The following is a 55,566-nucleotide window of genomic DNA, read 5'->3' as shown; positions in this document are numbered from 1 at the left end:
CGGCCCAGTCCGGCGGCAGCGCGCGCAAGTCCTCATAGCCGGGCTTCTCGGTGAAGGGGTCACGCAGCACCGTGAGAAGCCGCTCGATCTCGCTCGCGTCGCCTTGCTGCGCGGCACGGATCGCGACCTCTGCCAAGTGATTGCGCAGCACGTAGATTGGATTGGCACGGTCCATGGCGGCGCGGCGCTCCTCGACGTCGCGGCCCTCAGACACGAGCCGCGCACGATAGCGCTCGAGCCAGCCAAGTGCGGGCGCAGGGTCCAGGAACAAGTCCTCGAAGCGGTGCCCCGAGCGCACGGGTGCGGTGTCGTCCACGCGCGCCAGGCGGCGGAACGCAAGCGTGAAGTCCGCACGCTGCCCATGCATCACGGTCAGCAGGTCGTCCAGCAGGACGTTGTCGTCCTCGCGCCACTGCGCGAAGCCGAGCTTGGCGCCCATGATCTCGTGGAAAGGGCCCAGGAATGCCGCTTCGTACTCCTCGAGCACCGCCTTGAGCGGCGCGCTGTCGCCGACCAGCGGGCGCAGAGCCTCGGCCAAGCGGTACAGATTCCAGTGCGCCACCATGGGCTGCGCGTTCCACGCATAGCGCCCGCTGGTGTCGGTGTGGTTGCAGATGTGGCCGGCGTCGAAACCATCCATGAAGCCATACGGACCGTAATCCAGCGTGAGGCCAAGGATGGACATGTTGTCGGTATTCATGACCCCGTGCATGAAGCCCACGGCCTGCCACTGCGCCATCAGGCGCCCCGTGCGTTGCAGGACGGCACGCAGCAGACGCACGTACGGTGCGCCTGGCACGTCCGCGTCGCCCGCGCTCGCCTCTCGGCAGGCGGGATAGAAGCGATCAATCACGTAGTCGGCCAGCGTGCGCAGCGACTCGACGTCGTTGCGCGACGCCCAGTGCTCGAAGGAGCCGAAGCGCACGAAGGAGGGCGCCACGCGCGTCACGACGGCGGCGGTTTCGACGGTCTCTCGGCGCACCGGATCCTGGGCGCTGACGAGGGCCAGGGCCTGGGTCGTGGGCATCCCGAGCCCCGCCATCGCCGCCGAGGCGAGGTACTCGCGCACGGACGAGCGCAGCACGGCACGGCCATCGCCCATGCGGGAATAGGGGGTGAGGCCCGAGCCCTTCAGCTGCAGTTCGAAGCGGCCCGTGGGGCCATCGACTTCGCCCAGGAGAAGCGCGCGTCCGTCGCCAAGCTGGCCGGCCCACACGCCGAACTGGTGCCCGCTATACACAGCGGCCAGCGGTGCCGAACCCGTCAGGGGCGCATTGCCTGCGAAAGCGTCGAGAAAGGCCGGCGTGTCCATGACGGCCGGATCGAGTCCGATGGCGCGCGCCACATCGGCGTTGGCGTGCAGCAGGCGCGGCTCACTGACTGGCTGAGGAGACAGCCGGGTGTAGAAATGCTCGGGGAGCGCCGCGAAGCTGTTGACGAAGGTCAGGGCGTCGAGGGAGGAAGCAAGCGTCACAGGCAGGGCCGAAAAGGGCGGGCGCAGGCCCGCACGAGGGAGGTTCTTCGATGTTAAACGAGATGGCAGACGCGATTGGCGGGCCCGGCGAGCGCGGTGCTACCGGACGTTACCTCGCTGGTGGCTCAGGCCAGCGCACTCGCCGGGGCACGGTCGAGCAAGGTGTCCACGCGCTTGACGACCGTATCGAGGTCCGGCCATCCCGTGTCGTCCCCGATCCAGTGCGCGGTGGGCGACCAGGGCCGCGTACGCCATGGCTGGGTCACGCCGAACAGCGTCAACTGAGGGGCGCCGGCTGCGGCGGCCACATGAGAGGTACCCGAATCATTGCAGATGACGAGGGCGGCTTCGCGGGTGAGGGCGGCGTAGGCGCCCAAGGGCAGCGACGGCAGGATCTGGGCGCTGGGTGCGTTGGCGCGGGCGACGTCGACTTCGTTGGGCGGCGGGCAGACTGCCACCGTGAGGCCCCGGGCACGCAGGTGCTGGGCGAGCGCCTCGTAATGCGGCCAGCTCTTGACCCGGCCGCGATGCAGTCCCGTGGCGGTGGGCGAGAGCAGGACGAAACGCGATGCCATGAGCCCGGCGCGCGTGAGCATGGTGCGCGCGGTATCGACGTGGCCGCTGGTGACGGGCAGGCGCAGGTCAGGGCCTGGGCCACCCGTGCTGCTCACGCCCCAGGCCGCGAGGACGGCTTCGGCCAGATGGAAATACGATTCGACGGCGTGGACCTGTCCGGCGGGCTTGCGCACCGGCCACTTCAAGAGCAGGCTGCGCCCATCGTCGCGATAGCCGCCGGTACGGACGCCCGCCAGCCGAAAGAGCGCGGCGCTCGAGAGTGAATCGGGAAAGCACACGCCATCGTGGCGCACGCCGCCCAGCGCGCCGCGCACACGAGCGATGTCCTCGCGCAGGGGGCCTTCGATGGCGATGAACTGCGCAGGCTCCAGGGCGGCGAGCAGATCGCGCGCCCAGGGGCGCCCCACGAGGATCAGCGGGTAGCTGGCTTCGCGCAGGCGGTAGAGCGCGGGCAGCGCCATGCAGGCATCGCCGACCCAGTTCGGCAGCCGGACACAAATCGGTTTGGACATGACGGGGCGCAGCGGGCGCGTACAATTCGGTCGCTGCCATTGTAAACATCCGGGGACGCCGGGCAGCTCACGCCATGCGTCCTGGCTAATCGGAGTCGTCTTGAGATCACCCCAGGCTGCCTTGGCCACCGGCTCGCATCCGGTGCGCCGTGAATTGTGGCGCCGCATCTACGCCCATGTCCGTCCCTACTGGCACGGCATGGCCGTCGGTCTGCTCTTCACCGCGGGCGTGGCCGCCACGCACCCCTTGCTCGCCTTGCTGTTGAAGCCCCTCATCGACGAGGGCTTCAGCGGCGAGAAGCCGTCCTACATCTGGGCCCTGCCGCTGGTGCTGGTGGGTCTCTTCGTGCTGCGGGGCGCCTGCGCCTTCCTCAGCAACTACCTGATGGCCTGGGTGGCGAACAATGTGTTGCGCGATCTGCGACGCGACATGTTCTCGCGCATGTTGAAGCTGCCCGACAGCGACGTGCGCCGATTCGGTTCGTCCGCGCTGCTCAATCGCTTCACGATCGATTCGGTGACCGTGATGCAGCACGCCACCGAGGTGCTGGCCACGCTGGTGCGCGAATTCCTCATCGTCATTGCGCTCTTTGGGGTGCTGCTCTACATGTCGTGGCAGCTCACGCTCATCGTGATGGTGCTGGTGCCGCCGGCGGCCATCGTCTCGCGTCTCTTCATCCGCAAGCTGCGTTCGGTGAATCGCGACACCGTCAACATGAACGCCGAGTTGACGCGCATCATCACCGAAGGCCTGGAGGGCCAGCGGGTGGTCAAGCTCTTCAACGGGTTCAACTACGAGAACAGCCGCTTTGCCGAGGTCAACGCCCGCCTTCGCCGTTTCGCGATCCGGGCGGCATCGTCCTCCGGCGCCGTGGGGCCGGCCTCGCAAGCCATCCTGTCCATTGCGCTGGGCGCGGTGATCTGGGTGGCGCTCTCGCAGGCCGAGAGCGATGGGCTTACGGTGGGTGGCTTCGCGGCCTTCATGGGCGCGATGGCGCAGCTGCTCGATCCGCTCAAGCGCCTGGCCAACGCGGCCGGGCCCATGCAGCGCATGCTGGTGGCCGCCGAAAGCGTGTTCCGCCTGCTCGATCAACCCGAGGAAGCCGATACCGGGACGCGCCGGCTGCCGGCACCGGTGCGCGGGCGCGTCGCCTATGAGAGCGTCGGCCATCGCTATGCCGATGCGGAATCCGACACCGTGCAGGACATCTCGTTCGTGGCGGAGCCCGGACAGACGATCGCGCTGGTGGGCCGCTCGGGCAGCGGCAAGACCACGCTCATGAACATGCTGCCGCGCTTCGTCGCACCCACGAGCGGGCGCATCACGGTGGACGGCGAGGACATCGCGGGGCTCACGCTGGACAACCTGCGCTCGCACCTGTCGCTCGTGAGCCAGGACGTCGTGCTCTTCGATGACTCGATCGCGGTGAACGTGGGCTACGGCGTGGCCGGTGGCGCGACGCGCGAGCAGATCGAGGCCGCACTCGAGGCCGCGAACCTGAAGAGCTTCGTCGAATCGCTGCCCGAGGGCATGGACACCCTGGTCGGCGAACGTGGCGCGCGTCTGTCGGGCGGCCAGCGTCAACGTCTGGCCATCGCACGCGCCCTCATCAAGGATGCGCCCATCCTGATCCTGGACGAAGCCACCTCGGCGCTGGACAACGAATCCGAGCGCCAGGTCCAGGCCTCGCTCGAGCGCCTGATGCAGGGGCGGACCACGCTCGTGATCGCGCACCGGCTCTCCACCGTGCGCAATGCGGATCGCATCATCGTGCTGGACAAGGGCGTGATCCACGAATCCGGCACGCACGACGAGCTCGTGGCGGCCGATGGGCTGTACGCCGGGTTCTACCGGATGCAGTTCCGCGAGAGCTGATCCGGCGGGGCAGCGGGGGGAGCCTAGTCGTGTGCGTGTGAGTGGTCGTGCGAATGCTCGGGCGCGGCGGCCCGGCAGTCGCCGCACAAGGCCTTCACTTCCATCTCGTCGCCGGCCAGCCGGAAGCCAGCGTCCGCGATGCGCTCGGCCAGCCGGCTGCGCACCACGTCGTCATGGATCTCGGCCACGCGGCCGCAGGCGGTGCACACCACGAGCAGGTTGTGCGGCGCGCCGTCGGCATCGCGACAGGCGATGAACGTGTTGAGCGTGTCCACCCGGTGGACGAGACCTTCCTCCAGGAGGAAATCCAACGCCCGGTAGACAGTGGGCGGCGTTGCATTGGGATGCACCGCACGGATCTCGTCCAGCAGTTCGTAGGCCTTCAGGCTGCGCTGGTGCTGCAGCAGCAGCTCCAGCACCTTCCGGCGGATCGGCGTGAAACGCTTGCCGCGGCGCGCGCACAGGGCATCGGCCACCGAGAGGGCGTCTTCGATGCGGGAACGGGCGGCGGCGGTCTGGGACTTCGGCATGAGGGCCATGAGAGAACGGTTCGCCGCAGGGTAGCAGTCATCCGGGGCCTCTGCAAACGCGCGGGGCCGCGTACCCGGCCCCGCGCTGGCCTCAGAACGCCACGCGCACCCCCAGCGTCAGGTTGCGGCCTGGCAGCGGCACGGTACGCGCGAGGAACGATGCGTGGTTGTAGGCCACTTTGTCGAGCAGATTGTTGCCGCGCAGGTAGATCTCGTAGTCGGTGGTGCCGAGCCGGCCGAGGTAGCTCACGCGGGCGTCGAGCAGGTTGTAGCCTGCCGTGCGGCTCTCGAAGGCGGCGAAGCGGTCTTGCGTGTAGACGTGGGAGAACTCTACGCTGGCACGCCAGGCCTGCCAATCCGCGTTCAGGCCCACGCCCAGGCGGGCCGACGGAATGCGCGGCAGGTTGCCGCCGCCCTCGTCGAAGCGGGCGCGCACGTAGTCGCCGAATGCCGACGCCGTGAAGATGGCGTTCAGGCGCTGCGAGACCTTGCCTTCAATCCCCGTGAAGCGGGCATCGCGCTGTGCATAGCGCACCAGGCGGAAATCCTCGAACTGATCCAGCGTATCGGCGTAGATGTAGTTCTTCACCTGGTTGTGGAACACGCTCACCTGAAAGCGCGTATCGCCGGCATCCTTGCGCAGGGTCAGGTCGACGTTGTGTGACGTCTCTTTCTGCAGATCGGGCGTGCCGATCTCGTATGTGTTGGTGGCCAGATGCACGCCGCGGGCATAGAGCTCCTGGGCGTTGGGCATGCGCTGCGAGCGCGCGAGCGACAGGCCGAGCGAATAGCCCGGCGTGAAGCGCCAGAGCGCGGCGCCAGACAGGGACGTCGCTCCGGCCGAGTAGCGCGGCTGGGCATTGTCCGGTGTGACACGCTGCCATTCATGCCGGGCGCCGACTTCGAAGCGCCAGTCGTTCCATTCATAGGTTTCGAGCGCGAAGAGCCCCGTGTTGCGCGTCACCGTGCGCGGCATGAAGGCCTCCGTGCCCTCGGTGGTGAAGGTGCTGCGCAGGGTGGGGGCACCCAGCACGCCGCGCCAGCCGGCGATCGGCGCATGCTCGAGCTCCAGGCGCGCGTCATAGCCCTTGTTCCGGAAGACGGACACCGCCGTGTCTTCCTCGATCTCGCTGTGCCGGTATTGCGTGTGGCCGGCCCGCAGGCGCATGCGCGTGAAGCCGGGCAGCGGATCGCGGTATTCGCTGCGCAGGTCCCAGCGCTGGCTGTGCAGGTCGACGAACGGGCTTTCGTGGGCGTCGCCATGCGCATGGTCGTGGTCATGATCGTCGTGGTCATGATCGTGATCGTGCCCGCCGCAATGCAGGTGGCTGCCGTGCGGATGGCAATCCTCGTACTCGTGCGAGTGGCCGGGCAGGCCGTACTCGCTGCGTTGGCGTGTGTAGGCGATGCCGGTGTAGCCGCGCGGGGTGACCCAGGAGACGCCGAGCGTGCCGGTGCTGGTGTCGTTGTACGTGCCAGGCACGCGGCGCGTGTCGAGATCCGGCGCACGATAGTCGTCGCTGTGACGCTTCAGGCCTTCGACCCGCACGGCCAGGTTGCCAGTGCCGGCGGTGATGCCGACGAGACCGGTGCGCTCACGTGCTCCGGTATTGAGGCGAACTTCCCCGGTGCCTTCCACACCGTTCTCGGGTACGTGCGTGGGCACACGTTCGTCCAGCACGTTGACCACGCCGCCGATCGCGCCGCCGCCATAGAGCAGGGTGGCGGGCCCACGCAGCACCTCGATCTGCCGGGCGAGCATCGGCTCGACACCGATGGCGTGGTCTGGGCTCACGGCAGAGGCGTCCAGGATCTCGGAGCCATCCGACAACACCTTCACGCGCGGCGAGGTCTGGCCGCGGATCACCGGACGGCCGGCACCGGCGCCGAAGGTGTCGGACTGCATGCCAGGTTCGCCCGACAGTGTCTCGCCCAGCGTTGCGCCGCGTGCCGTGACCAGCTCGTCCTCGGTCAGCACGTGCACGGGCTGGATGGTGTCCTCGGCGCTGCGTGCGAGCGGGCTGGCCGAGACGGTGATCGGCGTCAAGCGTGAGACGGGAGGCGGCGCCGTCTGCGCAAGCGCCTGGCTGCACGCCAGGGCAGCACCAAGGGCCAGGGGGAGGGGACGCAGGGAGAACGCGGGTATCGGCATGAGTTATGTAATAACATTGCATCAAAGAAGCGCAATGTTATTACATAACTTCATCAACGAGAGAGGTGGGCGTGAAAAAAGACAAAGCTGCGCCGCAAGTGCGAACCTGCCCGTATCAGGCTCCGTGACATGTCGGATCCGGCCCACCGCAATACCCCCATCCGCCTCGTGCCTACCTCCCGGCACGGCCGACACAAAAAAGGCCTCGGTCGACACTCGAGGCCCTGAGGCAGAACCGGCGTAGGGCAACGCCATGCGTCGCCCGCGAAAGGTCAGAGATAGGGCCGCACGTCGTCCGCCTCGAAGCTGTACGAGGCCGAGGCCACATCGTTCTTCGCATCGCGGATGCGCATCGTGCCTTCGATCCAGTACGGATTCCAGATCTCGACGTTCTCCACCGGCTTGGCGGGCTTGACGTAGACGATCTGATTGCCTGGTGGCGGCGGCACGTGGATGCACGCGCCGTAGTAGGGCACGAGGAAGAACTCGGTGACGCGGTTCTTCTCGTCGCTCTCGAGCGGCACGATGTAGCCCGGCAGCTTGCCGCGTACACCATCCATGGTCGGCACCGTGCGGTCGCTGCCGATCACAGGGGCCGGCGTGTTGCCCGAGTGGTCCACCTCGATCTCGGTCATCTTCTCGAGTTCCTTCAACTCGTCCGGCGGGATCATCTCCAGCCAGTCGATCTCGCGCACCTCGGCGGCAGCGGCAGGCGCGGGGCCGGCCAGGGCCATCGCGAGCGCGCCGAGCGCCAGGAAGCGGCCGAACAGCACGGTGGGCGGAAAGCGGGGGAAGCGTCGCATGGCACTCCTCATCAGTGTTTGACGGTAATGCCGTCGGCGACCGAATGACGGTACGCCAACAGCGCAGGCACGCAGGATACGGCAAGGGCACTGGCCACGACCAGCCCCATCAGGCGCCACTCGTTGGCACCGGGCAGGCCCACGCTCAAGAGCAGGCCGTACTGCGCCTGCAGCCAGGGGGCCAGCGCTGCGGCAGCGCCTTGCAGCAGGACATAGCCCACGGCCGTGCCGAGCACGGCAAGCAGCGCCGCCTCCCACAGCAGCAGGCCGGCGACGTGTCGGGGTGAGGCGCCCACGGCGCGCAGGATGGCCATCTCGCGTCGGCGCTCCTCCAGCGTGGCCAGCAGCACGGCGAGCAGGCCCAGCAGTCCGGTCAGCACCACGCACGCGGCCGTGATGGTCAGTGCGCGCTCGGCCGTGCCGAGCAAGCCCCAGAGTTGCTGCAAGGCCACGCCGGGCAACACGGCCGTCATGGGCTCTGCCCGATACTCGTTGACCCAGCGTTGCACGGCGAACACGGCCATGCGGCGCTCGAGCCCGACATAGAAGGCCGTGATCGTGCGTGGCTGAAGACGCGCGGGATCGATCGTGTCCGGGTCCGGTGCCGTGCCGATGCGGGTGCCGGCGCGCCAATTCATGTGGATGGCCTCGATAGCCTCCAGGCTCACATAGATGGCGTGATCGATCGGCGTACCGGTCGGGGCCAGCACGCCGCTCACCGTGAACGGGCGATCATCGTGCAGGTTGGGGTTGGCGGTCGATGTGCCATGGGCGAGGACGATGCGCTCACCGGGCGCATAGCCCAGATCGCGTGCCACGGCGGCACCCACCACGGCATCGAAGAGGCCGTCGAAGCGCTTGCCTTGCGCCATCACCAGCGGCTGGTCGCCCGCGTAGCGCACGTGATCGAAGTAGCCCGCCGTCGTGCCGACGACGCGATAGCCGCGGTGCGAATCGCCCAGGGATATCGGCACCGTCCACCCGACGCCGGGTTGGTTGGCCACGGCCTGATAGGCATTCCACGAGATGTTGTTGGTGGCCTCGCCGAGGCGGAACACGGAGTACAGCATGAGCTGCACGGGGTGTGCGCGGGCGCCGACCACGAGGTCGATCCCGGACACCGTGCGCAGGAAGGACTGGCGCGCGTCCTGGCGCAACCGCTCGACGCCCAGCAGCAAGGCCACGCTCACGGCGATGGTCACGAGCGTCAGCACGACGGTGAAGCGGCGGCTCCAGAGGCTGCCGAGCGCAATGCGCCACAAGGTGCTGGTCATACGGCCTCCGCGGTGCGCTGCGCGCGGTTCAGCGCGCGCAAGTCCTGTACGCGATCGAAGCGCGTGGCGAGCCGGGCGTCATGGCTCACGAAGAGCAGGCCCGCGCCCGTGCGGGCGCACTGGGCGAACAGGAGATCCACGAAGTCGCGTTGTGCGTCGGCGTCCAGTGCCGAGGTGGGTTCGTCGGCCAGCACCAGCGCCGGATCGCCGATCAGGGCCCGCGCTGCGGCCACGCGTTGCTGCTGGCCGACGGACAGGGCGCCGGCGCGCGCACGCGCGATGGCCGGGTCACGCAGGCCCAGGGCCGCCAGCAGGGTCTGAGCGGCGGCTTCGAGCGTGCCATGTTCGCGCAGCGCGGCATCGCGCCGCTTGCGCGAGAACCGGCACGGCAGGATTACGTTCTCCGTGACCGACAGGAAGGGGAGCAGATTGAACTGCTGGAAGATGAAGCCGAGGCGCTCGCCACGCAGGCGATCACGCTGACCGCGGCGCAGCGCGGACGCCTCCAGGCCTGCCACCGTGATGCGACCGGCGCGCGGCGACAGCGTGCCCGCGAGCAGATTGAGCAGCGTGCTCTTGCCGCAGCCGCTCGGGCCGTGCAGAAACACGCGCTCGCCTGGCGCGAGCACAAGCGCGGGCAGATCGATCACGTCCGGCCCGCGCCCGTAGCCAAACCGCAGATCGACGGCGGCCAGCAGGGAGTCGGTCGGCGCTGCCATCAGCGCAGCGAGATCACGGCATCCTCGGGCGTGAGCGAGCCGCCCGATTGCGCGCCTGGCATTGCCAGCTGGAAGCGGATCTCGGTGGTCTGCGGAAATGCCTTGAACACGCCGACATCGATTGCAGACAGCGCCTTCGGATCCTGGCACGAGAAGCGGTACTCGGCCGAATAGTCGCGGTGGTCGTGATCGTCCTCGTGCTCGTGGGCGTGGTCGTGCGCGGCTTCCTTGTCGGCTCCATGGTCGACATCGATATCGGTGTCCTCGAGCTTGCAACCGGCAGCCGCCGGCAGGCCGAAGAGGGCCGCGCCGTCCTTCAGCTGGGCCTGCGCCTTGGCAATCGACGCACGATCGGCGTCTGTCTCCGGGGCATGCTCGAAGCCCACGAAATTGTGCGCCGGGCCCATCAGCGACAGTTCCAGTGTCTTGCCCTCGAGCACCGCGTCAAGACGCGATACGCCATGTTCATGCGCGCCGTGCGAATGGCCGTGCTCGGCTTCCTTGTCATGATCGTGATCATGACTGTGGTCGTGGGCAAGCGCCGGCGTGCACAGGGCGATGGCCAGAGGAAGGGCGAACGGAAGACGGCGGATGGATCGCATGCGGAGAGCCCGAAAGGGAAAACGGAGCGTAATAATATAACATTTCACACCGATCCCGTGCGGCTGAGGCCTGGCGTCAGGCGGCATCACGCAAGGCGTTCCTACCCGGATCTGCCCGCTCCAGCCGCCCCCGGCCGGCGTGCTTGGCCCGATAGAGCGCCACGTCTGCGCGCGCCATGAGACGGTCGGGCGTGTCATGCGGCTCGGCGGTTGCCAGGCCGGCACTGAAGCCATGCCGCAGCGCGACGCGGCCGAACACGGCGGGAGTCTGTTCGAGCGCGTGCCGCAGTCGAGCATCGAGTGCCATGGCATCGGCAGCGCCCGCGTCGGGCAGCAGCACGGCAAACTCCTCACCGCCCAGGCGGCCGAGGACATCGTTGCGCCGCAGGCAGGCGCGGGCGAGGGCAGCGAAGTGCACCAGCGCCACGTCGCCCGCGGCATGACCGTGGGTGTCGTTGATCGTCTTGAAGTGATCCAGATCGACCAGCAGGAGGGCCAAGGGTGGCGCTGACGGTGCGTGTTCGAGCCTGCGGCGCAGATCCTGCAGGAAGGCGAGGCGCGAGGCGGCGCCAGTCAGATAGTCGCGATACGCGATGCTTTCGATGTCTGCCAGCAGGCGGTCGTGGGCCATCACGATCAGGCTCATGATGAGCCCCGCGTTGCCGACCACGCCCAACGCGACGAAGATGGCGGGCATGCCGACGTCCAGCCGGCTTGCGAGGGCGAGGTCGTCGAGCATCGCGTAGTAGCCGAGCCGGGCCGCGTATCCCAAGGTCAGCAGCGCCGCGAGCCCGGCGCACAGACCGTAGACGTAGGGAGGCCGATGGCGCGGGCGGTGCGTCCACACCAGCGCCGCGATGATCGCCGTCACAACGCCATGCACGATGGAGAAGGCGACGACGCGATGATCCATGCGGGCGTAGCCCATCCAGGGCCCGAGGTTGTAGAGCGTCATCGCCACGACGACGCCCGCCATGACACGCCAGGGCGCGCGGCGCCCGAAGAAGCGCAGGCAGCCGTCGAGCAGGAGCAGCATGCCGACAAGAAAGGCGGTGTTGGCGAACACCATGCTGAAGAGCAGCGGAGCACTGCCCCGGGTGGCGTACGCGCATTGCGACGCCACGAGTACTGAGCAGCCGATGAGCCAGGACACCACCCCCGGCACGGGATGCCGGACCAGCGAGGCAAGCACGAAGAGCATGACGATGCTCGCCAGTACCGGCAGCGCCATGGGATTGAGCAGCACATCCATCGCGTACGACGCCTCCTGACACCGGCAGCGGCGTATTAGAGCGCATCGCGCGAAGGCGCGCCATGAAGATTCGACGCTGCGACGATGGCGGCGGTCAGGAAACGCCTAGCGCTGAAGCCGGATCTCGAAGTACGCTTCGTCCGATTCGCCCAGGCCATGGAAGCCATCCTGTCGCGCCCGCTGGGCAGCCTTCTGCCAGCGCAAGGCCAGTTCGCGATCGAGCGGTGAGAGTTCGCTTTCGGACGATTCTTCGGCGTTCTGCCAGGCACGGTAGGCCGGGGTGACCTCGTCTTCGCCGCCCAGGGCGCGCTCCAAGGTCTTGCGAAAGCGCCGCTCGGCTTCTTGACGGTATTGCGGCGTGATCTCGGGAAAATCTTCGAGGGTGACGGAGTAGGACACGATGGCGTGACACATGAGTGGATGACTGTTTATTTATACAGTACAGCGCACAGCTGCGCAAGCATCCTCATGGGTTTGATGACGATCGTCCTTCGGGCTGGCTCAACCCCGGCGATGGGGAGTGCGGGGACATGCTAGGCTCGTGGCCTCGTCCTCTGGAGCCGCACGATGCCGCATCCCTCCCGGTTCGCCGATCTTGAATTGTCCCATCCAATCATCCAGGCGCCGATGGCAGGCGTATCCACGCCTGCGCTCGCCGCGGCGGTGTCGAACGCGGGGGGCTTGGGATCGCTCGGCATCGGTGCCAGCACGGTCGCGCAGGCCAGGGACATGATCCAGGCGACGCAGTCGCTCACCGATCGGCCCTTCAACGTCAACGTGTTCTGCCATGCGCCCGCGGTGCGCGATGCCGCGCGCGAATCCGCCTGGTTACGCCATCTGGCGCCGCTCTTTGCCGAGGTGGGCGCCACGCCGCCATTCTCGCTCAACGAGATCTATCCAAGCTTCCTGCATGACGATGCGGCGCTGGCGATGTTGCTCGAGACCAGGCCTGCCGTGGTGAGCTTTCACTTCGGTCTGCCCGATGCGGAGCGACTCGCGGCACTGCGCGAAGCGGGCATCGTGCTGATGGCCACGGCCACCAACCCTGCCGAGGCCGAGGCCATTGCGCGCGCAGGGCTCGATGCCATCGTGGCGCAAGGAATCGAGGCGGGCGGGCATCGTGGCATGTTCGACCCGGGCGCCGCGGATGAGCGCCTGAGCACGGCCGTGCTGGTACGCCTGCTGGTGCGCGAGTGCACGCTGCCCGTGATCGCCGCGGGCGGCATCATGGACGGGCAGGGTGTGCGCTCAATGCTCGATCTGGGTGCCGTCGCCGCGCAATTGGGCACGGCGTTCATCCTGACGCCGGAGTCTTCCGCCAACGCCAACTACCGCGCGGCACTGCAAAGTCAGCGAGCCCACCGCACGCGGCTGACGGCGGTGCTGTCCGGCCGCCCTGCGCGCGGCATGGTCAATCCGCTGATCGAGCATGGCGAGATCGACGGCGCACCCGTGCCTGCGGATTATCCGGTGGCCTATGACGCCGCCAAGCAACTGCATGCGGCCGAAGCGTCGCGCCAGTCTGCCGACTACGCCGCCCAATGGGCCGGGCAGGGCGCGCCGCTCGCGCGTGCCATGCCGGCAGCAGAACTGGTGCGCACGCTGGTGGCCGAGAGCTGCGGGCAGGCGTGAGCAGGTTCGCGCGCTAAGCACCCGGGTTGTGGTCATCACGCCCGGCTGGGCGCGGCCTCAGCCTGGGTTGGCCGTTGCAGGACGCCCAGCACGTGGTGAGTCGCGGCATCGAGTTCGCCCGCGCGGTGGGCAATGCCCAGGGCGCGCCACAGCGCGGGGCGCAGCGCTCGCAGCGTGATGCCGGCGGTGGGTGCCGGCGCGCTGGATTCCTGCGGCAACAGCGCGGCGCCGTAGCCTGCGGCGACCAGGCTCTTGATGGCGTCGTTGAAGTTGAGCTCGATGCGCGGTTGCGGGTGATGACCTGCGGCAGCGAACCACTCGCGCGTCTGGCGAGACAGTCGGGTGGTGGCGTCGTTGGCGATCAAGGGCCGGGCTGCGAGCCACGCCGGCGAGACCCGCGCAGGCGGGCTCCAGGCTTGCGGGACGAAGGCCATGACCGGATCGCGCCGCCAATCGTGCAGCACGATGCCTGGCACGGGCGGCTGGGGCAACGCGACCAGTCCGATATCCAGCGTACCCTGGCGCAGGCGCGCGAGGGTGTCCTCGGACGTGAGCACGGCCACCTCGATGTCGACCTCCGGATGCTCGCGACTCATCGCGTGGATGGCCTGCGGCAGCAGGTGGGCGAGCACGCCCGTGGAAGCGCCGATGCGGACACGCCCGGCCACGCCGGCGACCTGACGCTGAATGTCTTCCAGCGCCTGCTCAGCCTGGGCAAGCAGATGGCGCGCGCGGGTGATGAGGCTTTCGCCGATCGATGTCGGACGCACCGCACCGCGGCCGCGGTGCAGCAGCGACGCGCCGATGCGGGCTTCGAGCTCGGCCACGTGCAGGCTGACAGTGGGCGGCGCCAGATGCAGGCGTTGCGCTGCCTTCGCAAAGGAACCCAGATCGGCAATGGCGACCAGGGTACGCAGGCGGTCCAGACTGATCTCGCGCATGTCGGTATTCAGAATAGCTGATCGTGATCATCATGATATTCAACTTTTCTGTACTGGGTGCGGGGCGCAAGATGGTGGGTATCTTCATGGCGCGAGGCACGCATGGCCAAGACACACGTATTCATCGACGGCGAACAGGGAACTACCGGATTGCAAATCCGGGAACGTTTGGCTGGACGCACGGATATCGAACTCATCACGCTGCCCGAGGCAGAGCGCAAGGACGAGGCGCGTCGCACGCAGGCGCTCAACGACTGCGATGTGGCCATTCTCTGCCTGCCCGACGCCGCTGCCCGCGAGGCCGCCGCCTGGGTGCGACGCGATGGCGTGCGCATCATCGATGCGAGCTCCGCGCATCGGACGCATCCGGACTGGACCTATGGTTTGCCCGAGCTCGATCCGGCGCAGGCGGCACGGATCGCGGGCGCCTCTCGGATCAGCAATCCCGGGTGCTATCCCACCGGGGCGATCACGCTGCTGCGCCCGCTCGTGGATGCCGGCCTGTTGCGCGAGGACGCGGCGCTCGCCATCCATGCCGTGTCGGGGTACTCCGGGGGCGGCCGGGCGGCCATCGATCGCTTCGAGGGCGAGGCAGGCGACGGGGGCCGGCCGCCCTCATTCCAGGTGTACGGGCTCGGCCTCGATCACAAGCACGTGCCCGAGATCCAGCAGCACGCGCGGCTGATCCAGCGTCCGATCTTCGTTCCGGCCTATGGCGCGTATCGGCAAGGCATCGTGCTCACGATCGCGCTGCCCTTGGGCGCGCTGCGCGCGGGCGTCATGGCGCGGCACGTGCATGCTGCGCTGGCAGACCGCTATGCCGACACGGCACAGGTGCGCGTGGCGGCGCCTGTCGAGGACGCGAGCACGGCCATCCTGGATCCCCAGGCCCTCAACGGCACGAACGACCTCTCGCTCGCCGTGTTCGACAACGGCGCGCTGGGGCAGGTCCTGCTCACCGCTGTCTTCGACAACCTTGGGAAGGGCGCGGCGGGCGCAGCCGTGCAGAACCTGGACTTGCTGATGGCGGCGCGGTGACAGATTGCCCACAGCGACGCCAGGACAGCGGATCGACAGCACACGGGACGATGCAGGCCGGGTCTTGGCGCAGGTTGGCGCGTGCTGTGGGCCTCCCCGTGGGTGAACACATCAGAACAGATTGTCGTGTGACTCTGGCGCGATGCCCACCAACAGGATGTCCGCCTGCGCTGTGGGCGTCTGCACGTCTGCCCAAGCCGGTTCGATGATGGTGGACTCATCGTCCACGAGACGCGCCAGCAACGGTTCATGTCCGGGTGCCATCCGCGTCGCGGCGGCGTTGGCACCGGCTGCCGCTGCCATGGCCTGGATGGCGAGATACGCGTCGCCTGCGGTGGCCACGCCGTCGATCACCTGGGCGAGATCGATGAGCGAGCCGGGGCCGGACATGTGTGCCTGCGCGGCATACTCCGCCACAGCGATGCGTGCCTGCAGGTAGTGACCGTCGCCGGAGGCGCCGAGGGCGCTGGTCAGGAAGACGGCGATGAGCGTGCTGCGGTCGGCGCCTGCCTGCAGTTGCTCCGTCCAATACTGGGCACCGCCCGGGTCAGGCGTCCGGTCCAGCACGGTGTCGTAGACGAACTGCACGTAGGCCGCGTCATTCAGTGCCGTGCCTTGCTCACCGTGCTGCGCACCGGCAAGGTACATCGCCTTCGCCATGTGCTTCATGGCGTCCGGCTCGGACTGGCCTTGGGCCAGCAATCCGGCAAGATCGTTGGCCCAATAGACGAGCCCGGTGTGCTCCGGTGCCCGATCGAACGCGGCCACGTAGATGCCGATCAGGAACTCCACCTGGGCGTCCGTGACGCCTGGCAGCCCGAGATCGAGCGCGGGCAGTGCAGGGTGCCCCAGCCCTGCGTCGAACACGTGCTGCAGCACGGCACCGGCGCTGGGCTGGGTGTGCTCGAGGGCGGCGGGCAGCCAGCCGCTGAGAAAATCGGTACTGGTGAGCGTGCCGTCCGAGAGGGCGCGAAGAAGGGTGTCATGGTCTGCGGGGGCTGCGGTGGGATAGAAGTAGGCGAGGAGCTCGATGGGAGCGATGCTGTTGGCGTAAGCGACGCGATTGTCGATCGCCCACATGTCTACAGGATGTGTGGGAAAGGCATTTTCGTATTGGCCTGCAGTACCCACCATACCTGGGACAATGAACTGCATACTGTCGTAAACGGTGGTGTTGCCACGCGCTATTCCAGCATCAATAACCGCAACCCATGTGGTCGCAAAGTCTGGACGGGAGGGCAAGTATCTCTGCTGAAAAAGGGAAATCTGCTCTACGGCTTCATGTCGGGTCATTTTCATAAATTGGTCCGTGGTGGCTTCTAGTGAACTGCAGTGACTCGGCAGCGGTTCCCTGATTTCAGTATGTAGATTGCAGTGGTCTTTCCTGAGCCAAATTGCAGGTTGGCGGCTCGCTGGCAGAGTCCATTTGCAGCAAGTACTCCGCCTTGGTTCGCCTCATCATTTCCGGCAGCCGAGACATCGATGGCTCGGGTGATCTCTTCCCATGCGTCGGGCATGAACGTATTTACATACGCCCCCCACCCCAATCCCCGAGGATTGCCCCCAGGGGCATGAAAAGGCCCATTCGCGATCTTGCTCGCCCGGCTCCACCAATCCGACAGCCACCAGTTGTAGCCACTGGTCTCCGGACACCGTCCCGCCAGTCCAAACGCCCGGTAGTAGGCAATCAACTGGTTGCGGTAGCTGTTCTCGATGAGTGTGTTGCCGCCGGATCCATAGCCGGCATCACCAGGCCCGCAGATCATGGCCGAGATCGACGAGGGGATGGTCAGTTCGGTGCCCACGGTGGGCGGCGGCGGTGCAGGGGGAGGCACAGCGGTGCAGGTGCCGCTCCAGCTCGACCAGGCAGACCAGGGGCCGTTGGCGATGCTGCCGTTCTGATGGGTGTAGACCGTGCGCGAGCGGGTCCGCCGTTGCGTGCCGGTCTGGCCGCTGGGGCAGGCGCGGGATTCGCTGCCGGAAGTGCTGCTGGTACGAACGCATCCGTCCCAGTCCGCCTGGAAGGTGAAGCCAGAACGGCAGCCGCCCGGGGAGCTCTGCTGAATGGAAGCCTCGGCGCGCACGCCGGTGGCAGCAAAGCCGATGTCGGCACTGGACGGCGACGGCATGGAAGCCGCCGCGCCCGAAAGGGCAGGAAGGCCGAGGACGCAACAGCAGAAAGCAGCATGATGGTACATGCCGCTATGCTACGAAACGTACCTCAATGTTTCTATACGTGTAGCCTGCTACGTATTTGCGTACGAGGTAAGCTCATGAGCGGGCCGGTGTTGTCGCCAGGGTCAATCGTGCTCACACCAAGATCACATCGTACTGCTCTTGGCTATACCCGGTCTCCACCTGCAGCGACACGGGCTTGCCGATGAAGTCGCCCATCTGCGCCAGGTGCTGGCTTTCTTCTTCCAGGAAGAGATCGATCACGCTCTGCGAGGCGAGGATCCGGAATTCGCGGGGATTGAACTGATGCGCCTCGCGCAGCAGCTCGCGCAGGATCTCATAGCACACGGTGCGGGCCGTCTTCACATTGCCGCGCGCCTGGCAGACGGGGCAGTGCTCGGTCATCAGGTGGGCCAGCGATTCCCGTGTGCGCTTGCGCGTCATCTCCACCAGGCCCAGCTGCGTGAAACCGTTCACGGTGACGCGCGTACGGTCGCGTGACAGCGCCTTCTTGAGCTCCACGAGCACGGCATCCCGATGCTCGAGGTTCTCCATGTCGATGAAGTCGAGGATGATGATGCCGCCCAGGTTGCGCAGACGCAGCTGACGCGCGATGGCCAGGGACGCTTCGAGGTTCGTCTTGAAGATGGTGTCGTCGAAGTTGCGCCCGCCGACGAAGCCGCCGGTGTTCACGTCGATGGTGGTGAGCGCCTCGGTCTGGTCGATGATGAGGTAGCCACCGGACTTGAGCTCCACGCGGCGCGACAGCGCACGGGCGATCTCCTCATCCACGCTGTAGAGATCGAAGAGGGGGCGCTCGCCGCTGTAGTGCGACAGCCGCTCCTGCACCGCGGGCGTGTACTCGGCAGCCCACGTGCGCAATTGCGCCACGGTGGAGCGTGAATCGACCTGGATCGATTGCGTGTCGGCACTGACCACGTCGCGCAGCACGCGCTGGGCGAGGTTCAGGTCCTCGTGCAGCAGCGTGGGCGGCGCGCTCGTGCGGCTGCGGTTCTGCACGGACGTCCAGAGCTTGGCGAGGTAGTCGATATCCGCGGCGATCTCTTCCTCGGTGGCGTCCTCGGCCTGGGTGCGCACGATGTAGCCGCCCGCTTCGCCCTCGATCATGCACTTCTGCACGAGTTCGCGCAGGCGCGTGCGCTCGGCGTCGTTCTCGATGCGCTGCGAGATGCCCACGTGCGGGTCGTACGGCAGGTAGACCAGCATGCGGCCGGCCAGGCTGATCTGGGTGGACAGGCGCGCGCCCTTGGTGCCGATCGGATCCTTGATGACCTGCACCTTGATCGACTGGCCTTCGAAGAGCAGCTTCTCGATCGGCGTGGGCGTCTGTCCGTGTGCACGCTCGATGCGATTCTCGCGGATGTCCGCAATGTGCAGGAAGGCCGCGCGCTCCAGACCGATCGTGATGAAGGCGCTCTGCATGCCGGGCAGCACGCGCGCCACGCGACCCAGGTACACGTTGCCCACGTACCCCTTGTGGGCGCTGCGCTCCAGGTGCAGCTCCTGCACGGCGCCTTGCGAGACCACGGCGACGCGCGTCTCGAAGGGCGAGACGTTGATGAGGATGTCTTCGGTCATGGCAGGACGATCCCGATGCGGCCAAGGAGACGTGCGGTTTCGAACACGGGCAGGCCCATCACGCCCGTGTAGCTGCCTTCGATGCGTTCGACGAACATGCCCGCCAGACCCTGGATGCCGTAGGCACCCGCCTTGTCGTAGGGCTCGTTGCTGTCGCAGTAGCGCTGGATGTCGCGCGCGGTGAGCGCACGAAAATGCACGACGGTGATCGACACGTCCTCGTACAGCGCACCGGCGAGGTCGGCGAGCACAAGGGCGGTGTGCACTTCGTGGCGGGTGCCGGACAGCCGCTGCAGGATGGCCTCCGCCTCCTCGCGGTCCGCGGGCTTGCCGAGGACGTCGTCACCCAGGATCACCGTGGTGTCGGCGGCAAGGATGGGGCGCGGCGAGAGGCCGCGCTTGCGGATCGTGACCAGACCGCGCTCGGCCTTCTCGCGGGCCGTCCGGCGCACGTAGACGCTGGGCGCCTCGCCCGGCAACCGGGGCTCGTCCACATCGGTGGCGGCGAGAACGAGGACGTCGTGCGGCACCCGGATCTGGGCGAGGAGTTCGCGGCGCCGAGGGCTGCGGGAAGCGAGATAAATGGCGGTCATGCCACGATTATGCCCGGTGATACGGGTGGTTGTGCAGGATCGCCCAGGCGCGATAGAGCTGTTCGGCCAGCACCACGCGGACCATGGGGTGAGGCAGGGTGAGCGAGGAGAGCCGGATGAGGCGATCGCACGCGCGCTTGAGATCGCCGTCCAGGCCGTCCGGGCCACCGATGAGAAAGGCGACGTCGCGTCCGTCGCCGCGCCATTGCGTCATGGCGTGGGACAGATCCATCGTGGTGAGATCCTTGCCGCGCTCGTCCAGCGCGATGCGCAGGCAGTTGGGCGGCAGGGCCGCTTCGATGCGCTTGGCTTCGGCTGCCATCATCTGTGCCGGTGTGCGGCCCGTCGTGCGCGGCTCGGGCTTGATCTCGCGCAACTCGAGCGGGCTGTCTGGCGGCAGCCGCTTGGCGTAGTCCGTGAAGGCCTCCACCACCCAGTCCGGCATGCGCTGGCCCACGGCCAGGATGTACAGCTTCACCGCCCGGCCTTACGCGAGGAGCTTCACGCGCACCGGCTTGCCGCCCCAGACCTCTTCCAGCGCGTAGTACTGGCGGATGGCGGGCTGCATGATGTGGACGACGATGTCGCCCAGATCCACGAGCACCCATTCGCCCGTGTCCTCGCCTTCGGTGGCGATGATGGGGACGTTGAGCTCGCGCGCCTTCTCGCGCACGCTGTTGGCCAGCGCGCGTGTCTGGCGGTTCGAGGTGCCGGAGACGATCACCACGCGGTCAAAGAGGCCGGTGAGATGGGTCGTGTTGAAGACCTTGATGTCTTGCGCCTTCACGTCCTCGAGGGCGTCGATCACGGCGCGTTGCAGTTTTGTCAAATCCATAAGTCGTCAGGTCTGGTACAGGTGATGCGTTCGAATATAGTCCGCCACAACGGCGGGGGTGAGCCCATCGAGGGAAAGCCCTGCCTTGGCCCGCGCGCGAATCTCGGTGGCAGAGACGGGCGAGGGCGACCAGGGCAGATGCGCAACCGGGGTCGCGCGGGCCTCGAGGAGCCGGGACAGGGCTTCTGGCGGTGCCGGGGCAAAGCCCGGCCGGCTGGCCACCGCCAGTTGCACGCGGGAGGCGATCTCTTCCCAGGCGTGCCAGGTACAGAAGTTGGCGAGCTGATCACTGCCCAGCAGCCAGATGTAGGTATGCGCAGGGTCATCGCCTGCGCCCATGGCCCGCAACGTGTCCACCGTGTAGGTGGGGCCGCTGCGGGCAATCTCTGCCGCGTTCACGGTGAGACCCGGCTCGCCCGCCACGGCCAGCGCCAGCATGGCCAGTCGATCCTCCGGGCTGGCGCCCAGTGGCGCACGCTGCCAGGGCGCGGCCGCCGGAATCAGTTGCACCGTATCCAACTGCAAATGCGCACGCGCGGTGCGCGCCAGATCCAGGTGCACGACGTGCACAGGATCGAAGCTGCCGCCCAGCAGGCCAGTGCGCTGCCCGGCGGTGCGCGTCACGCGCCGCCCTCAACCCAATCGCGCGGGGTGAGAAAGGCGGCGAGCCGGCCCTCGGGCGTGCCGGGCTCGGGTGTGTACGCGTACCGCCAGGCCGCCAGCGGCGGCATGGACATCAGGATCGATTCCGTGCGTCCGCCGGACTGCAGGCCAAACAGCGTGCCGCGATCATAGACGAGATTGAACTCGACGTAGCGACCACGACGATAGGCCTGGAAATCGCGCTCGCGTTTGCCGTAAGGCAAGTGGCGACGGCGCTCGACGATGGGCAGGTAGGCATCGAGGAACGCGTCGCCCACGGCGCGCGTGATGGCGAAGGAGGGCTCGAAGCCCGGCTCGTTCAGGTCGTCGAAGAAGACGCCCCCGACGCCACGGGTCTCGCCGCGGTGCTTCAGATAGAAATACTCGTCGCACCAGGCCTTGTACCGGGGGTACCAGGCGTCGCCATGGGGCGCCAGGGCATTCGCGCAGGTGCGATGGAAGTGGATCGCGTCGTCTTCGTGCGGGTAGTACGGCGTGAGGTCCATCCCGCCGCCGAACCAAAAGACGTCCCCCGCCGTGAAAGCGCGCACGTTGGCGTGCACAGTGGGCACGTGCGGATTACGCGGGTGCAGCACGAGCGACACGCCCATGGCTTCCCAGGGCCGGCCGGCCAGTTCGGGGCGACGGGCCGTGGCCGAGGGCGGCAGCGTCGAGCCGCGGACGTCGCTAAAGAGCACGCCGGCGCGCTCGAAGAGCTCGCCGCCTTCGATGAGTCGCGAGATACCGCCGCCACCTTCCGCACGCGTCCAGGTGTCCGTGAGGAAGGGTTCACCGCTCGCCGCCTCGAGGCCGGCCACGATGCTCGACTGCAGCCCCGTGAAGTAGGCGCGCAGGCGCGACTGGCGTTCCTCGGGATTGACCGTCGGGTCCGGAGCGGGGGATGCCGCGTGCATCAGCGCGGCTGGCCCGGTTTGGCGTTGATGGCGCGCCAGCCGATGTCGCGACGCACCTGCATGCCGTCGAAGTGGATGCGGTCCACGGCCTGGTAAGCCCGCTGCTGCGCGAGCTTGACGGAGTCGCCCAGCGCGGTCACGCAGAGCACCCGGCCGCCAGACGTGACGACCTTGTCGCCATCCATGCGCGTGCCGGCATGGAACACCATGCAGTCTTCGGCATCCTCGGGCAGACCTTCGATGGCGTCGCCGTTGCGCGGCGTGCCGGGGTAGTTGTGCGCGGCCATGACCACGCCCAGGGCGGTGCGGCGATCCCAGTCGATCTCGACCTGGTCGAGGGTGCCATTCACGGCGTGCTCGAAGACCCGCGTCATGTCGCTCTTGATGCGCATCATGATCGGTTGCGTCTCGGGGTCACCCATGCGGCAGTTGTACTCGAGCACGCGCAGCGTGGCCGGCTGGCCCTCGGCACCCGGCGCGATCATGAGGCCGGCATACAGGAAGCCAGTGAACGGGATGCCGTCTTTCGTCATCCCCTGGATCGTGGGCAGGATCACCTCGCGCATGATGCGGTTGTGCAGCTGCGGGGTGACGAGCGGGGCGGGCGAGTAGGCGCCCATGCCGCCCGTGTTGGGGCCGGCATCACCCGTGAGCAGGCGCTTGTGGTCCTGGCTCGTGGCGAGCGGCAACACGTGCTGGCCATCGCACAGCACGATGAAGCTGACTTCCTCGCCCAGCAGGCATTCCTCGATCACGACGCGAGCGCCGGCGGCGCCCAGCGAGCCATCGCCCAGCATGGCGTCGATGGCGCCGTGGGCTTCCTCGAGCGTCTGCGCCACGACCACACCCTTGCCGGCGGCCAGGCCATCGGCCTTGATGACGATCGGTGCGCCTTGCTCGTCCACATAGGCGTGCGCCTGGGCAGGATCGGTGAAGGTCTGGTAGCGCGCCGTCGGGATGTGGTGGCGCACCATGAACTGCTTGGCGAAATCCTTGGAGCTTTCGAGCTGCGCGGCGGCGCGCGTCGGGCCGAAGATCTTCAGGCCGCGCGAGCGGAACACGTCAACCACGCCAGCCGCGAGCGGTGCTTCCGGCCCGACCACGGTGAGTTGGACCTGGTTGGCCTGGGCGAAGTCGGCGAGTTCGGCCGGATCCGTGATCTCGACGTTCTGCAAACGATCGTCCAGAGCCGTGCCGCCGTTGCCGGGGGCGACGAAAATGGTTTCGACCCGGCTGGACTGGGCCAGGCGCCAGGCGAGGGCGTGTTCGCGGCCGCCGGAGCCGATGATGAGAATGCGCATGATATTTCAGGAACCACAGGTTGCCGCCGGGGCGGCAGATTCATCGGGCCGGGATCAGCCTTCGTCCATGACGGCGGTGGTGTAGACGTCCTGGACGTCGTCCAGGCTTTCCAGCGCGTCGAGCAGCTTCTGCATGCGCTGGGCATCCTCGCCGACGAGCTCGGTCTCGTTCAGGGCCTTCATGACGATGCCGTCGACTTCGGCCTTCAGGCCGGCGGCCGTGAGCGCCTGGCGCACGGCAGCGTAATCGGCGGGCGCGCAGATCACTTCGATCACGCCTTCGGTGTCGGTCTGCACATCCTCGGCGCCGGCCTCGAGCGCGGCTTCCATCACCGCGTCCTCGGACGTGCCGGGCGCGAAAATGAACTGGCCGCAATGCTTGAACATGAAGGCGACCGACCCTTCCTGGCCGAGATTGCCGCCGTTCTTTGCAAAGGCGTGGCGCACTTCGGCCACCGTGCGGGTACGGTTGTCCGTCATCGTGTCGACGATCACGGCCGCGCCGCCGATGCCGTAGCCTTCGTAGCGGATTTCGTCGTAGTTCGCGCCGTCAGCGCCGCCCGTGCCCCGCGCAATGGCGCGCTGCACGTTGTCCTTCGGCATGTTGGCATCCGTGGCCTTGTCCCAGGCCAGACGCAACCGCGGATTGGCGTCCGGATCCGCGCCGCCGGCGCGTGCCGCCACCGTGATCTCGCGGATGATCTTGGTCCAGAGCTTGCCGCGCTTGGCGTCTTGACGCCCTTTGCGGTGCTGGATGTTGGCCCACTTGGAATGCCCTGCCATGACGTGACGTGTGTCCTGATCGCAAAAAAGGTAGGTTCCGAGTATAGCCTCCCCACCTTGCCCCCGCCCAGCCTCGAGGGTATGAGGATTGGCACGCACCCGGGCGCCAGAGCGCCCGTCGGGCCGCTAGGATCCCTCGATTTGGGCGGATGACGGCGATGGTGCGGCTGGGCATGCTGGGGTTCGTGGTCGGTGCGGCGGCGCTGCACCTGCTCGCGGCCGTGCCCGGCAACATGGGTGGCGCGTGCATCGCGGCGCTGCTCGCTGCAGGCCTGGCGCTGGGGTGGCGCATCCGGTGGCCAGCCCGCCGATCCTGGCGGCGGGGCGGCCAGACCGTGGCCCTGGTGATGACGGCTGCCGGGCTCGGCTTCGCCACGACCGGCTGGCGGGCCGAGCAACGCCTGACCGACGCGCTCGACGTGGCGCACGAGAATCTCGTCACGCGGCTCGTGATCGATGTCGTCGGATTGCCCACGGGGGATGCCCACGCACAACGCTTCGTCGCCCGCGTCGTGACGTCCCCGGTGGCGGGCGTGCCACGCGATCTTCTCGTCAACTGGTACGCCGCGCCGCACGCGCCGCCGGGCGAAGCGCCTGCCATGGCGCCCGGCACCCTGGTGCGGCCGGGTGAACGCTACAGCGCCGCCCTGGTCCTGCGTCGGCCGCACGGCGCCATGAATCCGCATGCCTTCGATGCCGAGGCCTGGCTCTTCGAGCGCGGCCTGCGCGCGCAGGCCACCGTGCGCGGCGCACCGGTGCTGCTGGAGGATGCGCCCTGGCGTGATCTGGGCATCGCCGTGCAGCGGCTGCGCCATGTCTTGCGGGAATCGCTGCGGCCTCATCTCGAGGGTACGCGCTGGGGGCCGCTGGTGCTGGCGCTTGCGCTGGGGGATCAGGCCGGCGTTCAGGCGGCAGATTGGGAGTTGTTCAACCGATCCGGGATCACGCACCTGGTGTCCATCAGTGGTATGCACGTCACCTTGCTGTCGAGCCTCGTGGCAGGCGTGGTCGTGTGGCTGTGGCCGCGCTTGCGCTGGCGCCGTGTGTCGCTGGCCGAGCGCATGCCCGCGCAGGTGCCGGCGGCCATGGTGGCCGTGCTGGTGGCCCTGGGCTACAGCCTCGTCGCCGGATGGGGCGTGCCCGCGCGCCGCACGTTCTACATGCTGGCAACGGTCGCCATCACCGTGGCGTTGCGTCTTCCCCTCAGCACGTCGCGCGTCATGGTGCTGGCGCTCTTTGCCGTCACGCTCGCCGATCCCTGGGCGCCCCTGTCGCCTGGTTTCTGGCTCTCGTTCGGGGCGGTCGCGGTGCTGCTGTGGGCCTCGGACGGCCGCTGGCGCGCAGCGCCGCGCTGGCGCTGGATCGGCACCCTGCGTGAGGCGACGCGGCTGCAGCTCATCATGTCGGTGGCCCTCGTGCCGGCGCTCGCGCTGCAATTCCACTCGGTATCTCTGGTGTCGCCGCTCGCCAACGCGCTGGCGATTCCCGTGGTGAGCCTGGTGGCCACGCCGCTGTCGCTGGCCGGCATGCTGCTCGCCCCCGTCACCTCGTTGGGCGGCAGCGTGGCGCGCGCCTCCGAGGCCGTGCTGGGCTGGCTCATGGTGCCGGTGTATTGGCTGGCCGATCGGCCGGAAGCCGCGATCCTCACGGCAGCGCCCTCGTGGCCGTGGGTAGCGTTCGCCGCCGTCGGAGTCGCGTACGCCTTGTTGCCCGCTGGCGCGCCGCGACGCGCCTGGGGTTGGCTGACCCTCGCGCCGCTGCTTCTCTTGTCGCCCACGCGTCCGCTCACGGGAGAGTGGCGTCTGACCGCGCTGGATGTCGGCCAGGGCGCGGCCATCGTCATCGAGACGGCACGCCATACGGTCGTGGTGGATACCGGCCCGCCGCTGGGGCCTGGCAACGACGCAGGAGAGCGCACCGTCTGGCCCTACCTGCGTGCCCGGGGCGTTCGCCACCTGGATGACCTCATCGTCTCGCATGCGGATGCAGACCACATTGGCGGGCTGTCGTCGTTGCTGAAGCGGCTGCCCGTGACCCGCCTGCGCATGCCAGGGCAGGGTGAGGGTGACGGCGGGTGGGCACCGTGCGCGGCAGGGCAGGGTTGGTGGCTGGACGGCGTCGCGTTCCGGTTTGTCCATCCGCTCGTGCCGGGGCGCAACGCCGCCGCGTCGGCAGAGCGCAATGCCAACAGTTGCGTGCTCCTGGTCCAGGGGCTGCACCACGCCGCGCTCCTGCCGGGCGACATCGGCCGCGCGCAGGAAGTCGCGATGGCGCAGCGCACGGATGTTGGGGCCGATGTCGTGCTCATGGCGCATCATGGGTCAGACTCGTCTTCGGCACCCGCCTTCATCGAGGCCGTCGGGGCCCAGCACGCGATTGCCCAGGCGGGCTATCTCAGCCGATTCGGGCACCCACGGCCGGCCGTGCTCGCGCGCTGGACGGCGGCGGGCGCCCAGACGCATCGCACCGACCGGCATGGTGCCGTGATCGCGGAATCCCGCGGGCAAGGGCTCACCGTCACACGCCAGCGCGAGGCGGCCGCGCGCTACTGGCACCGGCGTGATCCATAGCGCCGGCTGCGCGCCACGAAGTGCCGGATGCCTCCTCTATACTGATCGATCCCCCGAGTGCCCCTGAGAGACCCGCCGTGTCGTCGCGTCCGCTGCTGTACTTTTCCCACGCCAACAGCTTTCCTGCCGGGACGTATCGCGCGCTCTTCGAGCGGCTCGAGGGGCGCTTTCGCGTCGCCGCGGCAGATCGGTACGGGCACGACCCGGATTTTCCCGTGACGGACAACTGGCCGCACCTGGTGCGTGAAGCTGCGCGCGAGCTCGCGCGCGCGCGGCAGGGGCAGGAGCCAGTCATCCTCGTCGGCCATTCGCTGGGGGGCTTTCTAAGCCTGAAGTTGGCGGCGGCCGACCCGACGGCCGTGCAGGCCGTCGTCATGCTCGATTCGCCCGTGCTGGGCGGCTGGCGTGCCGGTATCTGGCGTGCGGCCAAGCGCGTAGGGCTTGCGGCCCGCGTGCCGCCGTCCAGCATCGCGCGGCGCCGACGTGATTGCTTCGCCTCCGGAGACGAAGCAATCGCACATTTTCGGCGCAAGCCCGCCTTCGCCCAATGGCCCGATGCAGTCCTTGCCGACTACGTCGCGTGTGGCCTGGGGCCTGCCGGGCCGGACGGCGCTCGTCTGCGCTTCGCACGGGAGGTCGAAGCGCAGATCTATTGCACGCTGCCGCACGATCTCGGCCAGACCGCACGCCAGCTACGTCGGGCGGCGCCCACATTGCCGATTGGCTTCATCCATGGAACCCACTCGGCTGAAATCCGTCAAGTAGGTATGGCCGGTACGCGTGCGCTCGTCGGACCCCACCTGCGCAGCATCGAGGGCGGGCACCTCTTTCCCATGGAGCGGCCCCACGCGACCGCGGATGCGCTGCTCGGCCTCTTGGGCGACATGCTGTCGCCGGCCCTGGCGAGGGCTGCCTGAACGCGTTTGACTGGAGGTGCCATGAACACTGTTGCATCGGAGCCGCGGCTATCCCACGTGGCGTGCCTGAGCCCGGCAGGGCTGCACCGGATGGCGTATTGGGAGTGGGGTGATCCCGACGATGACCGCGTGCTGTTGTGCGTGCATGGCCTCACCCGCACGGGGCGGGATTTCGACGCTGTGGCGCGCCGCCTGAGCGCGCATTACCGCGTCGTGTGCCCGGACGTCGTCGGCCGCGGGCAGTCGGACTGGCTCGCCGAGCCCGCGTACTACGCCGTGCCGCAATACGTGGCCGACATGACGACGCTCATCGCCCGTCTCGCACCACGCGAGCTGCACTGGTTCGGGACGTCCATGGGCGGGTTGATCGGCATGACGCTGGGCGGTCTGCCGGGGGCGACCGCGCCCTCGCGCGATGCCGCCGACGGCCGGCTGCAGCCGCCGATCACGCGCATGCTCCTGAACGACATCGGCCCCGTGATCGATCCGGCGGGCATGATGCGCATCGCCAGCTATGCGAGCGAGCCCACCGTGTTCGCGAGCTTCGATGACGCCGTGGCCTATGTGCGGCGGGTGGCGGCCACTTTCGGCGTGCATAGCGACGCCCAGTGGCGTGCGCTTGCCGAACACACCATGGTCGAGCGCGACGGGCAATGGGTGAAACATTACGATCCCGCGTTGACGGGGCCACTGGGCAACCTGCCGCCGGGCGCGGCGGCCGCCGCCGAAGCTTTGCTGTGGCGCGCCTTCGAAGGATTGCGCTGCCCGACGCTGCTGGTGCGGGGCGCGCAGTCCGATCTCCTGCACCCGTCCACGCTGGCAGACATGCTCGCGCGCAACCCGCTGGCACAGGCCCATGAGATTCCCGGCGTGGGTCATGCACCCACGTTCCTTGACCCTGCGCAGATCGACGTCGCAGAGGTGTTTTTCCTCGCCAGGGACTGACGCGCCGCGGCTCACCTGCGGCGCCGCGGGGATTCGGATTGTTACCCCTGTGGCATAATCGAAGGCTTCCCCCTTGATACAGGCGGGCCGTACATGGCTTGCGTGGTGCCGAGTGCGCTTTGGGCGCTGCCCGGCACTTCTCACCGCACCGGCATGGCGCCCGCCAGGACGGTGAGCGCCATGGCAAGAACCCTGTACGACAAGTTGTGGGACGATCACATCGTCCACCAGGAAGACGACGGCACCTGTCTCATCTACATCGACCGCCATCTGGTCCATGAGGTGACCAGCCCGCAGGCCTTCGAAGGCCTGCGCATGGCCGATCGCCAGCCCTGGCGCGTGAGCGCCAACCTCGCCGTTGCCGACCACAACGTGCCCACCGTGGCCGCGGACCGCGTCGCCGGCATCGCCGATCCCATCTCGCGTCTGCAGGTCGATACGCTCGACGAGAACTGCGAGCGCTTCGGTATCACCGAATTCCGCATGAACGACATGCGTCAGGGCATCGTGCACGTCGTGGGCCCGGAGCAGGGCGCAACGCTGCCCGGCATGACGGTCGTCTGTGGCGATTCGCACACCAGCACGCACGGCGCCGTGGGTGCGCTGGCCTTCGGCATCGGCACCTCGGAAGTCGAGCACACGCTCGCCACCCAGACACTGCTCATGAAGAAGAGCCGCAACATGCTGGTGCGCGTGGAAGGCACGCTGCCCGCGGGCTGTACCGCCAAGGATCTGGTCCTGCACGTGATCGGCGTCATCGGCACCGCCGGTGGCACGGGCTGCGCGATCGAATTCGCCGGCAGCACCATCCGCGATCTGTCGCTGGAAGGCCGCATGACCGTGTGCAACATGGCGATCGAAGCCGGTGCGCGCTCGGGCCTTGTGGCCGTGGACGACAAGACGCTGGATTACCTGAAGGGTCGTCCCTTCGCGCCTGCGGGCGCGGCCTGGGACCAGGCCGTCGAATACTGGCGCACACTGCACACCGACGAGGGCGCCGCCTTCGACGTGGTGGTGGAGATTGATGCTGCCGACATCAAGCCGCAGGTGACCTGGGGCACGTCGCCCGAGATGGTGCTGCCCGTGGATGCGCGTGTGCCGGATCCCGCTGCCGAGACGGACGAAGTGCGCCGCTCGGGCATGCAGCGCGCCTTGGAATACATGGGCCTGGCCGCCAATACCCCGCTCGTCGACATTCCCGTGGACCGCGTCTTCATCGGTTCGTGCACGAATTCGCGCATCGAAGATCTGCGTGCTGCAGCCGACGTCGCCCGGGGCCGTCACGTGGCGGGCAACGTCAAGCAGGCCATCGTCGTGCCGGGCTCGGGCCTGGTCAAGGCGCAGGCCGAGCAGGAAGGCCTGGACAAGATCTTCCTCGAGGCGGGCTTCGAATGGCGCGAGCCGGGCTGTTCGATGTGTCTGGCGATGAATGCGGATCGTCTGGAGCCGGGCGAGCGCTGCGCCTCCACCTCGAACCGCAATTTCGAAGGCCGGCAAGGGCAGGGCGGTCGCACCCATCTGGTGAGCCCCGCCATGGCCGCGGCGGCTGCCGTGGCAGGCCATTTCGTCGACGTGCGCGAGCTGCGCTAAGGAGCGATTCATGCAGGCATTCACCGTACACGATGGGCTGGTCGCCCCGCTGGATCGCAGCAACGTCGACACCGATCTCATCATCCCGAAGCAGTTCCTGAAGTCGATCAAGCGCACGGGCTTCGGCCCGAACCTCTTCGACGAGCTGCGCTATCTGGATCATGGCGAGCCGGGCATGGACAACAGCCAGCGCCCGCTCAACCCGGATTTCGTGCTGAACCAGCCGCGCTACGCGGGTGCGAGCATCCTGCTCGCCCGCAAGAATTTCGGCTGCGGCTCCAGCCGCGAACACGCGCCGTGGGCGCTGACGCAATACGGCTTTCGCGCCGTGATCGCGCCGTCCTTTGCCGACATCTTCTTCAATAACTGCTACAAGAACGGCCTCTTGCCGGTGGTGCTGTCCGAGGATGACGTGGCGAGCCTCTTCGACGCGGTCGAAGCCAAGGAAGGCTATCGACTCACGATCGATCTGGAGCGCCAGGTGGTGCAGGCGCCGGATGGCCGTGAGTTTGCCTTCGACATCACCGGCTTTCGCAAGCACTGCATGGTCAATGGCCTGGACGAGATCGGCCTGACCCTGCAGCACGCCGACAAGATCCGCAGCTTCGAGGCCGAGCGCCTGGCGCGCCATGGCTGGCTCGCCTCGCAGCCCGTGGGCCTCTGAGCTTTCCTGTTTTCCCCTGAGTGAGTCGAGAATGACGCAAAAGATCGCGGTACTGCCCGGAGACGGCATCGGCCCGGAAATCGTCGAGCAGGCCGTGCGCGTGCTGACGGCGCTGGATCTTCCGCTGGAATTGGCTGAAGCCCCCGTGGGCGGCGCCGCCTTCGATGCGCAGGAGCATCCGTTGCCGCCCTCGACGCTGTCGCTGGCGCAGTCCTCGCACGCCGTGCTCTTTGGCGCCGTGGGCGATTGGAAGTACGACCAGCTGCCGCGTGAGTTCCGTCCCGAGCAGGCCATCCTCGGCCTGCGCAAGGCGATGGGCCTTTTCGCGAACCTGCGTCCGGCCATCCTGTATCCGGAGCTCGCCAACGCCTCGTCGTTGAAGCCCGAGATCGTCGCGGGCCTGGACATCATGATCATCCGCGAACTCACCGGGGACATCTACTTCGGCACGCCGCGTGGCGTGCGCAATGCGCCGGACGGCAGCTTTGCGGGCGAACGCGAAGGCTACGACACCATGCGCTACGCCGAATCCGAAGTGCGCCGCATCGCACGCGTGGGCTTCGAGACGGCCATGAAGCGCAGCCGCAAGCTCTGCAGCGTGGACAAGGCCAACGTGCTGGAGACCTCGCAATTCTGGCGCGACATCGTGATCGAGGTGGGCAAGGAGTTCCCGCAGGTCGAGCTCTCGCACATGTACGTCGACAATGCCGCGATGCAGCTCGTGAAGGCCCCGCGCCAGTTCGACGTCATCGTCACCGGCAACATCTTCGGCGACATCCTGTCGGACGAAGCCGCGATGCTCACGGGTTCGATCGGCATGCTGCCCTCGGCCTCGCTAAACGACAGCGGCCAGGGCCTGTACGAGCCCAGTCACGGCTCGGCGCCTGACATCGCCGGCAAGGGCGTAGCCAACCCCCTTGCCACCATCCTGTCGGCCGCCATGCTGCTGCGCTACTCGCTCAATCTGCCCGCCCAGGCCGACCGCATCGAAGCGGCCGTCAAGGCGGTGCTCGCCGAGGGGCTGCGCACGGCCGACATCCATGAACCCGGAACGACGCGCGTCGGCACGACGCAGATGGGCGACGCGGTTCTGAACGCACTCAGCAGGAGTTAATCAACATGGCACAACCCGTAGGTCTGATCGGCTGGCGCGGCATGGTGGGCTCGGTCCTCATGCAGCGCATGCGCGACGAAAAGGATTTCGATCTCATTGAACCCGTCTTCTTCTCCACCAGCAACGCCGGTGGCGCCGCGCCCTCGTGGGCGTCGGGCGCGGGCCCGCTGCAGAGCGCATACGACATCGATGCGCTGAAGAAGCTCCCGATCATCATCACGGCGCAAGGCGGCGACTACACCACCGAGGTGTACGGCAAGCTGCGCGAATCCGGCTGGGACGGCATCTGGATCGATGCGGCCAGCACGCTGCGCATGAAGGACGAGGCGATCATCGTGCTCGACCCGGTCAACCGTGCCGTGATCGACGCAGGCCTGAAGAAGGGCGTGAAGACCTACGTCGGCGGCAACTGCACCGTGAGCTGCATGCTCATGGGTCTGGGCGGTCTCTTCCAGAACGATCTGATCGAGTGGATGACGGCCATGACGTACCAGGCCGCTTCCGGTGGTGGCGCGCAGCACATGCGCGAGCTGCTGACCCAGTTCGGCCTGGTCAACGGCGAAGTCAAGAGCCTGCTGGACGATCCGGCCTCGGCCATTCTCGACATCGATCGTGGCGTGCTCGCGCTGCAGCAGGGCGGCACGCTGCCCACCGAGCACTTCGGCGTGCCGCTGGCGGGCAACCTCATCCCCTGGATCGACAAGGATCTGGGCGACGGCATGTCCAAGGAAGAGTGGAAGGCCGGCGTCGAGACCAACAAGATCCTCGGCCGTGGCCAGGGTTTCGACGTGCCTGCCATCCCGATCGACAGCCTGTGCGTGCGCATCGGCGCCATGCGCTGCCACAGCCAGGCGCTGACGATCAAGCTGAAGCGCGACGTGCCGCTCGACGAGATCGAGGACATGCTGCGCCAGGCCAACCCGTGGGCCAAGGTGATCCCCAACACCCGCGAAGCCTCCATGCGTGATCTGACGCCGGTGGCCGTGACCGGTACGCTGGAGATCCCGGTCGGCCGCCTGCGCAAGCTCGCCATGGGCCCGGAATACCTGAGCGCCTTCACCGTGGGCGACCAGCTGCTGTGGGGCGCGGCCGAGCCGCTGCGCCGCATGCTGCGCGTCGCGCTGGGTGAAGCCTGAGAATCGGTCTGCCATGGCATTGTCGTCGACCGTCTTCAAGGCGCAGCTGCACGTGGCGGACATGGATCGCCACTACTACGCCGAACACGCGCTGACGGTGGCTCGCCACCCGTCGGAGACGGATGAACGCATGATGGTGCGCATCCTCGCCTTCGCGCTCAACGCCGACGAGGCGTTGACGTTCGGGCGGGGCCTGAGCGCCGAAGGCGAGCCGGACCTCGTGCAGACCGACCTCACCGGCGCCATCGTGCGCTGGATCGATGTCGGCCTGCCGGACGAGCGCGCCCTGCGCAAGGCCTGTGGCCGTGCGCAGCACGTCATGCTCTACACCTACGGCCGTGGCCACGAGGTGTGGTGGCAGAACCAGCGCAAGGCCGTCATCAAGCTGGACAATCTCACCGTGATCCAGCTCGACGCCGAGGTCACGCGCGCCCTCGCCGACATGGCCGAGCGCACCATGCAGCTCCAGTGCAACATCGAGGATGGCGACATCTGGTTCGGTAGCGGCGATCAGGGTGTGAGCCTGCGCTGCGAAGTCCTGCACGCCGGCTCGCGCGTGCCCGCTCGGGCCTGACGTTTTCTGCGCCACGGAGGCCGGCATGTCGGCCTCCGACCTGCGGCGCACGCAATTCCCCTCGTCTTTCACCTATCGGTCGGATTATTCTGATAGTCTGAGCATTGCGTGCATCGTGCGCGCAAGATTCACGAGGTGATTCGTTCATGAAAGACGTCATCCATACCGACGCTGCGCCCGCCGCTGTCGGCCCGTATTCCCAGGCCATTCGTCTCGATGCGCAAGCGCGCCTGGTCTACCTGTCCGGCCAGATCGGCCTGGACCCGCGCACGGGCGAGCTCGTGTCCGACACCTTCGACCACGAAGTGCGTCAAGCCTTCGCCAACCTGAAGGCCGTGACCGAAGCCGCCGGCGCAAGCTCGAGAACATCGTCAAGCTCACGCTGTTCCTGACGGACCTGGGCGCCTTCACGCAAGTCAACGCCATCATGAGCGAGCTCATCCCCGAGCCGTTCCCCGCGCGCTCGACGGTGGGTGTGTCGGCCCTGCCCAAGGGCGCGCAGTTCGAGGTGGAAGCCATCCTGGCGCTCTGATCCATCGTGGCAAGCGGGATCGGCAACACCAGCGCGCAAGAACGCCGGATGGAGAAGCTGGGGTTGAAGACACCCCAGGACTTCATCCTGCACCTGCCGCTGCGCTACGAGGACGAGACGCGGATCGACACCGTCTCAAGCCTCGTGCCGGGCCGCTGGGCGCAGGTGGAAGGCGACGTCCTGCGCTGCGAGGTGCAGGGCAGGCCGCGCCGGCAACTCGTTGCCACCGTGGCCGACGACACCGGTGAGATCGGCCTGCGTTTTCTGAACTTCTATCCTAGCCAGCAGCGCCAGTTGGCTGTCGGCACCCGCGTGCGGGTGCGCGGCGAGCCGCGCGGCGGGCTCTTCGGCCTGGAGATGGTGCATCCTCGTGTAGGTTCCGCGAACAAGCCCTTGCCCCAGACGCTGACGCCTGTCTATCCCATCACCCAAGGCCTGCCGCAAGCGACGCTGCGCCGTGCGATCGGTGAGGCGTTGGGCGAGGAGCCGTGGCACGACACGCTCCCCGACGAGGTCCGCGCGCGGTTTGCGCTGGCCGACTTCGACGAATCCATCCGCGCATTGCACTACCCCACGAAAGCCTCGCTGCCCAGTCTGCAATCGCGCACGCATGCGGCCTGGCGCCGGGTGAAGTTCGACGAGCTGCTGGCCCAGCAGCTGTCGCTCGCGGTGGCGCGTGCGGCGCGGCGCCGGCGCAGTGCGCCCGTCATGCCGCCGCACACCGGCGCGCAAAGCCTGAGCGAACGCCTGCGGGCGATGTTGCCGTTCACGTTGAGCGGCGCGCAACGCCGCGTGGTGGGCGAGATCGGCGCCGACATGGCGCAGGCTTTTCCCATGCAGCGCCTGCTGCAGGGCGACGTCGGCAGCGGCAAGACGGTGGTGGCCGCACTGGCGGCGGCACAGGCCGTGGACAATGGCTATCAGGCAGCCCTCATGGCGCCGACGGAGCTGTTGGCCGAGCAGCACCTGCGCAAGTTCAGCGGCTGGTTCGAGCCCTTGGGCATCCGCATCGCGTGGTTGTCTGGCAGCGTGGGCGCGAAGGCGCGCCGCGAAGCCTTGGCCGCGATCGCGAGCGGCGAAGCAGCGCTTGCCGTGGGCACCCAGGCGCTCATTCAGGACACCGTGCAGTTCCACCGCCTGGGCCTGGCCATCACGGATGAACAGCACCGCTTCGGGGTAGGCCAACGGCTCGCCTTGCGCCAAAAGGGCGCCCTGGCCGAGGAAGGCGGCGGCGTGCACCAGCTCATGATGTCGGCCACGCCGATCCCGCGCACACTCGCCATGACCGTGTTCGCGGATCTGGACGTGTCCGAGATCGACGAATTGCCGCCCGGGCGCACGCCCATCGTCACCAAGCTCGTGGACGACGTGCGCCGCGACGAGGTGATCGCCCGTATCCACCACGCGGTGGCGGAGGGGCGTCAGGCGTACTGGGTCTGTCCGCTGGTGGAGGAGAGCGAAGCGCTCGAACTGCAGACGGCGGTCGACACCTTCGAGCGTCTGCGCGTAGCCTTGCCGGGCGTGCGCGTCGGGCTCGTCCACGGCAAGTTGTCGTCCGCCGAGAAGGCCACCGTGATGGCGGGCTTTCAGAAGGGCGAGGTCGATTTGCTTGTGGCCACGACCGTGATCGAAGTCGGCGTGGACGTGCCCAACGCCTCGCTCATGGTCATCGAGCATGCCGAGCGCTTTGGGCTGGCCCAGCTGCACCAGCTGCGCGGACGGGTTGGCCGAGGCACGGCCGAGTCCGTCTGCGTGCTCATGTACCAGACGCCGCTCTCGCGCGTGGCCAAGGCCCGGCTGCGCACGCTGCACGAATCCACCGATGGATTTCTGATCGCCGAGCGCGACCTGGAGTTGCGCGGGCCGGGGGAATTCCTCGGTGTGCGCCAATCGGGCGAAGCGTTGCTGCGGTTTGCGGATCTGCAGGACGACGCCGGCCTGGCAGAAGAGGCCCGGGAAGCGGCGGCCTGGATGCTCAAGGAACACCGCCCGGCGGTGCGCCAACACCTTGCCCGCTGGCTGCGCGGGCGCGAAGACTTTCTCAAGGCATGATTGCCAGGGAGACCGCATGACGCTCACCGAGCTCAAGTACATCGTGGCCGTGGCCCGCGAGCGCCATTTCGGCGCGCGGCCGAGGCCTGTTTCGTGAGCCAGCCCACGCTCTCGGTGGCCATCCGCAAGCTCGAGGACGAGCTGGGCGTCGTGCTCTTCGAGCGCGGCGGCAGCGAAGTGGGCGTCACCCCCATCGGCGCGCGCATCGTGGCGCAGGCGCAGAAAGTCCTGGAAGAGAGCGCCAACCTCAAGGAGATTGCGCGCCAGGGCCACGACCCGCTCTCGGGCCCCTTGCGCGTGGGCGTCATCTACACCGTCGGCCCCTACCTGCTGCCGAGGCTCATGCCGGTGCTGATCGAGCGCGCGCCGCAGATGCCACTGCTCCTGCAGGAGAACTTCACGGTGCGCCTGCTCGAGCTCCTGCGCCAGGGCGAGGTCGACTGCGCCATCATGGCTTTGCCGCTGCCCGACAGCGGGCTCGCCATTCATGATCTCTATGACGAGCCATTCGTGGCGGCCGTGCCGCGCGAACATCGCTGGTCCGATCGCGAGAGCATCACGGCGGCCGAGCTGAAGGAAGAAACAATGCTCCTCTTGGGCGCAGGGCACTGCTTTCGCGACCAGGTGCTGGAGGTGTGCCCGGAATTCGCGCGCTTCTCGCCCACGAGCGATGGCATCCAGCGCACGTTCGAAGGCTCATCGCTCGAGACGATCCGCCACATGGTGGCCGCCGGGCTGGGCGTGACGGTGTTGCCGGCTTCGTCCGTGCCGGCGCAGCCGCAGCCCAACGATCTCTTGCGCTACGTGCCCTTCGATGCCCCCGTGCCGTCGCGGCGCGTGGTGCTGGCGTGGCGCAAGAGCTTTCCGCGCTCGGCGGCCGTGCAGGCGCTGATCGCCGCCGTCGAGGCCTGTGATCTGCCGGGCGTCACCATGCTCGAGTCGGCCGGCACGCCGGGCTGACGTTCAGGGCAGGGCAGACGGCGGCAGCGGGTCTTGCCGGTAGTACGCGCGCAGCAAGTCGAACCATTCGGGGAGCGCCTCGGCGAGCGGTTGCGGATCGACGAAGAAAGTCTCCGAGCTCACCGCGAAGAACTCGGCCTCGTCGCTGGCTGCATAGGGGTCCAGTGGCAGTTGCCCATACCAGGCGTCGGCGTCTGGCGATTCAGGGTCCATGTCGGCGGGGATGTCGCGCTCTACGGCGTCCAGCGCGGTGCAGAAGCGGTCGTAGCTGTCTTCCAGCACAGCACGCCATCGTCCCGGCGCAATCCGGTGTTGTGAGAGGTCCGGCTGACCGTCGGCGGGCCCGCCGTGCAGGTCGAGCTTGTGGGCGAATTCATGGATGACGACGTTCATGTGGCCTGCCGTGCGTGCATCCTCCCAGGAGAGGATCACAGGCCCACCTTCCCAGGCCTCGCCGGCCGCGTCCTGCACATACTCGTGCACGACACCGTCTTCGTCCGTGTCCTGCCTCGGGATGCGAAATCCGCCGGGATACACGATGATCTCGCGCCAGCCTGCGTAGAGCTCCGGATCGAGCGCGAGCACGGGCAGGGCGGCCTGCACGGCGATGCTGAGCAGGATCTCATCGGTGAGCGTCAAGCCTGCTGCGCCCACGAAGGATTTGCTGGCGAGAAGCCAGGCCGTGCGCTGACGCAGCGCAGCGCTGTCCTCGGCAGTGAGGCGGCGCAGGAAGGGATAGGAATCCAGCGTGCGGGCCCAGGCTTCGGGCGGGATGCTGGCGGCAGTGCGCTCGATATCGCGGCGGGCGGCGCCGCGGCCGGAAAGCCATCGGAACATGGACGTGGATCAAAGCCAGAGGGATGCCCGGAATGATACAGTCGCCGGTGATTCGATTGTTTTTCGTAGCTGCGCCATGACTCCCGCCGTCCCCGATCCGTCCGTGCTCACCGCCGAGTGGCAGCAGCAGGTCTGCGCCGATCTCGCGCCCGAAGCCGCCGTGCTCGTGGAGAAGGCCCTGGTGTGGGCCGGGCCGCGGCTGGCGGCGCTGGCGCCTACCGGCTCGGCAGAACCGCCCGCCGAGCACGCTGCCGGCCTGGTGCGCATCCTGATGGGCATGCACACCGACGGCGCGACCAGGGCCGCCGTGCTCGTGGCGGGCGGCCTGGTCCATGATCCGGAAGAGGGGGCGCGTGGCCGCGCGCGGGTGGATCCGCTCGCGCAGGTCGCGGGCGCCGAAGTGGCGCGCCTTGCACGCGGCTACGTGGCCTTGCTCAAGGTGGGCCAGGCCGCGCGGGAATCCGGCGAGAATCGCGCCGGCGATGCGCCGCAGGTCGAGAAGCTGCGCAAGATGATGCTGGCGATGGCGGTGGACTTGCGCATCGTGCTGATGCGGCTCGCCTCGCGCCTGCAGACGTTGCGCTGGCATGCTCAGGCCAAGCAGCCGCCCGAGCGCGCACTGGCTCACGAGACGCTCGAGCTCTATGCGCCGCTCGCCAATCGGCTGGGCGTGTGGCAGATCAAGTGGGAGCTCGAAGATCTCGCGTTCCGCTTCCTGGAGCCGGTGCGCTACAAGGAGATCGCAAGCCTCCTGGAGGACAAGCGCACTGGGCGCGAAGCCTTCATCAGCGACGTCACCCTGCGGATCCAGCAGGCGCTGCGCGATCACGGCATCGTGGCGGATGTGTCGGGCCGGCCCAAGCACATCTTCAGCATCTGGAACAAGATGCGCCACAAGAACCTCGCGTTCTCGGACTTGTACGACGTGCACGCGCTGCGCATCATCGTGCCGGACGAGCGCACGTGCTATGCCGTGCTGAGCCTCGTGCACGAGCTCTTCACGCCGCTCACGCACGAGTTCGACGACTACATTGCGCGGCCCAAGCCCAATGGCTATCGCTCGCTGCACACCGTGGTGCGCGACGGCGAGCGCAAGCCCTTCGAGGTGCAGATCCGCACGCGCGACATGCACGAGTTCGCCGAGTACGGCGTGGCCGCGCATTGGCGCTACAAGGAAGCCGGCGCCAAGGGCGGGCAGGCACGCGCGGATTCGGAATACGACCGCCGGCTCGCCTTCATGCGTCAGCTGCTCGCCTGGGGCAGCGAACGGGCGGAGTCCGGGGCGGGTATCGAGGCGGACGATACCGCAGCGCCCGCGCCCACCGTCGAAGATGACCGCATCTATGTGCTCACGCCGCAGGCGCGCGTCGTGGAACTGCCCGTCAACGCGACGCCGGTGGATTTCGCCTACTACGTCCACACGGATCTTGGCCACCGCTGCCGCGGCGCACGCGTGGACGGCGCGATGGTGCCGCTGCACACGCGGCTCACCACCGGTCAGACAGTCGACATCATCTCGGCCAAGTCCGGGGGCCCGTCGCGTGACTGGCTCAACCCCCAGCTGGGCTATCTCGCCAGTCCGCGCTCGCGGGCCAAGGTGCGGCAGTGGTTCAACGCTATCGAGCTGCAGCAGCGCATGGCGCAGGGCCAGGCCATGGTCGAGAAGGAGCTGCAGCGGCGCGGCAAGACGGCCGTGAACATGGAGCAGCTCGCCCAGCAGCTGGGCTTTGCGCGTGCCGATGACCTGCACGTGGCGGTGGCCAAGGACGAGTTCAGTCTGCGTCAGCTCGACACCGTGTTCGAGACGGCATCCGCCGTGCCGGAAGTCGATCCGGACACCGTCGTCACGCACACGGCCCGGCCCGACAGCGCCCAACATGGCAAGAGCGGCGTTCTGGTCGTCGGCGTCGACGCCTTGCTCACGCAGCTCGCGCGATGCTGCCGGCCGGCGCCGCCCGATGAGATCGCAGGCTTCATCACGCGCGGACGCGGCGTGTCCATTCACCGCGCGGATTGCCAGAGCTTTGCGGCGCTCGCAAGGCGGCACCCGGAGCGCATCATCGACGTGACGTGGGGTGACACGGGCGAATCCGTCTACCCGGTGGACGTGCAGGTCGTCGCGCACGATCGCGCGGGCCTGTTGCGCGATCTATCGGAAGTGTTTGCCCGGCTGCGCCTGAATGTCGTGGGCGTGAACACCCTCAGCCGCCAGTCGCTGGCGCGCATGGTCTTCACGCTGGAGATCCACAACGGCCAGCAGCTCGGTCGTGCGCTCACGGCGCTGGGTGATGTCACGGGCGTCGTGAGCGCGTCACGCCGCTAGGCGGCGGGAACGGAATCACGTGCGCCTGACACTGGCGTGAGGCCGCGTGTCATCCGCCATTGGCAGCCTGGCGTCATGCCGCGAGCGTGTCGTTCGAGGCGGTGTCCACCTGCGGCGTTGCGATGGCGTCAGCCGGGCGGGCCGGGGCATACATGTAGTCGCGCCGAAACGGGAACGTCTGTGACCGGTTTGCGTCGAGTTCGTCACCGAGGCCGCTCGGCATGGGCTGACACAGCACCTGGTGCAGCGAGATCCAGCCCTGCTCGAAGCTCAGGGCACAGCCCGCCAGGTAGAGCCGATAGGCGCGGATGGCGCGGGCGCCCTCCGGGCCGGGAAGGATCCGCCGGGCTTCGTCCAGATTGGCCTCCAGGCCGTCGCTCCACGCCCAGAGGGTGCGTGCGTAGTGTGGGCGAAGATTCTCGACGTCCACGGCTTCCAGCCCGCCATGCGTGACGGATTCCATCACCTGGCCCACGTGGACGAGCTCTCCACCAGGGAAGATGTATTTCTCGATGAAGTCGCCCATGCCGGCGCCCAGCTGGGTGTTGCGCGTGCCGCCCGCGGTGATGCCATGGTTCATGACGAGCCCGCCCGGGCGCAGCAGGCTGCGCACACGCGCGAAGTAGCTGTCGAGCCGCGCGCGCCCCACGTGTTCGAACATGCCGACCGAGGCGATCTTGTCCCACGGCTGAGCGATCTCGAGGGTGCGGTAATCCTGCAGCAGCACCCGCACCCGTCCGGACAGACCTTTGGCCTGGATGAGGTTGGTGACGTAGGCATGCTGGTTACGCGAGAGCGTGATGCCGGTGCCGTCCACGCCATAGTGCTCGGCAGCCCACAGAAGCAGGCCACCCCAGCCCGCGCCGATGTCGAGAAAGCGCTCGCCGGGGGCAAGCATCAGCTTGCGGCAGATGTGGTCGAGCTTGGCTTCCTGCGCCTGGGCCAGTGTCGCGTCCGGGGTGGGGTAGTACGCGCAGGAGTACACTCTGCGCGGGTCCAGCCACAACGCGTAGAAATCGTCGGAGAGGTCGTAGTGAAATTCGATCTGGCGCGCATCGCGATCGATCGTATGCCGCGCCATGGAAACGCCCCGCTTGAAGAGCGAAGCGAGCCAGTGCGCATGCGCACCGTGCAGCGGCGAGCCTGGCAAGAGGGCGGCGGCTGCCGCCATCAGGTCGCGCATTGTGCCGTCGAGCTCGACACGGCCTTCCACGTAGTCTTCGGCCAGAAGGCCGATGTTGCCCGCGGCCAAGTGGGCCAGCACACGGGTGTCCACCACGCGTACGCCCACCCGCGCATCGTCGGGGCCTATCGTGGTGCCGTCCGGCAGCACGATTCTGGTGGATACCGGAAGCGCCTCAAGCCGCTTTCCTACCGACGATGCTACTGGATTGACCACGATTTCCTCCCTTGCGAGCGAAGTGCGACAAACCCTTTTCACATACTGTATATAAATTCGGCCGGAGCCTCAAAGCTTCGGCGTTCGGCAGTGTTGCGTACTGCCCTCTCTTGACGGAATTCGGATGTCTCCTGCTGTACCGAAAATGAGCGGATGGCTGCTCCTGATGGGCCTGTTGACGATGACAGGCCCGCTCGCCATCGACATGTACCTTCCGGCGTTCCCTTCGATCTCCCAGGCGCTCGGTGCGGCATCCGGGGCGGTGGAGCGTACGCTCGCGATGTATCTCATCGGCATGGCGATCGGCCAGCTCGTCTACGGCCCGGCCACGGATCGCTGGGGACGCAAGCCGCCGCTGTACGTGGGACTTGCCCTGTACGTGGTGGCCTCCGCGGCGTGCGCAATGGCCCAGTCCATCGAGTCACTCACGTTCTGGCGGTTCATCCAGGCGCTGGGGGGCAGCGCCTGCATGGTCGTGCCGCGCGCCGTGATCCGCGATCACTACGACACGCAGCAGGCCGCGCGCGCCATGTCCATGCTCATGCTGATCATCGGCGTGGCCCCGATGGCCGCACCGTTCCTGGGTGCGCAGATCCTTACCATCGCCACTTGGCGCGCCACCTTCGCCATCCTCGCGTTCGCTGGCACGGCGTTGTTCCTGGCCGTGCTCTTCGGCATGCGCGAGACCTTGCCTGTCGAACGCCGCGTGCGCGCGAGTCCGCTCGGCATGCTGCGCACCTACCGCGACCTGCTGCGCGACAAGGGCTTTCTGTGCATGGCGCTCGCGGGCGGCCTGGGCATGGGCGGGCTCTTTGCCTACGTGACCGGCTCGCCCCACGTGTTGATCGAGGTGTATGGCGTCACGCCCACCACCTTCAGTGGCCTTTTCGCGGTGAACGCTTTGGCGATGACGCTCGCGGCCCAGGTCAATGCCCGGCTGCTGGCCGGGCGCCACCCGAGTCGCATCGTGCGCGTGGCCTTGTGGGTGATGCCTGCCATCGGCATCCTGGGTCTTCTGCTGGCGGTGACCGGCCTCATGACGCTGCCGATCCTGATCGTCTTTCTGGCAAGTTTCATGGCTGCACAAGGCTTCATCGGCCCCAACAGTGCCGCGCTGGCGCTGTCAGGCCAGGGTGGCCGGTTGGGCGCAGCGTCCGCCATGCTGGGCACGCTGCAGTTCCTCTGCGGCACCTTCATCGGCCTCCTCGTGAGCCTCTGGCGTACCGAGAGCGCGATTGGGCTCGTCGGCATCATGGCCGTGGCGGGTGTGCTCGCGTGCGTGTCCGGGCGGCTTGGCTTGGCCGCGCAGGCCGCGCGCGCGGCCAGTGCGCCGCCCAAGGTCGGCTGATCGAGCGTGCATCTCGAGCAGGACGCGCTGCGCCTGGCCATGTGTCGCTCGGCGTGCTGCTGCGCGGCCTGGCAAGGCGCACGGGTAACATACGCGTTTTACCCAGCTGCGCCATTGCCATGACACTCCTCAGGAAATTGTTCGGACCTTCTGCGAAGAAGCGGGAAGCGCAGGAGCTCGCACGTTTCGACAAGGTCGACGCGGGCTTGAAGCGCATGTCGCCCGTGGAACTGGCGCACTGCCGGGCAGACATCGCGTTCACGCGCTATGCCACCGTGGTGGCCAAAGGCAGCGACGACGACCGAGCGGCCATGGACGTGCTTTACGGCGCGAGTCCGCTGTCAAGCCGCACGGTCGATATCCTGAGCGCTGCGTCCGACAAATGGGCCAAGAATGGCCTGGACGCCGGACACATGCGCAAGCAATCTGACCCCAACTCGCCGGCTCACATTGTCTACTCGGCCATCGCGGAAGGCATGCCGTTCTGGGTGTTGTCTGTACGCGCGGCGGCAAACCGACGCTTCTACCCGATCATCCGAAGCATCTGGCTCAGGCTGGAGGCGGCGGACAAGCCCACCTATGATGCCATCGCCACCGAGTTCTGCCGACTGGATGCGTTGAACCCTGACCGCCCATTTCGCGATGCCATCATCGGCATGCAATCCTTCGGGCCGCCCGTGGCGCTCATGCACGCGGACGAAGACCTGCACTTTCTTCCCGCTGATCGTTGATTTTTCTGGTGCCCGAGGCCGGAATCGAACCGGCACGCCTTGCGGCGAGGGATTTTAAGTCCCTTGTGTCTACCGATTTCACCACTCGGGCGGAGGGCTTGGCAGCGCAGGCCGCGATTCTACCAAGGTTGACGCGAGATGCCTGAAGCAGACATCGCCTTGGCACCGCCGCCGCTCACGTCCTAATTCAGGCCATCACAGCATGATTCACCGTGTCGCGATCCTGTCATCGCTCATCGCCCTCCCGGCGTATGGGCTCGACCCCAGCACACTGCCGGAACCCCAGCGCGAGTGCCATTTCCGCGGAGCCGCGGCGGCGATGTACATGGCGGAGCGCCAGACCGGCGGGAAATCACTGGACGCCTGGCTCGCACGGATTGACCGAGGTGAAGCCGACATGGGGGCAGAAGCCGCACAGGCGCTGCGTCAGCTGTTCCGCATGGCGTATCAAACTCCCCGTTTCGACGACCGGGAGCAGGTCAGCCGAGCCGTCACGGCATTTGGCGACGCCCAGGTCGAGGCGTGCTATCGCGAGCATGGGTTGACGCTGCCGGCGCCAACGCTAGGACCGCTGCCGCTTCCTTGACGCGCCATCAGGCGCCAGTCCGACGCGTCGATTCAAATTCCCCCAGGGACGTACGAGAATTCCGCCGGACCTCTCAGTGCTTCCCAGAGGCCGTCGAGAAAGCCGGCGCCATGAAGGGCGGCCAGTGCATCGTCGGCAAGGACTTCCGGGGTGGTGACTTCAACCAGATCAGACATGATCGGACTCCTTCGGGACGGCTCGCCCAATCGCGAGCCCATGTCTGCACTGTAGGCGTGCCCTGATCGTCTGCCTATGGCTCTCACGAGCCATCCACGTGGCCGGCGTCAGTGCTCGTCGCGCGGTGGGGCGTCGAAGTCTGCCGTGGCGCCGACGTTCTGCTCGGCCATGTCCAGCATGGCCATGGCCACGGAAGCGGCGCGGATGTTCTCGGCCCCGCCTTCCTGATGCGCGGCCACGGCGAGCGACATCAGCACATTGCGGGTCTTGGTGAGCGTTTGCGGGCTGTCCGATGCGGTCGCCGTTAGAACGGCAGACATGAGCATCAGGAGCGGCTTGGTCTGCGCCGCGATGACGTCCTGGACTTGTTTTTCGGTCAGCGTGGACAAGGGGTCCGGCGTGGTGTCGGCCATGAGGGCTCCAGTGTGGGAAAGACCCGGCGGCAGATGACGATGACCAGCGCCGGCGCACGCACGGATTGTACGCACGCGCCGCCAGGTCCATGGCTCACCTTGACTATCGCTACCCGGCGTCGATGTTGCTACAGTGCGCGGGCACCTGGCATCCGCCGGGTCCGATTCGGAAATCCGCCATGCCGCTCTCCGCCGACACCCTGCAGTCCTTGACGACCCTGATGCGCGACGATCCTGACTTGATGGCTCGGTTGCGTGGCGCCACCGATGAAGCCCAGGCAGCGCGATTGCTGGTCGAAGCCGCTGCCTCGCAGGGCCTGACGGTGTCGGCGGCGGACGTCGCGCAACTGGTCCGCACGTCCGCCGGAACCCGTCTTCTGAACGACGACGAACTCGATGGCACGTCGGGTGGCAACAATCCGACGCGCAATCCGCGCTCGCCGTTTGACGATCTGAACTGAAGCCCGTGCCACCATCGGCACGCCGGGCGCGCTGTCCCGGCATCTCGCGCGACCGGCCGACGATTCAGTCGACGTAGGCATCCGTGATGTTGCCGACAGCCGAGTGCATTCGGCCAGGTCATCGATCTGTACGACGCCGGCGAGGCCAGCCGACCACCGCCCCGGTCTATGATGGCAGCTTGGCGATTTCGCGGCGTCCTCTCATGCACCTGGCCGGCTCCTCCTCCGTCAACGGTCCTGGGGCTCGCTCGCCCGGCGCCTGGCTGGGTACCCGGCGTCTCGGTCTTGTGCTGTGCTTCGTGGCGGGTGCCATCAACGCGGGCGGGTTTCTCGCTATCGGCCAGTACACCTCCCACATGACCGGCATCGTCTCCGCCATGGCCGACCACCTCGTGCTGGGCAACATCGCGCTGGTGCTGGCCGGCTTGGCTGCATTGGTGTTGTTCCTGGCCGGAGCGGCCACGGCAGCCGTCCTCATCCGCGCATCGCGTCGCCGCCATCTGCGCAGCGAATGCGCGGCGCCACTCTTGCTCGAGGCCGCGCTGCTGCTGCTCTTCGGGCTGCTGGGGCGCGAGCTTGGCGACTATGCCTGGTGGCGCGTGCCGGCGACGGCCTTGCTGCTGTGCTTCGTGATGGGACTGCAGAACGCGATGATCACCAAGCTGTCGCGCGCCGAGATTCGCACCACCCACGTCACCGGCATGGTGACAGACCTGGGCATCGAACTGGGCAAGTGGTGCTACTGGAATGCGGCCGGCACCAAGGACCCCGTGCGCGCGGATCGGCGGCGCATGCTCTTGCTGGCGGGTCTGCTGGGCATGTTCTTCCTGGGCGGGGTGACGGGCGCCGTCGGGTTTTCGCAGGTCGGGTTCAGCGCCACCGTCCCGCTCGCTGCCGTGCTGATCGTCATGGCCGTCGTCACGCTGCGCGATGGACGGCTCGTGCGCGGCGCCTAGCGCGCCCCAACGGTGCGCCGAACGCCTCGGCCACATGGCCCGGCCTTGCCACGATCGCTTACACTACCGGCATGGCGCTCAAAGTATTCGACCTGGCGTGCGACGCCGGTCACGTCTTCGAGGGCTGGTTCACGTCACGCGAGGAATTCGATCGACAATGTGAGCGCGGCCTGTTGTGCTGTCCCGTGTGCGACAGCAAGGCCGTCACGCGCCAGGTGTCTGCGTCGCGCTTGAACGTGTCGGGTGCGAGCCGTGCCCCGGCCACCGTGCCGGCCCCGTCCGACGCGGGCGATGCGGGGCGCCAGGCCGAGATGCTGCGTCAGCTGCGCGAGTGGGTGCGCAGCACCGACAACGTCGGCGCGGCCTTCGCCACCGAAGCGCGCCGCATCCACGAAGGTGACGCGCCAGCCCGGCCCATTCGTGGCACCGCCAGCGCCAGCGAGCGTCAGGCCCTGGTCGAGGACGGCATCGCGGTCATGCCGCTGCCGCGTATCCTTGACGACGAGCAACTTCAATAATCCCTGAGGCGCCCCGAAAGGCGGCGCCGAGTGCAATCCATGTCAGCCTCCCAACTTCTCGTCGGTTTCCATGCGGTCACCGCGCGCCTGCGCCACGACGCCAAGTCCATTCGCGAGATCTACGTCGAGGCCTCGCGCCGCGACCGCCGCATGCTCACCCTGATCGAGCAGGCTCAGGCTGCCGGGTGCAAAGTGCACCCTGTCGCGGCCGATCGTCTGGATGGCATGGCCAAGGGCACGCGCCACCAGGGCGTGGTCGCGACCGCCGCCGCCGTGGAACTGGCGTTCGACGTTGACGAGGTGCTGGACGAGCTGGGCGACAAGCCGGCGTTTTTCCTCGTGCTCGATGGCGTGACGGACCCGCACAACCTGGGCGCCTGCCTGCGCACGGCGGATGCCGCTGGCGCCCACGCCGTGATCGCCCCGCGCGACCGCGCCGTCGGCCTGAACACCACGGTGCAACGAGTGGCCTGCGGCGCGGCCGACACCGTGCCCTACATCACCGTCACCAATCTCGCGCGTACGCTGCGCGCGCTGAAGGCACGTGACGTGTGGGTCGTGGGCACGGACGACGAAGCCGAAGGTGACCTGTACTCGGTCGACGCCAAGCGCTCGATCGCGTGGGTGCTGGGCGCCGAAGGCGAGGGCATGCGCCGCCTCACGCGGGACACCTGCGATCAGCTGGTACGCATCCCCATGCTGGGCTCCGTCGAGAGCCTGAACGTGAGCGTGGCTTCCTCCGTGTGTCTCTACGAAACCGTGCGTCAACGCACCCAGGGCCGCCGCGGTTGAGCGTCTCGCCCCGCGCGTTCATCAGGATCCGACATCATGTCCAAAGGCATCACCACGACGCTGCTGCACGCTGACCGCAGCGGGAACATCGAACACGGCGCCGTGCACAAGCCCATGCACACGGCCGTGGCCTACCGCTATGGCGACGTGAACGACCTCGTCGCCGTCTTCCAGGGTACGCAAAGCGGCTACTCGTACTCGCGCCAGGGCACGCCCACCACGGCAGCCCTGGAGCACAAGATCACGCTGCTCGAACGCGGCCGTGGCACGGTGAGCTTCGGGAGCGGGATGGCGGCCCAGGCCGCGCTTTTTTCCACGCTGTTGCGCGCGGGCGATCACCTGGTGTCGAGCCAGTTCATCTTTGGCAACACCAACAGCCTGCTCGGCACGCTCCAGGATCTCGGCGTGCAGGTCACGATGGTCGACGCCACGGACGCGGCCAACATCGCCGCCGCAGTGCAGGAAAACACCCGCATGGTGTTCGTCGAGACGATCGCCAACCCGGGCACGCAAGTCGCGGATCTGGCCGGCATCGGCCGCCTGTGCCGCGAGCGCGGCCTGCTGTACGTGGTGGACAACACGGTGTCCACGCCGTATCTCTTCAACCCTGCCGACGTGGGCGCCGGGCTGGTGATGAACTCGCTCAGCAAGTACATCTGCGGCCACGGCAACGCCCTGGGCGGGGCGCTGACCGACGTGGGCGGGTTCGACTGGTCAGATTATCCGAACATTGCGGAGGTCTATCGCAAGGGCGACCCGGCGAACTGGGGCCTCATGCAACTGCGCAAGAAGGGGCTGCGCGACATGGGCGGCAGCCTCGCCTCCGAGACCGCGCACCGGATTGCGGTGGGCGCGGAGACGCTGGCGTTGCGCATGGAGCGCGCCTGCCACAACGCCCTCACGGTGGCACAGTTTCTCGAAGGGCATCCGAGCGTGGCGCGCGTGCATTACCCGGGCGTGGCGAGCCATCCGCAGCACGCCCGTGCCACCGAACTCTTCGGCGTGCGCGATGCCTCTGGCGGCCATGCCGCGCGCTACGGTGCGTTGATGAGTGTGGAGCTTCAGCCTGGCCTCGATTGCCTGGCCTTCCTGAACGCCCTGGAGATCGTGATCCTGTCCACGCACCTGGGCGACAGCCGCACGCTCGCGCTGCCCGCCGCGCACACGATCTACTATGAAATGGGCCCGCAAAAGCGCGCCCAGATGGGCATCGCGGACAGCCTCGTGCGCCTGTCCGTCGGCATCGAGGATACGGACGATCTCCTCACGGATCTGGCGCAAGGCCTGGCGCGTCTCACGCGCTGATCCAGGCTCAGCCGGCTCCGCGCGTCAGTGCCAGGGGCAGGCTGACTTTCAAGGCCAGGCCGCCTTCATGGCGGTTCTTGGCCTTGAGGGTGCCACCGTGCACCTCGGCAATGCGCCGGGCCACGTAAAGGCCCAGGCCCGCGCCGCTCTGGCCCCGCGTATCCCCGCCGCGATAGAAGCGCTCGAAGATCCTCTGTATCTCGGGTTCGGGTACGCCCGGCCCGCCGTCCGTCACGTGCACGATCGCGTGCGTAGGCGTAGCCGTGAGCACGATGGTGACGCTGTCGTCACCGCCGTACTTGACCGCATTGCTCACGAGATTGGTGAAGAGAATGTCGAGCAGGCCTGCGTCGCCGCGCACCACGGCCGTGGCCGGACACATCAGCGTGACCCGCTCCTCCAGGCCCAGCGAGAGCAGGATCTCGTACAGGAAGGGGCCGAGCGCCACCTGCGACAGATCCAGTCCGTAGCTGCTGTATTCGAGCCGGTGCGCGCTCTGAAGATTCTCCGCCAGCGTGGCGAGGCGACCGACCGCCCGGCGGATGCGGCGCAGCCGCTGGACCTGATCGGCACCCGCCTCGTCAGCCAGCGATTCGAGCGCCTGGCGCGCCGCCTCGATGGTGGAGAGCGGGGTGCGCATCTCGTGCGCGATCACGGCAATCACGTCCTGTTGTTGCGCCAGGCGCAGGTACAGGTTGTCGAGGTCAGCCTGCAGGCGCACGTCCAGATCGCGGCGGGCCTCGATCTCTGCCCGCAGCCGGCGCGACTCGGCCGCGCGCTTGGCGTCGCTCGCGCGCTGCCGGGGGCCGCGCCAGGCCTGGCGCAGGCCATGGCTGGCAAGCGCCAGGCTGATGACGATGCATGCGATCGCCAGGGCAGGGTACGTCGCGTAAGGACTGACCCAGTCGAGGACGGCAAGCACGCCCAGGACCGAGGCGGCCGCGAGGGCGGGAAGTCCTGCGCGTCTCGATGAGGCGACGCTCGGTTCTGGCATACTCTGAACAGGTGGGCGCGCGGGCCTGAAGAAGGCCGCAGTCTGCCACACAACCGTCGGCTGTGGGGCGTCCGGCGGGGTGCAAGGCAACACGTCGGAGTCGAAGCCCAGCGGCTGCGGCACCGGGAGTAGGACAATGGATCACGTGCAGTCGGCCGACGACGCAATGATGTGCACCGAGCCGGTGGTCGGCCTGCTCGAAGACGACGACGACCTGCGCGACGAGCTGGCCGCGGGCTTGCGGCGCTATGGTTTCACGGTGTGGGGTGTAGGGACGGCCGCTGAGTTCGCCGAGCGCCTGCTCGAACAGCCGTGCAATGCCGTCGTCATCGATGTCGGCTTGCCCGGGGTAGACGGGCTCACGGTCACGTCGCGCCTGCGGGCGCAGAGCGACGTGATCATCGTGATGGTCACTGGACGCGGCCATGAAGACGACCGAGTGCGAGGCCTGGAGTGCGGCGCCGACGCCTACCTCGTGAAGCCCGTGGGCTTGAGCGAACTGTCGGCCGTCCTCCTGGGCGGCTTGCGCAGGCTCTGGATGGGCCGCACGGCCGGCACGCCAGCGCCCGCGGGTGCGCGCCACGCCAATGTCTGGGTCCTGGACCCCGCGCATCGCGAGTTGATCGCCCCCGACGCTGCGTGGCGGCTGCGGCTCACCCAATCCGAATCCCGATTCGTGGCCCATCTGCTCGCCCAGCACGATCGCGTGGTGACCCGAGAGGAGGCAGCGCAGGCCGTGCATCCGGAGGGCCAGCGCCAGGACGATCTGCACTGGATCGACATGCTGGTCTCGCGCTTGCGTCGCAAGGCGGCCCAGGGCGGCATCGACTTGCCGCTGCGCGCTGTGCGCGGGCAAGGCTATCGTTTCTTCACAGGTTGAACGTTCTTCATGATTTTTGGCAGTGACAACATGGTGGGCGCTTCGGCGCCCGTGCTCGCGGCAATCCAGGCCGCCAACGCCGGCGAGGCGCCGTCCTACGGCAACGATCCCTGGTGCGAGGCCGCCGAGCGCGACCTGAGCGAAGTCTTCGAGCGCGCGGTGCGTGTGTTCTTCGTGAACACCGGCACGGTGGCGAATTCGCTCGCCTTGTCGGCTCTCGTCCCGCCCTGGGGCGCCGTGCTGTGTCAGCGCGATGCACACATCCTGGCCGACGAATCCAGCGCGCCGGAGTTCTTCACTAGCGGTGCGCGCCTCATTCCGCTCGAGGCCCGCAACGGCAAGCTCGTGCCCGCGGTGCTGGAGGCGCGCCTTGCCAGTGCAGGCCACCCGCCGCACAACACGGTGCCGCGCGCGATCAGCATCACCCAGGCGAACGAGCGTGGGCTCGTCTACACGCCAGCGGAAGTGTCGGCACTGTCCGAGGTGGGCCGCCGTCACGGACTGCGCCTGCACATGGACGGCGCCCGGTTTGCCAACGCCATTGCCGCGCTGGGCTGCAGCCCGGCCGAGGTCACCTGGCGCGCGGGCGTGGATGTGTTGTGCCTGGGAGCCTCCAAGAACGGGGCGCTGATGGCCGAAGCCGTCGTCTTCTTCGACACGCATCTCGCCCAGGACTTTGCATATCGGGTCAAGCGTGCCGGCCAGATGGCGGCCAAGGGGCGATTTTTCGGTGCGCAGTTCGGCGCCTGGCTCAAGGATGGGCACTGGCTCACGCTGGCGCGCCAGGCCAATGCCGTGGCACAGGTGCTGGGCGAGGGCCTGGCCAGTGTGCCCGGGGCCCGCGTGGTGTGGCCCGTGCAGGCCAACGAAGTCTTTGCCGTGCTGCCCAAGAGGCTGGCGGCAAGCCTGCGCGAGCAGGGCGCGGTTTTCTATGACTGGCCTGCCGAGACCTTGCCACCCGAGACGCCGCTGGGCGCCGACGAGTGCCTCGTGCGCCTGGTCGCTTCCTTCGCGAGCACGCGTGCGCAGGCCGACGCGCTGTGCGCGGCCGCACACGTGTGCGCCTGATCTTTCTGGAGACCCCGATGGCCCCAGCTTCCCGACCCATCGTCATCCTCGTGCCCGGCATGCTCAACACCGCGGCTGCCTGGTCGCGCGTGTCGCCGCGCTTGCAGGACGTTGCCGACGTGCGCATTGCGGATGTGAGCACACAATCCGACATTCCCGCCATGGCCCGTGACGCTCTGGCGCTCATCGCGCCGGGCGAGCGCGCGTACGCCGTGGGCTTCTCGATGGGTGGCTTCGTCGTCTGCGAGATGCTGGCCCAGGCGGCCGAGCGGATCGCCGGTATCGCCCTCGTGGATACGTCGTTGCGCACCGAATCGCCGCGGCAGGCCCAGGGCCGGGAAAAGGCCATCGCGGCCGCGCAGGCCGATTTCGAGGGCAACGTGCTGGCGGCGGCCGGCGACAGCATGCGCCCCGCGCGCCGTCAGAGCGATGCCGAGCTCGTCGCCCTGATCCGGGACATGCAGGCCGAAGTCGGCCTGGATGGGTTCGTGCGCCAGAGTCGCGCGCTCATGACCCGCAAGGATTATCGGGAGGTGCTGAGCGCGGTGACCGTGCCGGCGCTGGTCCTGTGCGGGACGGAGGATGCGCTGACGCCGCCCGTGCTGTCCGAAGAACTGGCCGAGGCCATCCCGGGTGCCGAGCTGGTCTGGATCCACGAGGCTGCGCACATGGTCCCGCTCGAGCAACCCGAGCAGCTCGCAGCGGCACTGCGGCGCTGGCTGGGAGCATCGACTGCGCCGGGCGCTGCGGCGAGTACCGGGGGCGATCCCTTACGCGCACCGTGGCAGGACGTGCTGGACTTCTGGTTCCATGCGCCAGAGCATCCGGAGTACCTCACGGTGCGCGAGGCCTGGTTTCGCAAGGACGCCAGCTTCGATGCCGAGATCCGCACGCGTTTCGGGCCGCTGATCGACGGCGCGCTCGCCGGCGGGCTGCGGGATTGGGAAGGGGTGCCCGACGGTGCCCTGGCACGGATCCTCATCCTCGATCAGTTCACCCGCAATACGCTGCGCGATACCGCGGATGCGTTTGCCGGGGATGTGCAGGCCCTCGCGCTGGCCCTGCAGGTGATCGATGCCGGCTGGGACGTCGCCATGCCGCCGGTGCAGCGGCAATTCGTGTATCTGCCCTTGATGCACGCCGAGGATCTGGAGATTCAGCAGCGCTGCGTGGAGCTCTACCGCGCGCTCGCGGCCCAGGCGCCTTCGCTCGCCAGCGCGCTGGATTTCGCTCGCCGCCACCGCGACATCGTGGCTCGCTTTGGCCGATTCCCGCACCGCAACGCCGCGTTGGGCCGTGACACCACGGCAGAAGAGGCCGAATTCCTCACGCAGCCCGGCTCCAGCTTCTGATCGCGCCGCCGTACAATGGCAGGTTAGATGCGCGGCGCGCGCCACCCTTGTTCCTCCCAGGAGACAGATCCATGACGAAGGCCATTCGCCTGCAGAAGCACGGCGGCCCCGAGGTGCTTGAACTCGTCGATATCGACGTGCCGCCGCCTGCCGCGGACGAGGTCACGGTGCGCCACCACGCGGTGGGCCTGAATTTCATCGACATCTACTTCCGCACGGGTCTGTACAAGCAGCCGCTGCCCCACGGCCTGGGCGCTGAAGCCGCCGGCGTGGTCGAAGCGGTGGGCAGGGACGTGACACACGTCAAGGTGGGGGATCGCGTCGCCTATGGACAGAGCCCGCTGGGTGCCTACGCCGAGCGCCACAACGCCAAGGCGATGCACGTGGTGAAGCTGCCCAAGGACATCGATTTCGAGACTGCCGCGGCCATGATGCTCAAGGGCCTCACCGTGCAGTATCTGTTTCGCCAGACGTACCGCCTGCAGGGCAACGAGACGATTCTCTTTCACGCGGCCGCGGGCGGCGTGGGTCTCATCGCCTGCCAATGGGCCAAGGCGCTTGGCGTGAAGCTCATCGGCACGGTCTCCAGCCCCGAGAAGGCGGCACTCGCGCGCGAACACGGCGCGTGGGAGACCATCGACTACAGCCGCGAGGACGTCGCCAAGCGCGTGCTCGAGCTCACGGACGGCAAGAAGGTGCCGGTGGTGTATGACGGCGTGGGCAAGAGCACATGGGAAGCCTCGCTCGACAGCGTGCAGCCGCGCGGGCTCGTGGTGAGCTTCGGCAACGCCTCGGGTGCCGTCGAAGGCGTCAACCTGGGCGTGCTCGCGAGCAAGGGTTCCCTGTACGTGACCCGCCCGACGCTGGGCCATTACGCCACCAGCGCCGAGAAGGTGCAGGCCGCCGCCGCCGAGCTCTTCGACCTGGTCGCCAAAAAGAAGATCAAGCTCACGATCGATCAACGCTTCCCGCTCGCGCAGGCCGGCGAGGCGCAGGCCGCCCTGGCCGCGCGCAAGACCACCGGCGCGACGGTATTCACCCTGGACTGACAGACTTTCGACATGATCAAGTGGACGCTCATCGGGCTCTGGCTCGCGGCCATCACCTATGTGTACTTTCGCGGGCGCGTGCGGGCGAATTTCTTTCGCACCGTGGTGGATCACTCCGCCGCGCTGGCCCCGGTGAATGCGTTCATGTATCTCACGTCCGCCGTGCCGGCCAAGCCCTACATCCCCGCGGCGGACATGCCGGCGGGGCTGAAGCGGCTGGACGACAACTGGGAGATCATCCGTGACGAGGCGAGAGCGCTGGCCGAAGCGCAGCGCATCAAGGCGGCGGAGTCGAACAACGATGCCGGCTTCAACTCGTTCTTCAAGACGGGCTGGAAGCGCTTCTACCTGAAGTGGTATGACGCGCAACATCCGTCCGCGGCCGAGCTCTGCCCGAACACCGTGCGCCTGCTGCACGAGATTCCCGAAGTGAAGGCCGCGATGTTCGCCGTATTGCCGCACGGGGCCAAGCTCAACGCCCACCGGGATCCGTTCGCGGGCTCGCTGCGCTATCACCTGGGTCTGGATACCCCCAACGACGATCGGTGCTTCATCGAGGTGGATGGCGAGCGCTACAGTTGGCGCGATGGCCAGAGCGTGGTGTTCGACGAGACGTTCATCCACTGGGCCGAGAACACGAGCGGCGAGACGCGCACCATCCTCTTCTGCGACGTCGAGCGCCCGCTGAAGTACGGCTGGGCGAGCCGCTTCAACCAGTGGTTCTCCCGCACCTTCATGACCGCGGCGAGCTCGCCCAACGATTCGGGCGACCAGACGGGGTGGGTCAACAAGATCTTCCACGTGTCCTGGGTGCTCGGCCAGTATCGACGTCGCTTCAAGCGCTGGAACCCGGCGCTCTACCAGATCACGCGCGTGCTGGTCATCATTGCCGTGCTGGCGCTGATCATCTTCATTTGACGTGGGCGCATCACGAACCACCCGGCGCAGAAACGAAAAGCCCCGCTCGTGAACTGACCCCCGAAAGTTGGACGGTTGGTTGATAGGCTGGGCTATGAGGGCTGGGTCCTGTACTGCACAGGACTCAGCCCTTTGAGTTTGAGCTTGATGCGCTCGTGGTTGTAGTAGTGGATGTAGCGATC

53 protein-coding genes, 1 tRNA gene and 3 pseudogenes (1 of these 57 only partly in view) are annotated in these 55,566 nt (G+C 67.6%); 29 read left to right on the top strand and 28 right to left on the bottom strand.

Going from position 1 to position 55,566, the window contains the following annotated elements; genetic code table 11:
• Together IMZ29_RS10740 and IMZ29_RS10735 are read right to left on the bottom strand one after the other, a co-directional pair.
• A protein-coding gene (locus IMZ29_RS10740) for a protein adenylyltransferase SelO (protein ID WP_216183570.1) crosses the window boundary here: on the bottom strand, nt 1-1,474 show its 5' portion. The gene continues 29 nt to the left of window position 1, outside the view; only the first 1,474 of its 1,503 coding nucleotides appear in the window; the start codon lies at nt 1,472-1,474; its stop codon lies off the left edge, out of view.
• A gap of 125 nt (nt 1,475-1,599) precedes the next feature.
• The gene (locus tag IMZ29_RS10735) at nt 1,600-2,562 is read right to left on the bottom strand and encodes a glycosyltransferase family 9 protein (protein ID WP_216183568.1); all 963 of its coding nucleotides are present in this window, start codon (nt 2,560-2,562) and stop codon (nt 1,600-1,602) included.
• 100 nt (nt 2,563-2,662) lie between these two features.
• Between IMZ29_RS10735 and msbA the strand changes: the two genes are divergently transcribed.
• On the top strand, nt 2,663-4,438 hold the full coding sequence (msbA, locus tag IMZ29_RS10730; protein ID WP_256445173.1) for a lipid A export permease/ATP-binding protein MsbA: 1,776 nt from the start codon (nt 2,663-2,665) through the stop codon (nt 4,436-4,438).
• 23 nt (nt 4,439-4,461) lie between these two features.
• Here the strand turns inward: msbA and IMZ29_RS10725 are convergent, their stop codons facing one another.
• The 8 genes from IMZ29_RS10725 to IMZ29_RS10690 all read right to left on the bottom strand — a co-directional run bounded on the left by IMZ29_RS10725 (nt 4,462) and on the right by IMZ29_RS10690 (nt 12,184).
• Nucleotides 4,462-4,977, bottom strand: a complete 516-nt coding sequence (locus IMZ29_RS10725) for a Fur family transcriptional regulator (protein WP_371820223.1) — start codon at nt 4,975-4,977, stop codon at nt 4,462-4,464.
• Nucleotides 4,978-5,059: 82 nt separating this feature from the next.
• Nucleotides 5,060-7,120, bottom strand: a complete 2,061-nt coding sequence (locus IMZ29_RS10720; protein ID WP_216183564.1) for a TonB-dependent receptor domain-containing protein — start codon at nt 7,118-7,120, stop codon at nt 5,060-5,062.
• A 272-nt stretch (nt 7,121-7,392) separates the two neighbouring features.
• Nucleotides 7,393-7,923 carry a DUF3299 domain-containing protein gene (locus tag IMZ29_RS10715; RefSeq protein WP_216183562.1) on the bottom strand — a complete coding sequence of 177 codons (531 nt, stop codon included), beginning with the start codon at nt 7,921-7,923 and terminating at the stop codon, nt 7,393-7,395.
• Nucleotides 7,924-7,934: 11 nt separating this feature from the next.
• Nucleotides 7,935-9,197: an ABC transporter permease gene (locus IMZ29_RS10710; protein ID WP_216183560.1), complete on the bottom strand. Its 1,263-nt coding sequence runs from the start codon at nt 9,195-9,197 to the stop codon at nt 7,935-7,937.
• Nucleotides 9,194-9,916, bottom strand: coding sequence for an ABC transporter ATP-binding protein (locus IMZ29_RS10705; protein WP_216183558.1), 723 nt, complete (start codon nt 9,914-9,916; stop codon nt 9,194-9,196). The genes IMZ29_RS10710 and IMZ29_RS10705 overlap by 4 nt, the downstream gene beginning before the upstream one ends.
• Nucleotides 9,916-10,605: a DUF2796 domain-containing protein gene (locus tag IMZ29_RS10700; protein WP_253207036.1), complete on the bottom strand. Its 690-nt coding sequence runs from the start codon at nt 10,603-10,605 to the stop codon at nt 9,916-9,918. Before IMZ29_RS10700 ends, IMZ29_RS10705 begins: the two co-directional genes overlap by 1 nt.
• On the bottom strand, nt 10,595-11,770 hold the full coding sequence (locus tag IMZ29_RS10695; protein ID WP_216183554.1) for a GGDEF domain-containing protein: 1,176 nt from the start codon (nt 11,768-11,770) through the stop codon (nt 10,595-10,597). Before IMZ29_RS10695 ends, IMZ29_RS10700 begins: the two co-directional genes overlap by 11 nt.
• Before the next feature lie 105 nt (nt 11,771-11,875).
• Nucleotides 11,876-12,184: a hypothetical protein gene (locus IMZ29_RS10690; RefSeq protein ID WP_253207029.1), complete on the bottom strand. Its 309-nt coding sequence runs from the start codon at nt 12,182-12,184 to the stop codon at nt 11,876-11,878.
• Nucleotides 12,185-12,337: 153 nt separating this feature from the next.
• Here IMZ29_RS10690 and IMZ29_RS10685 point away from each other — a divergent pair, with 153 nt between their 5' ends.
• Nucleotides 12,338-13,402, top strand: a complete 1,065-nt coding sequence (locus IMZ29_RS10685) for an NAD(P)H-dependent flavin oxidoreductase (protein WP_216183552.1) — start codon at nt 12,338-12,340, stop codon at nt 13,400-13,402.
• A 35-nt stretch (nt 13,403-13,437) separates the two neighbouring features.
• On the opposite strand, the gene IMZ29_RS10680 is transcribed toward IMZ29_RS10685, so the two are convergent.
• Nucleotides 13,438-14,343 carry a LysR family transcriptional regulator gene (locus IMZ29_RS10680; RefSeq protein WP_216183550.1) on the bottom strand — a complete coding sequence of 302 codons (906 nt, stop codon included), beginning with the start codon at nt 14,341-14,343 and terminating at the stop codon, nt 13,438-13,440.
• Between the two features lie 102 nt (nt 14,344-14,445).
• Here IMZ29_RS10680 and argC point away from each other — a divergent pair, with 102 nt between their 5' ends.
• Nucleotides 14,446-15,381: an N-acetyl-gamma-glutamyl-phosphate reductase gene (gene argC, locus IMZ29_RS10675; protein WP_216183549.1), complete on the top strand. Its 936-nt coding sequence runs from the start codon at nt 14,446-14,448 to the stop codon at nt 15,379-15,381.
• 111 nt (nt 15,382-15,492) lie between these two features.
• Here argC and IMZ29_RS10670 read toward each other — a convergent pair whose 3' ends face one another.
• From IMZ29_RS10670 to IMZ29_RS10625, 10 genes are all read right to left on the bottom strand, one after another.
• Nucleotides 15,493-16,461, bottom strand: coding sequence for a DUF4214 domain-containing protein (locus IMZ29_RS10670; RefSeq protein WP_216183547.1), 969 nt, complete (start codon nt 16,459-16,461; stop codon nt 15,493-15,495).
• A gap of 239 nt (nt 16,462-16,700) precedes the next feature.
• Complete coding sequence (locus IMZ29_RS10665) at nt 16,701-17,579, bottom strand: hypothetical protein (protein ID WP_216183545.1); 879 nt, start codon at nt 17,577-17,579, stop codon at nt 16,701-16,703.
• 112 nt (nt 17,580-17,691) lie between these two features.
• Nucleotides 17,692-19,155, bottom strand: coding sequence for a ribonuclease G (rng, locus tag IMZ29_RS10660; RefSeq protein WP_216183543.1), 1,464 nt, complete (start codon nt 19,153-19,155; stop codon nt 17,692-17,694).
• Entirely contained in the window at nt 19,152-19,748 is a 597-nt protein-coding gene (locus IMZ29_RS10655; RefSeq protein ID WP_216183541.1) for a Maf family protein, read from the bottom strand. Before IMZ29_RS10655 ends, rng begins: the two co-directional genes overlap by 4 nt.
• Before the next feature lie 7 nt (nt 19,749-19,755).
• Entirely contained in the window at nt 19,756-20,226 is a 471-nt protein-coding gene (gene rlmH, locus IMZ29_RS10650; protein ID WP_216183540.1) for a 23S rRNA (pseudouridine(1915)-N(3))-methyltransferase RlmH, read from the bottom strand.
• A gap of 9 nt (nt 20,227-20,235) precedes the next feature.
• Nucleotides 20,236-20,583 (bottom strand): ribosome silencing factor, encoded by a 348-nt coding sequence (rsfS, locus tag IMZ29_RS10645; protein WP_216183538.1) that lies wholly within the window; start codon nt 20,581-20,583, stop codon nt 20,236-20,238.
• 6 nt (nt 20,584-20,589) lie between these two features.
• Complete coding sequence (gene nadD / locus IMZ29_RS10640; protein ID WP_216183536.1) at nt 20,590-21,207, bottom strand: nicotinate (nicotinamide) nucleotide adenylyltransferase; 618 nt, start codon at nt 21,205-21,207, stop codon at nt 20,590-20,592.
• Nucleotides 21,204-22,139, bottom strand: coding sequence for an oxygen-dependent coproporphyrinogen oxidase (hemF, locus tag IMZ29_RS10635; protein WP_216183534.1), 936 nt, complete (start codon nt 22,137-22,139; stop codon nt 21,204-21,206). The genes nadD and hemF overlap by 4 nt, the downstream gene beginning before the upstream one ends.
• Complete coding sequence (gene purD, locus IMZ29_RS10630; RefSeq protein ID WP_216183532.1) at nt 22,139-23,440, bottom strand: phosphoribosylamine--glycine ligase; 1,302 nt, start codon at nt 23,438-23,440, stop codon at nt 22,139-22,141. The genes hemF and purD overlap by 1 nt, the downstream gene beginning before the upstream one ends.
• Nucleotides 23,441-23,494: 54 nt before the next feature.
• Entirely contained in the window at nt 23,495-24,223 is a 729-nt protein-coding gene (locus IMZ29_RS10625; RefSeq protein WP_216183530.1) for a YebC/PmpR family DNA-binding transcriptional regulator, read from the bottom strand.
• A gap of 149 nt (nt 24,224-24,372) precedes the next feature.
• Here IMZ29_RS10625 and IMZ29_RS10620 point away from each other — a divergent pair, with 149 nt between their 5' ends.
• The 11 genes and pseudogenes from IMZ29_RS10620 (at nt 24,373) to IMZ29_RS10570 (ending at nt 37,277) form a co-directional block, all read left to right on the top strand.
• Nucleotides 24,373-26,793 (top strand): DNA internalization-related competence protein ComEC/Rec2, encoded by a 2,421-nt coding sequence (locus tag IMZ29_RS10620; protein ID WP_216183528.1) that lies wholly within the window; start codon nt 24,373-24,375, stop codon nt 26,791-26,793.
• A 77-nt stretch (nt 26,794-26,870) separates the two neighbouring features.
• On the top strand, nt 26,871-27,710 hold the full coding sequence (locus tag IMZ29_RS10615; RefSeq protein WP_216183526.1) for an alpha/beta fold hydrolase: 840 nt from the start codon (nt 26,871-26,873) through the stop codon (nt 27,708-27,710).
• Nucleotides 27,711-27,731: 21 nt separating this feature from the next.
• Complete coding sequence (locus IMZ29_RS10610; RefSeq protein ID WP_216183524.1) at nt 27,732-28,655, top strand: alpha/beta fold hydrolase; 924 nt, start codon at nt 27,732-27,734, stop codon at nt 28,653-28,655.
• Between the two features lie 180 nt (nt 28,656-28,835).
• Nucleotides 28,836-30,245, top strand: coding sequence for a 3-isopropylmalate dehydratase large subunit (gene leuC, locus IMZ29_RS10605; protein ID WP_216183522.1), 1,410 nt, complete (start codon nt 28,836-28,838; stop codon nt 30,243-30,245).
• 10 nt (nt 30,246-30,255) lie between these two features.
• The gene (leuD, locus tag IMZ29_RS10600; protein WP_216183520.1) at nt 30,256-30,909 is read left to right on the top strand and encodes a 3-isopropylmalate dehydratase small subunit; all 654 of its coding nucleotides are present in this window, start codon (nt 30,256-30,258) and stop codon (nt 30,907-30,909) included.
• Between the two features lie 31 nt (nt 30,910-30,940).
• Nucleotides 30,941-32,023, top strand: a complete 1,083-nt coding sequence (gene leuB / locus IMZ29_RS10595) for a 3-isopropylmalate dehydrogenase (protein ID WP_216183518.1) — start codon at nt 30,941-30,943, stop codon at nt 32,021-32,023.
• Between the two features lie 5 nt (nt 32,024-32,028).
• Entirely contained in the window at nt 32,029-33,159 is a 1,131-nt protein-coding gene (asd, locus tag IMZ29_RS10590; RefSeq protein WP_216183516.1) for an aspartate-semialdehyde dehydrogenase, read from the top strand.
• A gap of 13 nt (nt 33,160-33,172) precedes the next feature.
• Nucleotides 33,173-33,733 carry a YaeQ family protein gene (locus IMZ29_RS10585; protein ID WP_216183514.1) on the top strand — a complete coding sequence of 187 codons (561 nt, stop codon included), beginning with the start codon at nt 33,173-33,175 and terminating at the stop codon, nt 33,731-33,733.
• A 146-nt stretch (nt 33,734-33,879) separates the two neighbouring features.
• Nucleotides 33,880-34,265 (top strand): annotated as a pseudogene (locus IMZ29_RS10580) (Rid family detoxifying hydrolase).
• Nucleotides 34,266-34,283: 18 nt separating this feature from the next.
• Nucleotides 34,284-36,317 carry an ATP-dependent DNA helicase RecG gene (gene recG, locus IMZ29_RS10575; RefSeq protein WP_371820230.1) on the top strand — a complete coding sequence of 678 codons (2,034 nt, stop codon included), beginning with the start codon at nt 34,284-34,286 and terminating at the stop codon, nt 36,315-36,317.
• A 16-nt stretch (nt 36,318-36,333) separates the two neighbouring features.
• A pseudogene (locus tag IMZ29_RS10570) lies at nt 36,334-37,277 on the top strand (LysR substrate-binding domain-containing protein).
• 3 nt (nt 37,278-37,280) lie between these two features.
• Here the strand turns inward: IMZ29_RS10570 and IMZ29_RS10565 are convergent.
• On the bottom strand, nt 37,281-38,114 hold the full coding sequence (locus IMZ29_RS10565) for a M90 family metallopeptidase (protein WP_216183512.1): 834 nt from the start codon (nt 38,112-38,114) through the stop codon (nt 37,281-37,283).
• Nucleotides 38,115-38,190: 76 nt separating this feature from the next.
• Here IMZ29_RS10565 and IMZ29_RS10560 point away from each other — a divergent pair, with 76 nt between their 5' ends.
• Complete coding sequence (locus IMZ29_RS10560; RefSeq protein WP_216183510.1) at nt 38,191-40,437, top strand: RelA/SpoT family protein; 2,247 nt, start codon at nt 38,191-38,193, stop codon at nt 40,435-40,437.
• 73 nt (nt 40,438-40,510) lie between these two features.
• Here IMZ29_RS10560 and IMZ29_RS10555 read toward each other — a convergent pair whose 3' ends face one another.
• On the bottom strand, nt 40,511-41,836 hold the full coding sequence (locus tag IMZ29_RS10555; protein ID WP_216183508.1) for a class I SAM-dependent methyltransferase: 1,326 nt from the start codon (nt 41,834-41,836) through the stop codon (nt 40,511-40,513).
• Nucleotides 41,837-41,981: 145 nt separating this feature from the next.
• Here IMZ29_RS10555 and IMZ29_RS10550 point away from each other — a divergent pair, with 145 nt between their 5' ends.
• Entirely contained in the window at nt 41,982-43,184 is a 1,203-nt protein-coding gene (locus IMZ29_RS10550; RefSeq protein WP_216183506.1) for a multidrug effflux MFS transporter, read from the top strand.
• 41 nt (nt 43,185-43,225) lie between these two features.
• Nucleotides 43,226-43,915 (top strand): hypothetical protein, encoded by a 690-nt coding sequence (locus IMZ29_RS10545; RefSeq protein WP_216183505.1) that lies wholly within the window; start codon nt 43,226-43,228, stop codon nt 43,913-43,915.
• Nucleotides 43,916-43,921: 6 nt separating this feature from the next.
• On the opposite strand, the gene IMZ29_RS10540 is transcribed toward IMZ29_RS10545, so the two are convergent.
• Nucleotides 43,922-44,006 (bottom strand) — tRNA-Leu (locus IMZ29_RS10540).
• A gap of 111 nt (nt 44,007-44,117) precedes the next feature.
• On the opposite strand from IMZ29_RS10540, the gene IMZ29_RS10535 reads away from it, so the two are divergent.
• The gene (locus IMZ29_RS10535) at nt 44,118-44,501 is read left to right on the top strand and encodes a hypothetical protein (RefSeq protein WP_216183503.1); all 384 of its coding nucleotides are present in this window, start codon (nt 44,118-44,120) and stop codon (nt 44,499-44,501) included.
• A 32-nt stretch (nt 44,502-44,533) separates the two neighbouring features.
• Here the strand turns inward: IMZ29_RS10535 and IMZ29_RS10530 are convergent, their stop codons facing one another.
• Together IMZ29_RS10530 and IMZ29_RS10525 are read right to left on the bottom strand one after the other, a co-directional pair.
• Nucleotides 44,534-44,677: a hypothetical protein gene (locus IMZ29_RS10530; protein WP_216183501.1), complete on the bottom strand. Its 144-nt coding sequence runs from the start codon at nt 44,675-44,677 to the stop codon at nt 44,534-44,536.
• A gap of 108 nt (nt 44,678-44,785) precedes the next feature.
• Nucleotides 44,786-45,091, bottom strand: coding sequence for a hypothetical protein (locus tag IMZ29_RS10525; protein WP_216183499.1), 306 nt, complete (start codon nt 45,089-45,091; stop codon nt 44,786-44,788).
• A gap of 179 nt (nt 45,092-45,270) precedes the next feature.
• On the opposite strand from IMZ29_RS10525, the gene IMZ29_RS10520 reads away from it, so the two are divergent.
• The 6 genes and pseudogenes from IMZ29_RS10520 to IMZ29_RS10500 all read left to right on the top strand — a co-directional run bounded on the left by IMZ29_RS10520 (nt 45,271) and on the right by IMZ29_RS10500 (nt 49,123).
• Nucleotides 45,271-45,552: a hypothetical protein gene (locus IMZ29_RS10520; RefSeq protein WP_216183497.1), complete on the top strand. Its 282-nt coding sequence runs from the start codon at nt 45,271-45,273 to the stop codon at nt 45,550-45,552.
• A gap of 168 nt (nt 45,553-45,720) precedes the next feature.
• Nucleotides 45,721-45,771, top strand: a pseudogene (locus IMZ29_RS23285) (hypothetical protein); the annotation flags it as partial.
• Nucleotides 45,756-46,508 (top strand): YoaK family protein, encoded by a 753-nt coding sequence (locus IMZ29_RS10515; protein WP_216183495.1) that lies wholly within the window; start codon nt 45,756-45,758, stop codon nt 46,506-46,508. The pseudogene IMZ29_RS23285 and the gene IMZ29_RS10515, both read left to right, overlap by 16 nt.
• Before the next feature lie 71 nt (nt 46,509-46,579).
• Nucleotides 46,580-47,026 carry a DUF1178 family protein gene (locus IMZ29_RS10510; protein WP_216183493.1) on the top strand — a complete coding sequence of 149 codons (447 nt, stop codon included), beginning with the start codon at nt 46,580-46,582 and terminating at the stop codon, nt 47,024-47,026.
• Between the two features lie 39 nt (nt 47,027-47,065).
• On the top strand, nt 47,066-47,818 hold the full coding sequence (gene rlmB / locus IMZ29_RS10505) for a 23S rRNA (guanosine(2251)-2'-O)-methyltransferase RlmB (protein ID WP_216183491.1): 753 nt from the start codon (nt 47,066-47,068) through the stop codon (nt 47,816-47,818).
• Between the two features lie 33 nt (nt 47,819-47,851).
• Nucleotides 47,852-49,123: a cystathionine gamma-synthase family protein gene (locus tag IMZ29_RS10500; RefSeq protein ID WP_216183666.1), complete on the top strand. Its 1,272-nt coding sequence runs from the start codon at nt 47,852-47,854 to the stop codon at nt 49,121-49,123.
• Nucleotides 49,124-49,130: 7 nt separating this feature from the next.
• Here IMZ29_RS10500 and IMZ29_RS23075 read toward each other — a convergent pair whose 3' ends face one another.
• Nucleotides 49,131-50,045, bottom strand: a complete 915-nt coding sequence (locus IMZ29_RS23075) for a sensor histidine kinase (RefSeq protein ID WP_216183489.1) — start codon at nt 50,043-50,045, stop codon at nt 49,131-49,133.
• Between the two features lie 208 nt (nt 50,046-50,253).
• Here IMZ29_RS23075 and IMZ29_RS10490 point away from each other — a divergent pair, with 208 nt between their 5' ends.
• The 5 genes from IMZ29_RS10490 (at nt 50,254) to IMZ29_RS10470 (ending at nt 55,384) form a co-directional block, all read left to right on the top strand.
• The gene (locus IMZ29_RS10490) at nt 50,254-50,997 is read left to right on the top strand and encodes a response regulator transcription factor (protein WP_216183487.1); all 744 of its coding nucleotides are present in this window, start codon (nt 50,254-50,256) and stop codon (nt 50,995-50,997) included.
• Between the two features lie 9 nt (nt 50,998-51,006).
• Nucleotides 51,007-52,065, top strand: coding sequence for a threonine aldolase family protein (locus IMZ29_RS10485; protein ID WP_216183485.1), 1,059 nt, complete (start codon nt 51,007-51,009; stop codon nt 52,063-52,065).
• Between the two features lie 17 nt (nt 52,066-52,082).
• Entirely contained in the window at nt 52,083-53,417 is a 1,335-nt protein-coding gene (locus tag IMZ29_RS23280) for a DUF924 family protein (RefSeq protein WP_216183483.1), read from the top strand.
• Nucleotides 53,418-53,488: 71 nt separating this feature from the next.
• Nucleotides 53,489-54,466, top strand: a complete 978-nt coding sequence (locus tag IMZ29_RS10475; RefSeq protein ID WP_216183481.1) for a quinone oxidoreductase family protein — start codon at nt 53,489-53,491, stop codon at nt 54,464-54,466.
• A gap of 12 nt (nt 54,467-54,478) precedes the next feature.
• Nucleotides 54,479-55,384 (top strand): aspartyl/asparaginyl beta-hydroxylase domain-containing protein, encoded by a 906-nt coding sequence (locus tag IMZ29_RS10470; protein WP_216183479.1) that lies wholly within the window; start codon nt 54,479-54,481, stop codon nt 55,382-55,384.
• 92 nt (nt 55,385-55,476) lie between these two features.
• Here IMZ29_RS10470 and IMZ29_RS10465 read toward each other — a convergent pair.
• On the bottom strand, nt 55,477-55,566 hold a 90-nt coding region (locus IMZ29_RS10465), incomplete at its 5' end, for an IS3 family transposase (RefSeq protein ID WP_216183664.1).

Origin of the sequence: Verticiella alkaliphila (genome assembly GCF_018904615.1) — a bacterium.
GTDB classification, from domain to species: Bacteria; Pseudomonadota; Gammaproteobacteria; order Burkholderiales; family Burkholderiaceae_B; genus Verticiella; species Verticiella alkaliphila.
This window is presented reverse-complemented; position numbering and strand designations above follow the sequence as displayed.

Excerpts from the sequence above, each read along its gene's own strand:
- IMZ29_RS10685 (WP_216183552.1), top strand. The coding sequence starts at position 12,338 with ATGCCGCATCCCTCCCGGTTCGCCGATCTTGAATTGTCCCATCCAATC.
- IMZ29_RS10695 (WP_216183554.1), bottom strand. The coding sequence starts at position 11,770 with ATGGATGTGCTGCTCAATCCCATGGCGCTGCCGGTACTGGCGAGCATC.
- IMZ29_RS10670 (WP_216183547.1), bottom strand. The coding sequence starts at position 16,461 with ATGTGGGCGATCGACAATCGCGTCGCTTACGCCAACAGCATCGCTCCC.
- leuB (WP_216183518.1), top strand. The coding sequence starts at position 30,941 with ATGACGCAAAAGATCGCGGTACTGCCCGGAGACGGCATCGGCCCGGAA.
- IMZ29_RS10550 (WP_216183506.1), top strand. The coding sequence starts at position 41,982 with ATGAGCGGATGGCTGCTCCTGATGGGCCTGTTGACGATGACAGGCCCG.
- IMZ29_RS10470 (WP_216183479.1), top strand. The coding sequence starts at position 54,479 with ATGATCAAGTGGACGCTCATCGGGCTCTGGCTCGCGGCCATCACCTAT.
- asd (WP_216183516.1), top strand. The coding sequence starts at position 32,029 with ATGGCACAACCCGTAGGTCTGATCGGCTGGCGCGGCATGGTGGGCTCG.
- rsfS (WP_216183538.1), bottom strand. The coding sequence starts at position 20,583 with ATGGATTTGACAAAACTGCAACGCGCCGTGATCGACGCCCTCGAGGAC.
- purD (WP_216183532.1), bottom strand. The coding sequence starts at position 23,440 with ATGCGCATTCTCATCATCGGCTCCGGCGGCCGCGAACACGCCCTCGCC.
- leuC (WP_216183522.1), top strand. The coding sequence starts at position 28,836 with ATGGCAAGAACCCTGTACGACAAGTTGTGGGACGATCACATCGTCCAC.
- argC (WP_216183549.1), top strand. The coding sequence starts at position 14,446 with ATGGCCAAGACACACGTATTCATCGACGGCGAACAGGGAACTACCGGA.
- IMZ29_RS10700 (WP_253207036.1), bottom strand. The coding sequence starts at position 10,605 with ATGCCGCCTGACGCCAGGCCTCAGCCGCACGGGATCGGTGTGAAATGT.
- IMZ29_RS10710 (WP_216183560.1), bottom strand. The coding sequence starts at position 9,197 with ATGACCAGCACCTTGTGGCGCATTGCGCTCGGCAGCCTCTGGAGCCGC.
- IMZ29_RS10520 (WP_216183497.1), top strand. The coding sequence starts at position 45,271 with ATGCCGCTCTCCGCCGACACCCTGCAGTCCTTGACGACCCTGATGCGC.
- IMZ29_RS10535 (WP_216183503.1), top strand. The coding sequence starts at position 44,118 with ATGATTCACCGTGTCGCGATCCTGTCATCGCTCATCGCCCTCCCGGCG.
- hemF (WP_216183534.1), bottom strand. The coding sequence starts at position 22,139 with ATGCACGCGGCATCCCCCGCTCCGGACCCGACGGTCAATCCCGAGGAA.
- IMZ29_RS10510 (WP_216183493.1), top strand. The coding sequence starts at position 46,580 with ATGGCGCTCAAAGTATTCGACCTGGCGTGCGACGCCGGTCACGTCTTC.
- IMZ29_RS10530 (WP_216183501.1), bottom strand. The coding sequence starts at position 44,677 with ATGTCTGATCTGGTTGAAGTCACCACCCCGGAAGTCCTTGCCGACGAT.
- IMZ29_RS10655 (WP_216183541.1), bottom strand. The coding sequence starts at position 19,748 with ATGACCGCCATTTATCTCGCTTCCCGCAGCCCTCGGCGCCGCGAACTC.
- IMZ29_RS10565 (WP_216183512.1), bottom strand. The coding sequence starts at position 38,114 with ATGTTCCGATGGCTTTCCGGCCGCGGCGCCGCCCGCCGCGATATCGAG.
- IMZ29_RS10725 (WP_371820223.1), bottom strand. The coding sequence starts at position 4,977 with ATGGCCCTCATGCCGAAGTCCCAGACCGCCGCCGCCCGTTCCCGCATC.
- IMZ29_RS10680 (WP_216183550.1), bottom strand. The coding sequence starts at position 14,343 with ATGCGCGAGATCAGTCTGGACCGCCTGCGTACCCTGGTCGCCATTGCC.
- IMZ29_RS10475 (WP_216183481.1), top strand. The coding sequence starts at position 53,489 with ATGACGAAGGCCATTCGCCTGCAGAAGCACGGCGGCCCCGAGGTGCTT.
- IMZ29_RS10515 (WP_216183495.1), top strand. The coding sequence starts at position 45,756 with ATGCACCTGGCCGGCTCCTCCTCCGTCAACGGTCCTGGGGCTCGCTCG.
- IMZ29_RS10705 (WP_216183558.1), bottom strand. The coding sequence starts at position 9,916 with ATGGCAGCGCCGACCGACTCCCTGCTGGCCGCCGTCGATCTGCGGTTT.
- IMZ29_RS10610 (WP_216183524.1), top strand. The coding sequence starts at position 27,732 with ATGAACACTGTTGCATCGGAGCCGCGGCTATCCCACGTGGCGTGCCTG.
- IMZ29_RS10525 (WP_216183499.1), bottom strand. The coding sequence starts at position 45,091 with ATGGCCGACACCACGCCGGACCCCTTGTCCACGCTGACCGAAAAACAA.
- IMZ29_RS10620 (WP_216183528.1), top strand. The coding sequence starts at position 24,373 with ATGACGGCGATGGTGCGGCTGGGCATGCTGGGGTTCGTGGTCGGTGCG.
- rlmB (WP_216183491.1), top strand. The coding sequence starts at position 47,066 with ATGTCAGCCTCCCAACTTCTCGTCGGTTTCCATGCGGTCACCGCGCGC.
- IMZ29_RS10665 (WP_216183545.1), bottom strand. The coding sequence starts at position 17,579 with ATGTACCATCATGCTGCTTTCTGCTGTTGCGTCCTCGGCCTTCCTGCC.
- rng (WP_216183543.1), bottom strand. The coding sequence starts at position 19,155 with ATGACCGAAGACATCCTCATCAACGTCTCGCCCTTCGAGACGCGCGTC.
- leuD (WP_216183520.1), top strand. The coding sequence starts at position 30,256 with ATGCAGGCATTCACCGTACACGATGGGCTGGTCGCCCCGCTGGATCGC.
- IMZ29_RS10720 (WP_216183564.1), bottom strand. The coding sequence starts at position 7,120 with ATGCCGATACCCGCGTTCTCCCTGCGTCCCCTCCCCCTGGCCCTTGGT.
- IMZ29_RS10715 (WP_216183562.1), bottom strand. The coding sequence starts at position 7,923 with ATGCGACGCTTCCCCCGCTTTCCGCCCACCGTGCTGTTCGGCCGCTTC.
- IMZ29_RS10690 (WP_253207029.1), bottom strand. The coding sequence starts at position 12,184 with ATGTGTCACGCCATCGTGTCCTACTCCGTCACCCTCGAAGATTTTCCC.
- IMZ29_RS10490 (WP_216183487.1), top strand. The coding sequence starts at position 50,254 with ATGGATCACGTGCAGTCGGCCGACGACGCAATGATGTGCACCGAGCCG.
- IMZ29_RS10560 (WP_216183510.1), top strand. The coding sequence starts at position 38,191 with ATGACTCCCGCCGTCCCCGATCCGTCCGTGCTCACCGCCGAGTGGCAG.
- IMZ29_RS10625 (WP_216183530.1), bottom strand. The coding sequence starts at position 24,223 with ATGGCAGGGCATTCCAAGTGGGCCAACATCCAGCACCGCAAAGGGCGT.
- IMZ29_RS10485 (WP_216183485.1), top strand. The coding sequence starts at position 51,007 with ATGATTTTTGGCAGTGACAACATGGTGGGCGCTTCGGCGCCCGTGCTC.
- IMZ29_RS23280 (WP_216183483.1), top strand. The coding sequence starts at position 52,083 with ATGGCCCCAGCTTCCCGACCCATCGTCATCCTCGTGCCCGGCATGCTC.
- IMZ29_RS10735 (WP_216183568.1), bottom strand. The coding sequence starts at position 2,562 with ATGTCCAAACCGATTTGTGTCCGGCTGCCGAACTGGGTCGGCGATGCC.
- IMZ29_RS10585 (WP_216183514.1), top strand. The coding sequence starts at position 33,173 with ATGGCATTGTCGTCGACCGTCTTCAAGGCGCAGCTGCACGTGGCGGAC.